Source organism: Psychrobacter sp. PSP (assembly GCF_024085615.1).
Classification (GTDB): Bacteria; Pseudomonadota; Gammaproteobacteria; order Pseudomonadales; family Moraxellaceae; genus Psychrobacter; species Psychrobacter pacificensis.
In genome coordinates, this window is sequence record NZ_JABLTF010000017.1 from 1 (window position 1) to 57,671 (window position 57,671).

Sequence of the window (57,671 nt, forward strand, 5' to 3'; positions counted from 1 at the left end):
TTCATGAGTATATGCATTATTACAATAATGAGCGTATTCAACTCAAACTAAAAGGACTGAGCCCTGTGCAGTACAGAACTCAGTCCTTGGTATAAACTAAACCGTCCAAGTTTCGGGGGTCAGTTCAACATGCTGGGGCTTTTTATTTTTATCATATCTGCTTGATTATTAAATCTACTTACAAGATAAACATGCTCACTCAAATATGATTATTCAACATCAAATCTGTCTACGACTGCCTGCCATATTCGCGCGCTCACCTCATCAGTACTGCCTGACGCATCGATACGCTGGATACGTTCAGGATGCGAGCTTGCAAGTTGACTAAAACCGGTATGTACCCAAGTAAAAAACGCCATTGCCTGCTGCTCAAAGCGATCTGCTGCGCTGCGCTTATTGGCGCGTGCCATGCCCTCTGCTACAGGTAAATCAAGCCATAAAGTCAGCTCAGGCAACTGCGTCACAAACTGCTCGATCAGCGTCTCAATTTTGGTCAGCATCGCTTTATCGCCATGTCCGCGTCCAAAACCCTGATACGCAATAGTAGAGTCCGTAAACCTGTCACAAATAACCCATGTGCCACGTTGTAGCGCAGGCAGGATGACTTGCTGCATATGATCACAGCGTGCTGCAAATAATAATAAAAGCTCTGTATCATCCTCAATTTCAGTTGCAGGATCTAGCAATATATCGCGCAGTCGCTCAGCAAACGGACTACCACCCGGCTCGCGCGTACGAAGGTAGTGAATACCGTTTTTCTCTAGTTGCAAGCATAGCTGTTCAATCGCCGTGGTTTTCCCGACGCCTTCCGTTCCTTCAAAACTAATAAACCGCCCTGCAATAGGTGCGGTCGTCGTTTGTGAAGCATTTGATTCCGGTAGCGTGGACGATGCTGTACTCGTTTGTGCGGATGGCGCGTTGGTCTGTATAGATACTGACATGATATGACCTTATGTCATCGGTGAGCGCTATCGTTAGATTATAGCGCTCAATAAACGATACGTTTTATAAGAGATAAAGAAGTGCTTTATTGCGGCGGTGTTTGAGATTTTTTCTCGCGCATGACGCTCAGATAGTCTTTTACCGCTTGGTTGTGCTCAGCCAAGCTATTGGTAAATTTGTGTCCGCCGTTACCAGTTGCCACAAAGTAAAGGGCGTCGCTATCGGCAGGATGCAAGGTGGCTTCGATAGACGCAGCAGATGGCAGCGCGATTGGCGTTGGCGGTAAGCCATCAATCTGATAGGTATTATAAGACGTTTTTTCATCGATGTCTTTGCGGCGGATATTACCATCATAACGGCTACCCATACCATAAATGATGGTCGGATCGGTCTGCATACGCATGTTTTTAACCAAGCGATTTCTAAACACGGCAGAGACTAGCGGACGCTCTTCTGGTACGCTGGTTTCTTTTTCGATGATAGATGCCATTACTAGTGCTTCGTAAGGGCTATTATAAGGTAGGTCAGGCGCACGGTTTTCCCACGCATCAGTCAGCGCTTTTTGCTGGCTTTTATATAGGTCCGTGAGCACTTTTTTATCGCTCGTCCCTTCACCATAATAATAGGTATCGGGCGCAAACCACCCTTCAAGATTATGATTGACGATAGGATCACTACTGTTGGTCACGTTATCTGGCAATATACCAGCCAAATCTAACGCTTGTGCAATGCTGGCATTATCACTGTCTGCGGTCAGCACTTCTTTTTCGATATTGTCATTATCACGCAGCGCTTGATAGAGGTCTTTTGAGGTTTTGCCTTCGATGATTTGCACCTTTACCATAGCTGCTTTTGCGCCCTGCTCTAATATTTGCAATGCCTCAGCAATGGTTGGATTTTCCGGCAATTGATAAATGCCTGCATGCAAAGGCGCATCGACTTGCGACTTAATATATAGCTTGGCTACGCTGGCCGAAAATAGCGGAATTTGATTTTGCCACTGCGGCAATAGGCCATAATACGTCTGACCTTGCTCAATCGTGACCATTTGCTGCGGCTGCTCGATACGACCAAACAAGGTCTGATACACCATGACTAAGAAAAATGCAGCAATGAGCCCTAGCACCAGCAATACTTGATAACCGCGCTGCATAAAAAATGAGGGATTGTTGACTTTATATTGACGCGGTTTGCTGTTGCCACTGATCAGTGAGACATTGGTCGCTGGCGTGTCTTGCACCCTATCTACCACTGGTTGCGCGTCCGGTAGCGTGGTGTCTACACGCTCCTCGACTGTGCCATCTTGCTTATTCGATGGCGACTTATTGGGACGTTCAGGTGGTGTATTGGGTGTGGGCTTGCTCATGGCAACTCGCGAGGCAGATGTTTGCTAGAATTTAGCACTGAACCGTACGATTTTCAATGGTATTTCATTGTTACTTATCCTTTTAGCTTTCCTTAACTTGAGTGAATATCCACTCTATCCAACTTTTAACAGTAAGACACCTTCTTGAAAAAGTGCTAGAAGCTCTATTTAAATTTTCAATTTTACAAGCTTCAACAATATCTTGAACGTTTCCAATTGATAGTACACCTGCTTTACTTATGTATAAATCAAATACTTTGGAAAAAGGTTTAGATGAGAGAATGAGTTCTGCAAACCGAATTTGTTTTGTAGTGAGTGGCAACTGCATTATTTCTAAACCTAAATCAGTAAGATATACCATCCCTCTATCTATAGACACCAAGCCTAAATATCTTGCTGCGTTCGCATAGTAATCGGCTTGCCTATCAGTAAAATCGTAAATATCAGCTATTTCTCTCTTAGAAAAACCTCTTTCACTACTCTCATCAATATCTTCACTTAGATTACTAGAGTATTTTTTTACGAGCTCTTCACATAGATTCACGATCTTATTGAAATCGTCTGCTTGAGGGAAAGGTGCGTCTTGACTATTGAGTTGAGGTAGGGTTTTATTTAATAAGTTTTTCAAATATTCTAATGTCAATTCTTTAGTTATAATCGAATATCTACTTGAACTCAACAACCTAATCGACATAGGGTCATTTATATCCTCAAACAAGTATTCTCTAATGTAAAATATTCCATTAGAGTATGTGAGATAGATATTTTTGATATCTTTTGTAGACACTTTGTTTAACCAAGTCCTATAAGGATAATACAGCTGTCTAACTACAAAATCTCTTGAAAGCACGTTCTTAGCCTCTATAAGATAAATACTATCGTGACTTTCGTAACCAGCATCGATTTCTATTTGAGAACCTCTTACTTTAAAATCAAAAATCTTGTTTGGCTCTTCGATCTTAAAATCAAAATCACCTGATCCCATTCGACCGCTTATAGTGCTATATAGTTCATCCGCACCTGTAAAACTTGTTAAAATTGAACATAAATCAGCACAATATATAGCTGATGATTCAGTAGTAATCAGATTTGGATCTATTGTTTCAATAAATGACGGGAACTGCTTCTCTAGAACTACATCTGATCTTTTAGGAGTATCGTAATCTTCAAAGTTATGGAACATATCAAATCTTCCAATTTTATAGCCTCCTCTACTAATTGGCAAAATAGATAGCTTATTCTTTTTGAATATTTCTGGTAAGTCTTTTCTAGCATCAAACTTAGTCATAAGCCTAGCTTGTCTGAAATCGTTGATTCTTTTAGAATGTACAACGAATTCACCTTCAGCGTCTATCTTGTCCAAGAGACTATCTTCTTCGAATAATCTCTCCCAAGCTAGATCGTTCTTAGATTTATTCATAGCTAATAATTCCTTACCAATATCTCTTTAACCTCACCTCTTTTACTCCCCACAGAGTTAATACTCCTACTAGCGCCTACCTCAATTATCTCAAAGTCTTTATATAATTCTTTCATAAAGGCAGTAGCAGAGTTAGACAAAAGGAAATTAACACCCCTTTTATTTAGATTGATACAAGTATCTCTAAGCCTTACTTGTTCATCATCACCAAAACCGCCTTGAACGTATCCTGTAAAATTTGAGCTTTTCGAAACAGGATCATACGGTGGATCAAGATAAACAAAGGAGCCTTTACGTGCTCCCTTAACAGCTTCCTCAAAATCTCCATTACGCAATACAATATCATTATTCTGTAAGTAATTACTTACCGCTTGCAGAACAGTTTCGTTGATTATATTAGGGTTTTTATAACGCCCAAAAGGTGTATTAAACTCGCCTGAACTATTGACTCTATATAGTCCGTTGAAACAGGTCTTATTTAGATAAATAACACGAGATGCACGCTCTATCTTAGTTAACTCAACAAAACCTTCTTGCCTATCTAGAGCTCTTATCCGATAAAAGTACTCGGAGTTATTTTCATGAATAGCTAAGTGTTCAATAAGAGCATCTACATCATCTCTAATCGTTTCGTAAACATTGATTAATTCAGAGTTGTAATCATTGATCACTGCTTTTTTTGGTTGCATGTGCAGAAGTATTGCGCCACCACCCAAAAATGGCTCGTAGTAAGTAGATATACGGCTAGGAAGCAACGGCTCAATCTCAGTTATAAGTTGGCGTTTTCCACCTACCCACTTCAAGAAGGGCATGACTAATTTATTTTTCTTTGCCACTCTTAACCTCTTTTTCAAATGATTTATCATTAAATAATACCGACAAGCTGATATCAAAACTATCTGCAAAAACTTTGATATTTACTAAAGCAGGATTACGCTCACCACGTTCAACCATACCTATATATGTGCGATGAAAACCGGTTTTTTCGGCTAGCTGCTCTTGGCTCAAGTCATTTTTTTTACGCAACTGGCGTATTCTTTCACCGAAATCACATAGAACTTTTTCTTTCATATAAGGCACGCATATTAGTTTTTTTGTTTGACTCATGCTATATTTTGTATACAATAAGTCTACATACAATAAGTATCATAGAGGAAAGTAAGTTATGATAAGTATCGAAAATATGACTATTAATATTGAATTCAACTCAACGGCACCTAATGAATTATTAGATACTGAAGACTCTGTAGTAGTGAGAGATGAATTAGTAAATATGCTTCGCATCATTAGCGAAGATAAGAGATTTATTGGTCAAACTGTTGTTATTCCAGACGATTGCGGGCAGTATGGCTTTATACAGGGAGAATTTAATTTACCTGAGCTTCTTTACTTCTTAGCCGATATGCTGGAATAGACATGGAAAGTCATTCGTTTTTTAGTAGTACTAATTTAGATTTTAACTTACTGAAAGGTGACTGCTTAACAGTTATTCCTCATTTAGATAACAACATAGACATGGTCTTTGCCGACCCTCCATACTTCTTATCTAATGATGGTTTAACAGTCAAAAACGGTAAAGTCCAGTCAGTCAATAAAGGTCAGTGGGACAAGCTTGTCAGTGACAATGATGCTTATGTATTTACCTACGAGTGGCTTTTTGCTGTACGAGAGAAAATGGCAGATAATGCGACATTATGGGTCAGTGGTACACATCACAATATTTTTACTCTAGGTCGTATTTTGCCGCAGCTTGGTTTTAAAATACTCAATGTTATAACTTGGGAAAAAACCAATCCACCGCCTAATTTTTCTTGTCGGTTTTTCACTCATTCTACAGAGTTCATTATTTGGGCGAGGAAACATCCTAAAGTGCCACATTATTTCGATTACGACTTGATGAAACGACTCAATAACGATAAGCAAATGAAAGATGTGTGGCGCTTGCCAGCAATTGCTAAATGGGAAAAATCTTGTGGTAAGCACCCTACGCAAAAACCTTTGGCATTGTTGGCACAGATGATTTTAGCCTCTACTAAAAAAAATGCTTTGATACTTGACCCTTTCGCTGGATCTTCAACAACAGGTATCGCAGGTAATGTCTTAGAAAGACGTTTTATTGGTATTGAACAGGAAACAGAATATCTACAACTCAGCCAAGCGCGCTATGAAGACCTACAACATGAAGGGAGAAAAGAGTTTTTTAAACAACATTTCTATCGTTTATTAAATAAAGGAAATGACAACTAAACGGATTTAAAATCTACAACATCACCTGACAATAGCGTCAAATTACTCATCGGCATGATGCCACGCAGTGCATTACAAAAGAATAACCGCGTCAACCTAGGCAAGTCCTCATCTGATAACGACCGTATCACCACTGGATATTTTGTCGTGGACAAAGCATCAATGATCACCTGCCGCATCACACCAGCAACGCCCGATTGTTCCATGGAAGGGGTGTACCATTGACCTGTTGTTAGATAGCTCTCATGCTTGTTCTCAACACCTTCGTGGCCACTAGGGTGCGTTTCAGATTCGCATAAAGGCTCATCTGCTAACTGATAGAACACATTACTCATCGTACCTTCAACCCAATGACCACTCATATCACGTAGCAGTCCTTCACTGAGGCTCTTTGTAACGTTAGCCGCCAGTGGTTCAGCTTTTATACGCTGTAGCTCGCCACTGGCAAGGACATTATCTAGGCGGCTCAGGCTTTTGAGTCCTGCCAGCGATGGCGGCAGGCAGGCAATCTGTGAAGATAAACATATCGCCGAGGCATTCGGCTGCATGGGTACTAGATTGCCATCAGGTAATGACAGTACCACAGCCGTGGAGACTCTCATAACAGCCGGTTTTAGCCAGATCTCACAATCACTTCCTGATTCACTTGGTACATAGCCATAACCGCGAATGTCTTGTGCGGCGCGAGTCACCACGAGCTTGAGCATACCCTGCTCTAGCTGCTGGGCATATATTTTTAATACTGCCAGTAATTCCTCGCAGTCTATATCTAACTGCAAGGCGTCGGCATGGGAGATGAGCCGCTGATGATGGTAGTCTGCCCATAGGATGAGTCCGTCCATCACACCCATGGTCGTAAAAAATCCATCCGCATATGCTAGGCCGCGGTTGTCTGGCGACAGTGTCACCGCTTTGCTAGTTGCCGTATCGTCTTGTGGATATAGACATACCCAGCTGTTGGGCAGTGACGTCATGTCTAGCATCGCTTAGCTATTGTCTGTTTGGGCAGCGGATTTATTGATGACTAGCATACAGCTATAAAACTCACATTTTGCCAGTTCCACTTTCTGTCCGCCAATGACTCTGTTTTTGATGATTTGATTACTGAGCATATCAGCGACCATTTTGCCACCCTCATCACCCATCAGTCGGCGCGATAGTTGGTAGGCTTTTTTGGCATGGTCTTGGCTCAACTCTTTTTCTTTATCAGAATCGGTCGGATTGGCATAATACCAGCCAAGCTCAAGGTATTTTTCGGAGTCGATAATATCTAGATAAGGCGCGTCCGTCTTCATAAAGCGATATTTGGTGGCAGGATTACTGGCATAGTCTAGGCTATTTTCATCCGTACTTATTACTTTACCAAATGCTGACTTGATACTATCTAACTCATCGGTGCCAAGGGGCTCGCCCTTGTCAGCGTTCCATGCCGAGACATCGTATTTTACTGGTGTACCTTGTTGGGCGGTCGCGCCATCTAGATCAGGATTATCCCCAGCGCTGTTCTCTACAGGAGCCTCGGCCACAGCCTGCTCGCTGCTCTCAGCGTTTGTCTCTGGATTTTGAGCATCCTCTTTGGTGCTATCACAGCCGCCAAGCGTCACACTAACTGCCATTATCGTACCGACTAGAAGAGTCTGAAGGTTATGATTCCACATGGATAATTTACTCACACTTTTAGATTGATCTTAAAAGAATATTAACGAGCTGGCCCACAAGCCACCGATAACAAAGGATTTTTTAATAAAGAATGTATGTAATAAAAGTTATAACCTAACAGTCATTAGAGCATATTATACTAATTAACATATAATCGATAGTTTACCCAACTGCTCAGCGCTTGACTACCTTTTAGGTTACACATAACGTTCCCAGAGGGTACATATTTGTTAAATATATCACTCATCAAACTCTGCCCGATATAAGGCTTATGAAGTGAGCCATTGGTTTGTCAATCATCATTTTATCGCTTATGATAAATGGCCGTAAGCGATGCATTTTTAATGATGTCTTGCCTCTTTTAGCCAATGGACCCTTTATGACCCAACACTTCATCGTTATTGGCAACCCGATTGCCCACAGCAAATCCCCTGAAATTCATGCGCAGTTTGCCTTACAGGCTGGTATTGATATTCGCTATCAGCGCCAGTATTGCCCTGACGATGCTGCCAGTTTTACAGCGGTCATTGAGGCGTTTTTTCATGGTGGCGGTATGGGTGCTAATGTGACCGTACCCTTTAAGCAAGTCGCTTATGACTGCTGTGCGGCGCGCGGCGGCTTGTCAGAGCATGCCAAAACAGCAGGCGCGGTCAATACCCTCATGATAAATGAGGCGCTACTACAACAAGGCGCGTCGATAAAAGAGGCCATATACGGCGATAATACGGACGGACAAGGGCTCGTCAATCACATAACACGCTTAGGTTGGCCACTGGACGGTGCTCGCGTTGCCCTGATTGGCGCAGGCGGCGCGGCACGCGGTGTCATACTACCGCTGATTCAATCAGGTATTGGCTCACTGACTATTGCCAATCGCACCGTGAGTAAAGCGGTAGATTTGGTGGATGAGCTGAGCGCAGCAAGTTCGGTGATTGCAGCGCAGCAGATTCAGACCTGTGCCACCAAGGATTTGAGCGGCACGTTTGATATGATTATCAATGCCACATCTATTGGCTTATCAGGCGATAAACTGCCGCTGGATGATGCTCTACACTGTCAATACGCTTATGACATGATGTATGGGCGCGACCTACCCTTTTTGCAGCATTTCGCGGCGCGTGATGCCCAAACGTCTGAAGGTTACGGCATGCTCATCGGACAAGCAGCATTGAGTTTTGAGCGCTGGACTGGTCATACAGTTGATGTCTCAAAAGCAACAGAAGCACTGAATCAAAATACTTAATGGAACTCTTAATCAGCAGCATCAAACTGCTGCTTTTTATTCACTAAAGCGCAGCAGCAGCCAATCCTCCAAACGCCGCAGTGGCTCACGCAATCGTGTAGAGTGGATGGCCAAACCACCGCTCAGACCAATCACACAGCCAAGTGCCGTATCAATCATGCGTGTATGAATGACATCTCCTGCCACTGGCGGCACCGGCATCGTGCTGCCGTACTCTGCGATAAATATCGTCAAGGGTGTAATAAAAATCACCGCCAGCCCATAATGCCGGTCGACAAACGACTCAATCAATAGCATCATACATAATATAGCCACGGCGACACCCCATCTCGATAGCCCCCAAGACAGCATCCAACTGGCAACCACCATACCAACCAACGTACCCAATATACGATGCAATTGCTTGATCCACATGGTTCGCAGCTGGATGCCTTGAATAATAATAAAGCAGCTCATTGCCACCCAATATGGATAAGGCATGTCTAATAAAACTGCTATTACCAACGCCAGACTGATGAAACTTACGACAATGAGGCTATCACTGATCATATCTGGCTCATAATGATAACTAGGCGCAGGGGCAATAGGACGTGTGGCGAGCAAAAACAGTGTATACAGTAGCGCGAGCAACATCGAAGATCCGCTACCCAATAACACAAGCCCTATCGCTGAGAGCACTCGATCTAACGGGACAGGAATAAACAGCGCGATTGCCCCAGCCATCAATGTAAATAGCCCTGCTGGTGGTGGCTGCTTATAATAACGACCCAACATCACCACGCTAAGCGCAACAAGCATAAAGAAAGGCAGCCTGAGTATAGGTAATTGCTGCGCCATCAAACCCAGCGCAAAGCTGAGTATCATGGCAAACCCCCAAGCCATCACTGTCACTAGCCGATAAGGTAATCCGCCCACCAATGGCAGGTTTAAAATAATCATTGACCCTAGCGACGCTTTGATTCCAGCAGATAAGTCACCAAAGTAAGCGCCCACAAATACTGGAAAACTGATCGCAATCGCAGCAACAATAGGCATATGCCAGGGTCTTCGGCTACGATTGACGGTTAGTAAATGCCCAAGTTCACCATCAATGAGCCCCTTAATACGCGTGAATAGCGCGGTCAACCAAGAGGTTTGTTTGTGTAATTTTGACTCACTCATAGAGGGTCTGCCTTATTTATAGTCAATCAATATTAAAAGTGGTACAAGGCAGACGAGTGCAAGTACTACAGTAGTAGGCTAAACGAGTCTAACGCTGTAACACTTTAATAGTGGTTCGACTATATTATGTCTATTACTCTTCGGTCTTCTGCTTATCATCAATCATCTATAACAGATGATCTTTGAGCATATCCAGCACATATATCAGCCACTTCATAAAACTAAAATTAATTAATTAAGGTAAAAGTCATGAATAATAGTTATGAATTGTATATTTATTGGTCTATAAGATTTATAATCATATCAACGCAATAATAGCTGACGCTCAACAAGGACGTCCTAAAACCCTTCACAATGGACTCGCTGTTTATTACTAGCACTCATAACAACAGATATAGTATCTATCTCGATTAAAATAATGACACATCGCTGACATGACTTTTGACTCAAATACTGCGTCGTAAGTCTATGATAGCGAACCAACCAAAGAGAGCGATTATGTTAACTTACAAAGCACCTTTACGTGACATCAAATTTTTGATTAATGATGTATTTGATTACCAAACGCATTATAAAAGCCTAGACAATGGCGAAAACGCGGATCCTGAAACCATAGATATGATCCTACAGGGTATGGCAGATTTTGCTGAAAACGTCCTTGCTCCTATCTATCAATCAGGCGATGAAGAAGGCTGTCATTTTGAAAATGGCGAAGTCACCACACCAAAGGGCTTTAAGGAAGCTTATGACCAATTTGTAGAAGGCGGCTGGCAAGGTATCTCGTATCCTGAACAGTACGGCGGAATGAACCTACCCACATCAATCAACTTAATCAAAGCTGAAATGATCGGCACGGCCAACTGGCCGTGGGCGATGTACTCTGGCCTCTCAACTGGTTGTATCAACACGCTGCTTCAGTATGGTACAGATGAGCAAAAAGACCTTTATCTACCAAAGCTGGTCGAAGGCTCATGGTCAGGTACGATGTGTTTGACCGAGCCTCAATGTGGTACCGACTTGGGTCAGGTAAAGTCAAAAGCCACCCCGCAGGATGACGGTACCTACAAAATCAGTGGCACCAAAATCTTCATCTCAAGTGGTGAGCATGATCTAACGGACAATATCATTCATATTGTTTTAGCACGCCTACCAAATGCGCCAGAGGGTACACGCGGTATCTCGCTATTTATCGTACCAAAATTCACGCCGAATGCTGAAGGCGAATCTGGCGAGCGCAATGCTGTTGTTTGCGGTTCAATCGAGCACAAAATGGGTATCAACTCGTCTTCTACCTGTGTGTTGAACTTCGATGGTGCTACTGGCTACCTAATTGGCGAACCGCACAAAGGCCTAAAAGCGATGTTTACCTTTATGAATACTGCTCGTATCGGTACAGGTATCCAAGGTTTGGCACATACGGAGCTATCTTTCCAAAATGCATTGCCCTATGCCAAAGAACGCCGCTCTATGCGCACCCTTTCTGGTACCAAAGATCCTGAAAAAGTAGCTGATGCGATCATCCACCACGCTGACGTACGCCGTATGCTATTGACGCAAAAAGCCTTTGCTGAAGGCGGTCGCTCAATGCTTTATCATTCAGCACGCTATGCGGACAAAATGTCACAAGGCATCGCCAATGGCGATGAAGAAGAGTTTGAAAAATGGGATGACAAGCTAGGTTTTTATACCCCCATCCTAAAAGGCTTCTTGACTGAGCTTGGTATCGAAGCGGCCAAACACGGTCAGCAAGTCTATGGCGGCCACGGCTATATCAAAGAATGGGGTATGGAGCTGATTGCTCGTGATGCTCGTATCGCGACCATGTACGAAGGAACCACGGGCGTACAGGCGTTAGATTTGCTCGGTCGTAAGGTCATCTTGCAATCTAAAGGTAAAATCATCCGTGACTATACCTCAAGCATCATGAAATGGTGCGGCGAGTATGCCCTTGATAAAGACATGCGTAAATTTGTTTGGGCACTTACCAAGCTGTGCGCTGAGTGGAACACCTTGACAGTACGCTTGATGCTAATGGCTCGTAAAGACCGTGAAATCATCTCAGCCGCATCAGATGACTTCTTGATGTACTCAGGTTACGTCATGATGGGCTACCACTGGGCACGTATGGCAGCGGTCGCTTATGACAAGCTTGAAAATGGTGGCACAGAAGCACCAGAATTCTATAAAGCGAAAATTCAAACAGCCGAATTCTATTTTGACAAGCTGCTACCACGTACCTCTGGACATGCTGAATCCATGGTCGCACCAAGCAATAGCATGACAGAGATGGACAGCGAAAACTTTGCTTTTCTAGACTAACACTGTATTCATAATCCACAAAAAAGCGCCTATCATTTAGGCGCTTTTTTGTGTTTAACTGACCGTATTATGATTAAAGACTATCAAAAGCAACCTGTAATTTAAGAGTAAATAATGGTTTTACCTAACGATAAAAACACGGCTTTAGCTGCTCGATATATACGAGCATTGGTCATTAGTACCACGCTCGCCAGTATTGGCATCAGCAGTGCAGCGGCCAAAAGTAGCGATAGTACTCTACATTTTGCAAAAGGCGCTGTTACTAGCGTCGTCACTGGTAAACTCGCTCCTCATACCGATGAGCAGTGGTATCGTTTCGATGCTGCAAGTCAGCAATATGCCGTTATTAACATTTCACCACTTGCAGGTACGCCCGAGACTGCTAACGTCGGTGTATTGCATATGCCGGATGGTACCCAAGATGGCACCAAAGGCGGCATCATTTATCAAGGCTGCTTACCTAAAACGGGAAAATACCGACTCCGTATCGCACGTAATCTTATGGCCACTCATGGCAAAACAGCAGGCTACAAAGTTGAGGTCATGATACTACCAAAGGTTGCTAGTCAGTCTTTGTGCAAGCCCGCTTAACCATATACGTCTAACGCCTTCAAACAACAGTATTCAAAATATAAAATATAATAAGTCGCTTTGGAAAAGGTTAAAGCGTTTAACATTAACTACCTAGCATCTTCTTATGATATACCGCACTAATCTCTTCGACTTCTACGCATATTTGCAGTGCCGCACGACCTGATTGCTCGTCTCCGATCTTTTCTTCGATGGTAGCGACCAAGAGCTCAGCCAGCTGATTACGAGTCTCTATATCGCGGCCGCTCATCAGTTTTAGATTGGCATAGATAAACCCATTCGCTTGCTCATCATCTTCCACACCCACCAAAAACGTCTCAATAGGTAAGATACGTGTTTTGATATCTGCCGGCTTATCAAAATATCCACTGTCCCATAATGCTTTATTGAGCGACTTTAGCAATGATTCTTCGTGAGGGATACTGACATTGGGCGTGGCTTGAATGGTTAAATGCGGCATGAGGACATCCTTAAATAGAGAAAGTAATATATCAGTTGGCTTATCAGTTTACGCGCTCCGCCTCATCGCCGTAAAAGGTTTATTTGTATTATTCATCAGTAATCGCACTAAAATGCGCATCAAGTGTGTTGGCTAATTGCGCTGGTGGTAACTCAATCTCCAAACCGCGACGACCGCCACTGACATAGACCGTTGTCTGGTCTTGTGCGCTGCTATCTATGACTGTTTTTAGGCGCTTTTTTTGCCCGAGTGGACTGACGCCGCCCAACACATAGCCGGTACTACGTTCTACTTGCTTGGGATCTGCCATTTGTACTTTTTTGCAGGACAGCAATTTATTCGCGGATAAGGCTTTGGCCATTTTTTTAAAATTGAGGGTTTTATCTACTGGCAATATCGCAACCGCAAGGTCGCCAGTATCGGTCGATACCACCAAAGTTTTGAACACTTGCACTGCCGCCACGCCAAGCTTTTCTGCGGCTTCTAAACCAAAAGAGGCCGCATGACTGTCATGCGTGTATTCGTGTATGCGGTAATCAAGACCGCGTTTTTTGGCAAGGTCGATAGCTGGCGTCATAATATTACGGCTTAATAAAATAGAACTAAAGAATAGGCGTCATACGGATTAGATAGACATGGCATCAATATATTATTACGCCAAATATCGTAACTTTCAAATACTTGACCGTTTTATATCACTGCTCGCTTACTAGTGAGTAACCCAATAGTATTAATATTAGCAGTATATACAGACACTATATATCGCTTTAGTGGCTTTTATGGCATCATAAGCGCAACATATTTGACTATTTTTGATACTGATTATGATACCGAAGTTCCTAAAAAAACGGATTTTTAAAGCGCCAGTCAGCACTGACCGCACTTCTGAAACTGACGCGAGTCCAATCGTCACCAAGCCTTACGCTAACGCGCCGATCAATCAGCTGTATCGTAAACTATCGGGACAGCTACTCGATGTTGCTGTCAAACCGAAATTATTGGGTGAATTGCCTGATTTTGATAGCGACGAGCAGGTACTTAGATTTTATGTGCTACAGGATTATTCTCGCTCCAACAGTATTTTGATCGATTTGCAGACGCAAGAGCATAACTTGCCGCCTGCATTGGTTGGGGTCAATGACGCGGCTCACAATATCAAAGAAAATGCAGCCATCATATTTTTGAATCACCCAAGTGCCAAAGACAATCAGTTGTCTCCGCGCCTTTCTCGCTTAGTCTCTGCGGTATTGCAATATCCAGAGCTAAAGGTGCGCCTAGTACCCGTATCTATCCTGTGGGGACGCGCCCCTGAAAAAGAAGACTCGCTATTTAAACTATTAACCGCTGACAATTGGCAAGACCCGAGTATCAGCAAGCAGTTATTTAATATCGGCGTGATGGGCCGTGATACCTTTGTACAATTCCACCCACCCCAAGATTTGCGTACTATCATCAATGATAGCCTCAAAGGTGAAAGCGCGGGCCCTAACGTTTTTGACTCAGTTTCTAAAGACTCAGTTTCTAAAGACTCAGTTTCTAAAGACTCAGTTTCTAAAGACTCAGTTTCTAAAGACTCAGTTTCTAAAGACTCAGTTTCTAAAGACTCAGTTTCTAAAGACTCAGTTTCTAAAGACTTAGCTTCTAAAGACTTAGCTTCTAAAGACTTAGCTTCTAAAGATTTGGTTTCTGAGGATTCAAGTGCTAAAAGCTCACCTGCTACAGACTCACAAGATACTGAATCAGCAACGACGGATAATGATGTCAAAACTGATGCTGAAAAATCACCCAGCTATACGCTCGTGGCGGCTGCTGATGGCAATCGTGAACTCGTGCGGATGCTACAGCAGCAATTGACGATTTATTTAGACAAGCAGCGCGCCAGTATGCTGGGCCCTGATTTGTCAGATAGACGTAATTTGGTCGATAAACTGGTCTACTCGCCAGCGATTAAGCACGCAATAGAGCTGGAAGCTGCCGAAAAAGGCACCAGCGTACGCGACGCTCGTAGTCAAGCGCGAGGATACGCCAATGAGATGGTGAATGACTATTCTCATTCCATTATTCGTGGGTTTTATAAATTTTTAACGTGGTTATGGACACAGTTATATGACGGCGTGGAAGTCCATCATTTTGAGCGAGTACGTGACCTTGCGACCGATTATGAGCTGATTTATGTGCCGTGCCATCGCAGTCATGTTGATTATCTATTGTTGTCTTATGTCATCTATAAACGCGGTTTGAGTATCCCTTATGTCGCAGCAGGTGATAACTTAGATGTGCCAGTATTGGGACCGTTATTGCGCGGCGCTGTCGCTTTTTATATTCGTCGTAGCTTCCGTGGCAATGCCCTTTATACCGCCGTATTGCGTGAATATTTGCATACCCTTATCACGCGTAATACGCCGATCGAGTACTTCATTGAAGGTGGTCGCTCACGTTCAGGTCGCCTACTACCGCCCAAAATGGGTATGCTGGCGATGACGGTACATAGCCAGTTACGTCAAACCAATAAGCCTGTGGTGTTCATCCCAACTTATATTGGTTATGAGCGTATTATGGAAGGCGGCACTTATATCGGTGAGTTAAAGGGCAAACCAAAAGAATCAGAATCGTTGATTGGGCTACTCAAAGTGGGTCGTAAAATTGAGCGTATTTTTGGTAATGTACATCTAAGTTTTGGTACACCGCTGCATCTTAGCGATTTTATGACAAAGTTCGATGTCCCAGCCAACAGCTTACCGTCCGATCGCACCGACTCCCCACTCGATGAAAAAGCCAGTGCCATGGTCGATAACATCGGTGTAAAAGTCATGCAGCACATCAATAAAGCTGCCGTGATAACGCCTGTGTCGCTGCTATCATTGGTACTACTATCCGCACCGAAAGCGGCACTGGATGAAAACAGTTGCCGTGAGCAAATCGCTTTGTACCAAGGCCTTGCGCAACAGCTTCCTTATGCAGATGACACTGTCATCACAGATATGAGCCCGCAAGAAATCATTGATTATGGCATCAAGCTAAAACTCATAGAGCGTACGCCGCACATCTTGGGCGATATCATTCAGGTCGCTGGCAAGCAAGCGGCATTGCTCAGCTATTTCCGCAATAACATTCTACACGTCTTTATCTTGCTGTCTTTCTTATCAGCGCTAGTGGCACGTAATGGCCGTATCAAACGCAGTCGTTTAGATAGTATCGCTGAGCAGTTATACCCATTCTTGCAAGGTGAGCTGTTCTTATACTACCCAGCGCATGGTTTGGCGGAGACGCTCAATAAAAAAGTCGATAGTTTACTCTCTCATGGGTTGATTGTTGAGTTGGGTGATGACACGCTTAGTGTTCCTGAGTCTAATAGCAAGCGCTATCAACAGCTACAAGTACTGGCGACACCCGTTGGGCAAAGTCTTGAGCGTTATTTTATGACGCTTGCCCTACTCGCTCAGCAGGGCTCTGGTAATCTGACCGAAAGCGAAGTCGTTGACCTGTGCCATTTGCTTGGACAACGCTTGTCTGTACTGTATGCCGATGATATTCCTGACTTCTTTGATCGCGCATTATTTACTAGCTTTATCAGCGCTTTGACTCGTCTTGATTATCTACAAAAAGATGATGAAACGGGCATATTGACCTTTGACCATCGTATCAATGACATCGCCAGTCATGCCAAATATGTGCTGACGCCTGATATGATGCAAATCTTGCAGCAAGTCGCAAGTTTAAACGAAGAAGAAATCACTCGTGCTATTACTGAGATTAGTAATAAAAAGCAGCGTAAATTTGGGCGTAAGCGTTAATCGTTAGTCATGACTTTTAAACAATTAAGCTAAACAAAAAAGACCGCTATTGATTAGCGGTCTTTTTTTATGCAGTTCCAATATACCAAACAATGGTATTAGTTGGTGATTTTCTTATATTTAGCACGCTTAGGCGTGGCGTCATCACCCATTGTCTTTTTACGATAGGCTTCAAACTCACTGTAGTTGCCATCGAACCACACTGGGCCTTCTTCTTCAAACGCCAAGATGTGGGTGGCGATACGGTCAAGGAACCAGCGATCATGCGAGACCACCATGACCGTACCTGGGAATACTTGAATCGCATCCTCTAGCGCACGTAAGGTTTCAACGTCCAAGTCGTTCGAGGGTTCATCGAGTAGCAGTACGTTTGCGCCCTGCTTTAGGGTTTTTGCCAATTGCAAGCGGTTACGCTCACCACCTGATAATTGACCGACATGTTTCTGCTGGTCTGAGCCTTTGAAATTAAAGCGGCCGATGTACGCACGGCTTGGCGTGGTGTAGTCACCGACAGTAATCATGTCAAGACCGTCTGATACTTCTTCCCAGACGGTCTTTTTGTCGTCTAGGTTGTCACGCACCTGACCGACATAGGCAACCTTGACACTTTCGCCCAAATCAACCGAACCAGTATCTGGGGTATCACGCTCAGTAATCATGTTAAATAGCGTGGTTTTACCCGCACCATTTGGACCGATGATACCAACGATAGCACCCGCTGGGACATTGAAGCTTAGGTTTTCATACAATAAACGATCGCCAAACGACTTGGAGATGTTATTGACCTCGATAACTTTATTACCTAGACGCGGACCGGGCGGAATATAAATCTCTGAGGTCTCATTTCGCTGCTGGAATTCTTTTGAATTCAGCTCTTCAAAACGCTGTACGCGCGACTTAGACTTCGCTTGCTGACCCTTTTGATTTTTACGAATCCACTCAAGCTCTTTTTTCAGCGCTTTGGCAAACGACTCTTCTTGCTTCTGTTGTTCCTCTAAGCGCTTGTTTTTTTGCTCTAACCATTCAGTATAGTTACCTTCATACGGGTAGCCATAGCCTCGGTCAAGCTCCAAAATCCACTGCGCCACATTATCCAAGAAATAACGATCATGGGTAATGGCAACGATAGTGCCGCTATAGTTTTGCAAGAATTGCTCTAGCCATGCAACAGACTCGGCGTCCAAATGGTTGGTCGGTTCGTCAAGTAATAGCATGTCAGGGCGAGACAATAGTAGACGGCATAATGCCACACGGCGTTTTTCACCACCTGATAGCTTACTGACATCAGCATCCCAAGGCGGTAGACGTAGCGCGTCAGCGGCTTTCTCTAACTGGTTATTTAGATTGTGTGCATCCCATGACTGGATAATGTCTTCCATTTTGCCCTGCTCTTCAGCAAGTTTGTCAAAATCAGCATCCGGTTCCGCATACTCAGCATAGATTTGGTCTAAGCGCGCTAACGCATCTAACGCCTCACGCATGCCGTCCTCGACGTTGCCGCGCACATCTTTGCTGTCATCGAGTTGTGGCTCCTGCGGCAAGTAACCAACTTTGGTTCCTGTCTGCGCACGTGCTTCACCGCTGAACTCAGTATCCACACCCGCCATAATACGTAGCAAGGTCGACTTACCTGCCCCATTGATACCTAAGACACCAATTTTGGCACCCGGGAAAAAGGAGAGATTGATATTTTTTAGAATTTCGCGCTTAGGCGGAACAAGTTTTGACACGTTGTTCATCGTGTAGATATATTGAGCCATTAACACTCCGCTGGACTATATAAAAGAGGCGAGTAAAACCATTTTTATCAAAAAACTGAATAAAAACAGCGTTTATGACGCCTCAGAATAAAGAATATGAGTTTTCACTCATTATCGCATTGAAGCGCACCCCCTGCAAGCTGACAGGTTGTTTTACCCCTTGTTTTGCAGCTTTTGTCATAGAGTATCGCTGTTTCTGGATAAAAGCGGGTAAAAATATTTTTCTGAGGTTACGAGCTTAACATTCTGACTTATTGCTGTTTGATAAAAACCACAAAAAATAGCATCAAAACTTTCGCAAAGTTAATCAATAGCCGTTAACATATTAGAGTGGCTTAACAACGCAAAAAATAATGGTTTAGTATGCCATCAATGAAACTGGCTATAAGCTGAGTCATTATTTCTCATATATTTTTAATAATATTTATACAGGTACTGATGATATGGCCAACGGCTATCGCCCTGAAATAGTTCAACGTGCGTTTGTCGATTTTATCGGGTCGCGCTTACATCCGTTTTGGTCATTGACGACACCCAAGCTACGCCTTATTGCTCGATATGAGATGAGTGAGGATTTGATCGCACTGCAATTTGAGACCAATCAAGCGTTTAGGCAGCAGATATCCAAAGGGACAGATGATTGGCAAGGCGGTCAGTATCTTGATTTACGTGTTTTTATCGATGGGGTTTATCATCAGCGCAGCTATTCAATCGTAGGATTGGCGAATCAACCATTGTGGTGGCAAGATGATGCCGTCATTACTAAGTCAGCAAAAAGCCAACGTCATACGGTTACTATTGCTGTTAAACCGCAAGGGTTAGTATCTGACTATTTGACCAAGCAACTGTCGCTATCTAGCATCGTTGATACCAGTATGCCACTGGGTCATTTTACTTTGGCACAGGCAAAGACAAGTTTAGATAATAGAGAACCAAATAACCAAAAACTGCACCCTTTGTTATTTGTCGCTGGCGGTAGCGGTATCACGCCTATGCTAGGACTTATTACGCAAGCACTAGCAGACGGACATCAGGTGGCGTTGCTACATTATAATCGAACGAAACTTGCCCAGTTTCAACATCAGTGGCAACAACTGAGCGATACCTATCCAGCCTTCAGCTATCATCTGATTCATACAGATAATCCTGCTACTTATCTGGCTGGCGAACGATACTTAAGTGCAGAGGGTTTATTATCACTTAATCTACCTTTGGCAGATACGCAGATATTTGCCTGCGGTTCACAAGCGTTATTAGCCGGCTTATATAAAGCAGTGTCAGAAATCATTTTACCGCAGGGCAATCAGCTACGTGACAATATTATTATAGAGAATTTCGGTAGCGCACTGCCTGATTTTGATAGCGGTGGTAATCAAGTACTAGATAATGCACTACAGACAGAGTCGCATACGGTGTACTTACGCTCACGGCAACGGCAGTTCGATAGCGACACCACATTATTGGTCGCTGCCGGAAATGCAGGTATACGCCTAGCGCATGGTTGTAGGCAAGGAATTTGCCAGTTGTGCCGCTGCAATAAAGTGAGCGGCGTGGTCAAAAACATCCAAACTGGCAAGATAAGTAGTGATGGCTACGAGTCTATCCAAACCTGCATCAATATCGCTATGACAGACGTGGTGTTAGACATCTAGCACTGCTGAAATTAAAAATACGACCACTAGCCCCTTACTATCGACCTATTAAAACCAAAAAATAGACTGATGTTAACTCATATTGTATGCTAAAACTCAGATGACTCATCAAACCGAACCCAGTGCTGCTTATTCGTGCCGTTTCGGTTAAGGATTATATATGCGCTTATTACCACCTGTTAACACCGCACATTCTGCCGTACCTATCTTGACGCCGTTGTCCGATGCACCGTTAGCAAGAGATAGTAGCGAGCAGCCAGCCCCGTCATCGCAGCAAACGCCTTATCCCACTGTGACGCAGGCGCCTTTACCCAAAGCACAAAGTAATGCCTTGGCAGTAGAATTAAATGCGCTATATGAAGGTGTGATGGACTCATTAGGTAGCGATGACGCCAAATACATTCAGCGGATTTATGCGACTGTGGTCTATAGTGAGCTTGTCGCCCGTGGTTTACTGGCTGTCGCAGGACGCATGTCATCACGCCGCTCGCAGATAGGGGCCTGGCTATTGGGTACGTCAATACTTAGTTTTAGCAAAATACTCAACAATATGGAGCTTGGGCATAATGTCATGCATGGTCAATATGACTGGATGCAGCATCCGCATCTGAACAGTCAGAAGTTTGACTGGGATATTGTTTGCCCTGCGCCACTGTGGCAACACTCGCATAACTACTTACATCATACGTTTACCAATATTGTTGGGCGCGACCATGACGTTGGCTATCATTTGATTCGGGTCACTGATGAGCAGCCTTGGACACCAAGCGATCGCCATAATATGTTTAGTACTGCCGTGTTGGCCTTTGGCTTTGAGTGGGCGGTTGCCTTTCATGATATTCAGATCAGTGTCGATGAATACGCCGACTCCCCTGACTTACATAAAATCATGCAACAAAAATCTCGCGCACTATTTGCCAAAATTGGCCGCCAAGTTGGTAAAGATTATGTGGCTTTGCCAGCCATAGCCGCCTTGACCTTAGGTCGTCGTAGCGCTATGAGCACACTGAGTGGCAACATGACGGCCAATACGGTTCGTAATCTGTGGACGTGGGCGGTGATTTTCTGTGGCCATTTTACAGAGCAGGCTCACATCTATACCCATCTCGATACTGATGAGAGCAAAGGCGACTGGTATGTGCGTCAGATTTTGGGTTCTAGCAATATCAAAGGGAATAAATGGTTTCACATTTTGACTGGCAATTTGTCTCATCAGATTGAGCATCATATCTTTCCTGATATGCCAGCTAGCCACTATGCCAGTATTGCCCCGCAAGTAAAAGCCATCTGTCATAAATATGATTTGCCTTACAACACTGGGCGTTTTAGCACACAGCTACGACAAGTAATAGGACGTATTCATCACTTTAGTAAGCCCAGCGAGCAAGAGTGGCAAGCCTACCAGTCGGTATCGGCTGCGGATACCACCACTCACTCACATAAGTCGACACCAGAGAGCGAGACAGCAAAGGGTCTTAGTCGATTCTTACCACCCGTCGTTCGTAAAGCGATAGCTTATATATGGTGATATATTCACATTTTTAACGCAGATTAAAAGACATTAATACTATTAACAATCGTCATAACGACTATTACGGTAAGCGACTAGATTGTTTGATATCAATCATACATACTCAACCAAGCACAAAATATTTACTGATGACATAGTATTTAATAAATCTGCCTTCTTCATTCATCCTTAGAAAATATGGCAGTTATTAAAAATTCGATAATAATAAATGGAGTTGTATCATGAGTAACCAAACCACTAAATCAGCACTAGATATCACACATAACCAAGCAGCGAATCGTTTTGAGACTACCGTCGATGGTCAGACGGGCTATATCAGCTATCAAGACCGTGATGACACCCTCGTCTATGACCACACGATCGTTCCGCGACAGTTAGGCGGTCAAGGTGTCGGTTCAGCGCTAGTCAAACATGCGCTAGATTACGCCCGTGAACATGATAAAAAGGTTGTGCCGCAATGCTCGTTTGTGGCCTCATATATCAGCAAGCACCCTGAGTACCAAGATTTGGTATAGCTTACCGCCCTTTATCCCAAACAACTGGTATGCAGCAATTTTAGATTAGGAGATCCATCCCAATATAACTTTTAATAAACCAATCCGTATAACAATAAAGGTTATTAATATGAGTAGTTTATCTGACAAGCAAATTGATCTACAGTTAGAAGAGCTTGCTGGTTGGCAGCGTGATGGCAATAGTATCGTCAAGACCTATCACTTCAGCGATTTTATTGAGGCGATGAGTTTTATGAACCAAGCGGCATTCTATGCTGAAGCACTCGAACATCATCCGGAATGGCGTAATATATACAATATAGTCGAGGTACGCCTAACCAATCAGGACACCGGCGGCGTTTCTAGTTTAGACATTCGCCTTGCTAAACGCATGGAGCATATCGTGCAACCCAAACGTCTATAGCCTTATATTTCTGTTAAATGAGTAAATGATGTACTTTAGTTGAATATAAAAAAAGACCCTCAATTGAGGGTCTTTTTTTATTGGATTTTTATAGTAATAAGCTGTGTTTACATTTTGCGACTAACAAACGCCACAATAAATAAAATCACAGCGACTGCTAAGAAGATGTATGCCAGATTAGCAGACAGTCCTGCGACGCCGCCAAATCCTAATAAACTTGCTAGCAGTGCGATTACCGCAAAGATAATAGCCCAACGAAACATAATATTCTCCTCAAATAATTGTTAAAAATCAGATAGTAAATTTTATATAGTATTGATTTAATATAGTATTGATTTAACTTTTTTTTCTAATACCAGTCATATCTGCTTACAAACATAGACTAGCAATATTTCTCTTTAAACAACGTGCATTTTAGTAATGATGTCAGTAGATTATGTAAAGTTTGTAGCAAGTGTTAACACCTTTTATTTTTTTCTTGTGTCTATAAACATATTATTTAGGATGATGAGCACCTTATTTGCTAAATTATTGATTGTCTTATGGTTGCATATAAATAACATCAAAAATTTCTGAAAAAGAGATTTGGCAATGAAAACTGTCGCGACCCCATAAACTTCTAACTTATTCAGACCACTTGGTTTATAGTTTAAAGTCACATTATCATCCAATATATTAAGGACAATACTTATGAGTACCGAGACGGATACCGCAAAACCCGCACAACAAGATACTAGCGACAACCGCCCTTATGCCGTCATCTTATATGGCGCAACAAGCTTTGTCGGACAAATCACCGCTCACTATTTAACCAATTTTTTATCCAATGCTAAAAAGAAAGATGGCTCTAATGTCACTTGGGCAATTGCAGGACGTGATGAAGAAAAACTCAATGAGCTACAGTCGAAACTTGAGAGCAAAGTAGATATTATCATTGCCAATAGTAAAGACTCTGCCAGCCTTGATGAAATGACCAAACAGACACAAGTCATCATCTCAACCGTCGGCCCTTACCTCAAATATGGCGAACCTCTTATTAAATCTTGTGCCGAAAACGGTACCGATTACGTCGATCTTACTGGTGAAGCGATCTTTATCAAAGACATGATGGACAAATATCAAGAGACTGCCAAACAAAGCGGCGCACGGATTGTCAACTCTTGCGGCTTTGATTCTATCCCATCAGATTTGGGCGTTTACTTTACGCAAACCAAAGCAGAAGAGAAGTTCGGAGAAGCTTGTAATGTGATTCACATGCGCGTAAAGGCGGCAAAAGGCGGCATCTCTGGTGGTACGATTGCCTCGATGGCGACGATATTCGAAGAAGTTGGTGAAGATAAATCACGCCGTAAGCAAGTAGCCAACCCTTATCTACTAAACGATGACACAGATGTGCCCAATGTACGTCAAGACAATGTCAGCAAACCAGAATACGACAGCACCCATAAACGTTGGTTGGCGCCCTTTGTGATGGCGAGTATCAACACACGTATTGTCCATCGCAGTAACCAGCTACTCGGTTACGAATACGGTCGCGATTTTAAATATGACGAAGCCATGTGGATGAAAGATGGTGTCAAAGGTAAGTTATCAAGCTACGCGATGAGCGCGGGTCTACTAGGATTTGCCACTGCCATGATGATTAAACCAAGCCGTGAGTTATTGTCCAAGCATGTTCTGCCTAAAGCAGGCACAGGCCCTTCTAAGGATGAGCAGGAAAATGGCTACTTTGATATTCGCCATTTCGGTCAAACAGCTAAAAACGACACCATCACGGTCAAAGTTACCGGCGATAAAGATCCTGGTTACGGTAGCACTTCTCGTATGCTCGCGCAGGCAGCATTATGTCTGGCACAAGATATCAGTAAAGAAGACGTTGGTGGCGGATTCTGGACGCCTGCCTCTGCGATGGGTGATAAGCTCATAGCCCGTTTAGAAGAACATTCAGGTCTAAGCTTTGAAGTTATCGATGGTTAACCGAATGTAAAACATTTAAATAATGATTTATTAATGCTGATGATTTTCATGACCGTATCTTGATAACAAGGTGCGGTTTTTTAATACGCAAATTTTATAGCGCTCAGCTATCATATTAGCGAATACTAATAGCGTATTTTTTGGTAATCAATGTTGCGGTTTTTCGATTTTTTAGTACATTATGCTACAGATTTTTAGTCTAATGGCACAGCCATATTCTCCTCAATACGCTAGGACAAAATACATTACGGTTTGATTGTTATAGAGAATATTCATTTAAAAATTTTAATCAAAGTTCACTTCAAAAAACATCATCTAGTAAAAATATTTCTCTAAAACAATGTTATTGATCGAATTGATATTAGTCAAAATTTTCCAGTAGTTCGTGTGCCAGATAAAGGTTTTTAGCAGCCTGTTATCGATACAAATACTGGTAAATATATCATTGTTGAATAAAATAGATCCAAATGCTTACTTCATTTCTTAAATGAGATGTGGGCTTAATAGTTTCATAACGTCACAACAATACACCAAGCTGTTAGAACCTTAATGAGTTTACTACTGAAATGTCTGTTATATAACTGGTACTTTGTTTTTACAAATTATAGTAAGGTCTAACCAAAATTAGGCTGTCCTCAATTATCTGCATTTTAGACATAATTATATATAGATATGGCAGCTGTTTTTAATCATTGTTCATTTATCGAATTTGGAGTTTTATAATGAAAAAGAATATTTTATCGTTAATTTTAGGTACTACACTTGCATTGCCTACACTTGCAATGGCTATGCCGACCAACAGCAGTGATTCTATGCAATCACGTATGCCAAGTAGCTCTGTTAAAAGCAATGTACAAGTCGGTGTAGAAGGACCAACTGGTAAATTGGGAGCTGCACAGTCTAGTCAGGTCAACATCAATAACTCTAGCAATAAGATGAATGACTCTCGTAGCGAGATGAATGATTCGAACAAGGGTATGAACAACTCTGACAACAGAATGAACGAATCGAATAACAAGATGAATGATAAGTCTGGCACTATGAGCAATAGTAATATGCCTACAATGAACGGCAATATGCCAGCGACAACGGGTGCAGCTTCTTCACAGTCTACCCAACGTACACAAACGCCAAATATGCAGCACAGTAATTCAAACTATCAGCCATTAATTGCAGGTGAAGCCGCTTCTAACAATAAAACGGCAAATGCTACTAGTACCTTACAAGAAAAGAAAAAAGACCGTCGTGGTGAGCTTTTAGCGACTCAGCCTGGTCAAGTGGAATTTAACGAAAACCGTCGTTTCACCATTCGTTAATAATGACAGTGCTTGATTGAATAGTATGATTAACAGTTTACTACTATCAATAAGTGACATATAAAAAGGCAGCCAATTGGCTGCCTTTTTTGTTGCACACGGCTATAAATTTTGGCTATTTCTTAGTTTTAGTCACGCCAGCTTCTTGTAACAAGGCGCCAAGTGTACCCATTTTACTAGGTGCTTGCGCTTTATCGTTTTTGATCGGTTTGCTACGGTTACTATTCGTATTGTCCTGACGTTTACCACGTGGCTTAGACGAACGCTTATCAGCAGCAGAACGACTATTATTTGGACGGTCACTATTCGCCTGATTACTGCGTGGACGGCTCACTTTTTCACCATCTGTACTGGTTGCAGTAGACTTAGCAGCCGTACGGACAGGTTTTTCAGACTCAGGCTTCATACTAAATCCGATACGACCACGTTTTTCATCGATAGAAATAACACGAACCGATACGATATCACCAGGTTTGACGCGGTTCATGGGATCTGCGACAAAGTCATTGGCCATCTGAGAGATATGGACCAAACCATCCTGATGTACACCGACATCAACGAAACAGCCAAAGGCCGTTACGTTAGTGACCACACCTTCAAGCTGCATACCTTCGCTCAAATCTTTGATACTATTGACATCATCACGGAAGTTAGCCGTTTTAAACTCAGGACGTGGATCGCGTGCAGGTTTAGCAAGCTCTTCGATAATCGCTTTTACGCTGACATTATCATCGTTAGCAGCCAGCGCAGTCGTATCGATAGCATTCAGTACACCATCGTTACCGATGACTTCTGATAAAGGCTTGCCGGCTTGTGCGAGTAAGCTATCAACCAAGGCATAGCTCTCTGGATGCACGCCTGTCGCATCTAGTGGATTGCTGCCATTATGGATGCGTAAGAAACCTGCTGCTTGCTCAAAGGTCTTAGCGCCTAGACGTGGAACATTTTTGAGTGCTTCACGGCTATCAAATGCCCCGTGCTCGCGGCGATAAGTCACGATTTGCTGCGCCACATTACGGTTCAGACCCGCGATATGTGCCAAAATAGCAGGACTCGCTGTATTCACATCAACACCAACCGCATTCACGCTATCTTGAGTCACTTTATCAAGACTATCTGCGAGCTGGTTTTGGTTCACATCGTGCTGATACTGACCTACACCGATGGCTTTTGGATCGACTTTGACAAGCTCTGATAACGGATCTTGCAAGCGACGTGCGATAGACACAGCACCGCGCACCGACACGTCTAAATTGGCAAGCTCATCACTAGCAAGCTCGCTCGCCGAATAGACGGAAGCGCCTGATTCATTGACGATGACAGCTTTGGCTTTAAGTGCAGCGTTCGCGGCCAAAATCTCTTTAATCATCGCATCGGTTTCGCGACTTGCCGTACCATTACCGATCGCGACCAAATCAACATCATAAGTACTTAATAGCTCATCAATGACTTTTTTGGCTTCATCCATTTTGTTGTCAGGGGCAAACGGATAAACCGTCGCGATGACAGGTTTTTCTTCGCTATCTGACATGACATGACCTTGCGCATCCACAATAGCCATTTTTACGCCATGACGGATACCAGGATCGACACCTAAGATCACTTTAGGGCCTGCTGGTGCAGCCATCAATAAATGCTGTAAGTTACTAGCGAACACATCAATCGCATCTGCTTCTGCAGCTAGGCGCTTTTCGGTCAGTAAGCGGTGCTCGATATGTGGACGCCATTTGTCTTTCCACAAACTACTGGCCGCCTCTGTCAAAAACTCACGGCGTGCTGCTGGCGCTTTGGCATCGACATCGAAATGATTGATAATTTTTTCGATAAATGGTGCGTCTTCGCCTTCGATTTTTAGACCCAAGACGTTTTCTTGACGACCACGTAACATCGCTAATAGGCGATGGTTTGGCAGTCGAGCCAGGCTTTCGCTATGCTCAAAGTAGTCTTTGAACTTTTCGCCAACTTCACGCTTTTCTTCGCTCGCAACGCTCGATACGATACTGGCAGTTTTGGCAAAACCATTGCGTAAGTTGTCCAACAACCCCAATGCTTGCGTCCACTCATCAACGATAATGGCTTGCACACCAGCAAGCTGCTTGTCGATATCGCTAAAGTCAACGTCGATCTCATTACCACTATCATCAGTGATACTTGACTGAACTTGATAATCAGCCAGCGCCTCTGTCGGGGTGATTTCTTGCGTCAAGACAGCTTGCGCAGCAGCATCGAGTCCAGCGGCACGTGCTTTGGCAGCCGGTGAACGACGACGCGGACGATATGGCAGATAGATGTCTTCAAGCTCAAGCTTTGACGTCGCATTATCGATACGCGTCTGCAGCTCATCGGTCAAATTGCCTTGCGTGCTCAGTAGCTCAGTGATTTTGAGGCGTCGGGTGGCCATGTCACGCTCATAATTCAGAGACTTCTCGAGAGCACGCAGCTGCGCGTCATCAAGGTTTTGCGTTTTTTCTTTGCGGTAACGCGCAATGAAAGGAACCGTTGCGCCTTCATCATAAAGCTTCACAAACGCATTGACTTGAGCAGTCTTAATGCCAAGCGCGCGAGCAAGCTTGTCGTGAATATTCGCGTGTGTGGTTGCATCCAAAACCTGTGCATTTGTCGAGGTTTGAGATGACGTTAAGGTATCAGTGCTACTCATATACGTATCAATCGTTGAGAAATGTAGTTTTGCATTATAGCAAAAGCTGCATGAATAAAAATCCTTTTTATCTTTTCGTTAATTATCGCCTGTTTTGCGGCATAAAACGTTTTATATCAAACGTTCTGTAGCCTTGTTAAACAAACGCATACAGCATTTATTCTTATGAGTGATGCAATTCGCAGTGCAATCTTATACACTAAAGTATCCATAGCACAAATATTGAGATGTGCTGATATATTGAACAATAGTTTTTGGTTTTATGACGTGCTTGTTTTGATCCATCATTAAATAACGATAATTAATGGCAGTGCTTTACTCATCGCTTTTTACTCGTCATTTCTGCTAACAATAATTTTTATAAGAGGATGCCTGTATGACTGATAACAACAGCCCCGATACTTTGACTCAGCGTATTTTAGTTGTCGATGATGACGCTCGCCTGCGCTCTTTGCTACAGCGCTTCTTAGAAGACGATGGTTTCGTCGTTCGTACTGCCCATGATGGTAGTCAGATGGACAAACTCATGCAACGTGAGCTCTTCTCTTTGGTTGTGTTAGATTTGATGCTACCGGGCGAAGACGGTATTAGCATCTGTAAGCGCCTACGTGCAGACAATGCGGATATTCCAATCATTATGCTGACTGCTAAAGGTGGCGATGCTGACCGTATCGCAGGTTTGGAAGCGGGTGCAGATGATTACCTGCCTAAGCCGTTTAACCCAAAAGAGCTATTGGCGCGTATCAAAGCCGTGTTGCGTCGTCAGAACCGTGAGCTTCCAGGGGCACCAAGTCACCAATTAGAAGTGGTTGAATTTGGTCCATGGACACTAGATCTATCGACTCGTACGCTCAAACGCGATGGCAATGTTGTGACCTTAACCACTGGTGAGTTCTCCGTACTCAAAGCGCTAGTACAGCATCCACGTGAGCCGTTGACCCGTGACAAATTGATGAACCTTGCCCGTGGTCGTGAGTGGGGTGCGATGGAGCGCTCTATCGATGTACAGGTATCACGCTTGCGTCGCTTGATTGAAGACAACCCTTCACAAGCTCGCTACATTCAGACCGTATGGGGCGTGGGCTATGTGTTCGTTCCTGATGAAGCTGAGGTAGAAACCGTCAAGAGTGAATAACCTTTGACTGATGACATTTCTTTTAATATAGGCCGTGTTTGGTCATTCATAAACACGTGCCGATATGATGAGCATATCTGTGAAAAACCCTATTATTTTTCAAAACATACCCTGCACATTAGTGACAGGGTTTTTAGGTGCTGGCAAAACCACCGTCATCAATCAGCTACTTGCCACAAAACCTAATGACGAGCGCTGGGCGCTATTAATCAATGAGTTTGGCCGTATCGGTATTGATGGTGCACTATTGGCAAGCTCTCAAGATAACGATCTTGAGCAACAGAATATCGCCATGCGTGAAGTCAGTGGCGGCTGTATTTGCTGTACCAGTCAACTGCCCTTACAAATTGCGATCAGTCGACTGCTTAATGACCATCACCCGCGAAGACTGCTTATTGAACCCACAGGATTGGCACATCCACGCGAGCTGATATTACAGCTCAGTGCGCCGCATTGGCAAACCGCACTACAGATGAATACGTTGATAACTGTACTGAGTGGCGAGCAGTGGCAACAGATTAAATATCGTGATCATGAGGGTTTTCAAGCGCATGTTCGTGATTCCGATGTGCTGATCGTCAATCGTTATGATCAACTAAGTAGTAGCGAAAAACACACCTTGATAGAGTGGATAGCCAAGCTAAATTCACAAGTGAAAATCATTTGGGCAGTATCCGAACTAATAACTGAGACAACAGACGCATCAAACACCCCATTAACCAAGGAATACATAGCAGGTCTAAACTACCAACTCGACAAGCCCAGCCATATCATCGCAAATCAACGTAAAATCAGTATCACTCATCTTCACAAACCGATGATCGGCTTGCAGTCTCAAACCCATTCTTTAGCAACTGTACCATCATCGAGTTCATCTACCGATGAGACAGAAGCTCAGGCTAGTGCTAATAGTGATCTGCCCTATCGCTATCATGAAGAGCAGCAGGATTTTCAGTTGGCTGGATGGCGATTACCTGCACACTACATACTAAACGCTGACGATTTACAGAATTGGTTATTGAATTTGCCAAATTGGCAACGTATCAAAGGCGTGGTTCATACTTCTGATGGCTGGCTGCAGATCAATTTTAACCCTGGTAGTCTAACCACCAAAACAATCGATCCACAGACTGATAGTCGGCTAGAAATCATTTTGCAACTAGGCAATGCTGTCGATACAGCTACAGAAAAAACAGAAACTGAACATGATGCCAAAGCGTCAGCAGCTTCTATAAATTGGGAGGATTGCGATCGTGAACTGATGGCAATGGTTATATAGCAACAGACAGAAAAAAGACGGGCATTGCTATGTTATCTAGCAATGCCCGCCCTTTTGCTTTCTTCTTCCTTTTAGCGCAATTGGCTGTCTTTACTGCCGCGACGATTAAATAGCTCCACCGCCTTTGCCTCTTGCTCAAGCGCTGTCTGACAACTGACGCAATGCTGGATACCAGGCAACGCTAGTCGCCGCGCCTCCGGAATAGAATTACCGCATTCGTCACAAAACTCTGCACTCACACCTGTTGGCAATGAGCGTCTTGCGCGCTCTAACGCATCATTGACCGTTGCATCCATTTGCTCATGCTCAGCACCATCTCTTGACCAGCCACCTGCCATAATTTTATCCTATTTGTTTTTTATTAGTCATTATTTTGTATATAACTTCTTTAATAACAAATATATGGGGCTAGATACGACTGATTACAACCTAATAATCGTCGCAATATCATAAATAGAACATGACCACATAAAGCAAAAATATCACTGTTAATCTTTTGGCTGCAACTCAACAACTTGCCCGCGCACCCCAATACTGGCATCACTCATCAAACAGACGTAGCCTGCCATAATATCTTCAGGTGTTTTTAAGCTCATAGGGTTCTCCCCTGGATAAGCATGAGCGCGCATATTGGTGCGAGTAGCACCCGGATTGATACAGTTAAAGCGCAGGTTGGTGGTGTTTTGAGTTTCTTGCGTGAAGATATCACTCATACCTTCAACCGCTTGCTTAGAGAGCGCATAAGCGCCCCAAAACGCACGAGGATGCGTACCTACAGTGCTAGACGTAAAGACGATAGAGCCATGATCGGCATCTTTTAGCAGTGGTAGCAATGCTTGGGTGAGCATAAAGGTCGCTGTAAAGTTAACCTTCATGACTTGAGCGAATGTATCAACGTCATACATCTCAAGTGGCGTCAATTGCCCAAGCACACCCGCATTATGCAAAATACCATCCAGCTGACCAACTTCTTTATCAATCAATCCTTCTAGCTGCTGCATTTCAGCATAGGTCGCCCCTTCTAGATTCATCGGCAACATAGCAGGCTGTTTACCGCCAAGGCTCTCAATCTCGTCATAGACATACTCGAGCTTGCTGCTGGTACGACCTAGTAGTAATACTGTAGCGCCATAGCGAGCATAGGTTAATGCTGCAACACGGCCAATGCCATCCCCTGCACCTGTCACTAAGATAGTTTTTCCATCTAGACAATGAGTAGGTGGCACAAAATTGCGAATATCGTCATGAGTCAAAGGTTGAGTAAGACTTTGAACGTTTTTTTGGTTGTTTGTCTGATTAGCTGGCTGATTGATATTGTCACTCATGGTATTACTCACTACTTATCGTTGAATCATTAAAATATATGCTTATCAGTATGAACTCAAGATGACTCATACTGACGATTTACTACCCAAAAACCAGTCTATAAATACTCAAATTTGCCAGAAGAAAGCAGCAATTTTTTCAACTGCTCAGGGGTCTCAACAATATAGTCAGCTCCCCACTTCTTTAGCGTCTTTTGATCTTCAGGCGGAATATAACCATAAGCGGCCAAAATGGTTGGCATGCCAGCGGCGTTGCCCGCTTCAATATCACGGATATGATCGCCCACATAGAGCACAGAGCCAGCGGCACCGCGAGGGATGCCCAGTTTCTCTAGGGCCATATACATCGGCTCAGGATCCGGTTTTGAGCGTGATACATCGTCTGGACAGACCAAAGCGGCACAGCGCTCATCAAGTTGCATTTTATTGAGCAGTTTTTCTGCCAGATAGCGGGGCTTGTTGGTGACAATACCCCACGGTACGCCTTTGCTCTCTAGATCTGCCAGCACCGCGTCAAGGCTATCAAACAAGCAGCTATCGACACAGATGTCGGCCTCATAGTCATCTAGGAACTGTTGACGAAAATTAAGTAACTCGTCCTCGCCAACCTCTAGCTGATCGTTATGTCTGAGCATCAATTGCACCATAGCGGATGCACCCGCAGAAACTTGCTCACGAATATCTGTCTCGGACGGCGCTTGCCAATTATTTTCAAGGCTCATTTTACCAATCATACGCACAAAGTCCGCGGCAGTATCGATTAACGTGCCATCAAGGTCAAATAAAACAGCTTTTACAAATTGGCTCATAGTGAATGCTCTTGAGATTGATAACGTGTTTAGTAAAATTACAATGGATAAAGAAAGCCGTCTACAGTGTCAAATCTACCGCGTTAAACCAATGGCTTTTGAACGGCGATCATATAATTGACATCGACATTTTGAGCAAGCCAATAACGCTTGGTCAAGGGATTGTAATGCAAACCGATGATATCTTGGCGTGCAAATCCTGTATTGATGGCCATTTTGTCTAGCTCAGCTGGCGTGATAAATTTGGCATAATCATGCGTGCCGCGGTCGAGCAATCGCAATACATACTCTGCCCCAACGATGGCAAACAAATACGATTTTGGGTTGCGATTGATGGTTGAGAGCACGCAGACGCCGCCAGGCGCTAGTAGCTCATAACACGCTTGTACAATTGAGCTAGGATCAGGCACATGCTCCAGCATCTCCATACAGGTCACCACATCGAACTGACCTGCATGCGTTTTTGCTAGCTCTTCAACTGGAATATGCTGATAGCGCAATGTGTTCTCTAACCCGCTCTGTGAGGCATGTACGGTTGCGGCCTTGAGGTTTTCAGCGCCCAAATCAATCCCTGTCACATCCGCACCGCGGCGCGCCATAGATTCCGATAATATGCCACCGCCGCAGCCGACATCCAGTACCTTTTTACCAGAGAGCCCTTGCTCTGCTGTTTTGATCGCGCCAGTGTTGTTGCCATTGTTAGCGTCGTTTTGATAACCCCGTTTGACGTTTTCTTCTATCCAATTTAAGCGTAATGGATTGATTTCATGTAAGGTTGCAAATGCACCTGTATTGCTCCACCATTCACTCGCCAAGTTGTTAAATTTTTCGACTTCGCTGGGATCGACGTTTATCGTATTCGTTACTGTATCATCGAAGCGGTTTTTGGTTGTATCGCTCGATGTTGGCGAAGAAGATAAGGCTGAGCTCATAGTATTTCCTTTGTTGTCGTTATCATTATTATCGTAGAAGGTGCACGATTATGTGTTCAATATTATCATGAGCGCAGCTTCTTTGTCGTAAGTACATCGTCACTGATTGTGAATAGACTGGGCAAACACCTAAGTTTGTGTGCTAGCTGCTTTGTAATAGCGCCGTTATACGGCCTATTATAAAAATACTCATTCATATTATCGACAATTACTCCTAGTATAGAGAGATCTGATCTAAAAATATAAATGAGCGGATAATATTGATAAAAATACAAAGCAGCGTAAGTAAGATACCTTAAATAATAGCTAACAGCTTTACAACTGTCGGTTAAGAATCCGATTCACAAGCGCCCACGTTTTACGTTATCATAGTCGATACCTCAATATTATGTCACTTAAGTATATTGAAATTCTTCTCGCTCAGATATCATGTATTATAAGCGCCATAGATACACAAACCCTTTAACAAACTCTAAATCCCTACATCTTAAGGATAAAGTATGAAACGTGTCATTACATTGACTGGTCTGGCAATGGCCATTGGACTTGCTTCTATGGGCGCACAAGCTGCAGACTATGTCGCTGGAAAAGATTATCGTGTGCTAGACAATCCAGAGACCATCAGCGGTGATGCTATTATTGTTCGTGAGTTTTTCTGGTATGGCTGCCCGCACTGTAATGTGCTTGATCCACATATGGAGAAATGGGCAAAGACTAAAGACAAAGATGTCGTATTCTTTAAAACACCAGCAGCACTAAACCCTGTTTGGGAAGCCAATGCTCGTGGTTTTTATGCGGCTCAGCTTTTAGGGTTCGAAGACAAAACCCATTCTGCCTTGTTTGACGCGATCCACAAAGATGGCAAAAAACTGTTTGATCAATCATCATTGAGTAAATGGTACGCATCAAAAGGCGTGAATGAGAAGAAATTCAACAGTCTTTACAACTCATTTGCTGTTGGCACAAAAATTGGTCGCTCACAAGAAGGCGCTAAGCGCTATCAGCTTACTGGCGTACCTGCTGTAGTCGTACAAGGCAAATATGTAGTCACAGGTGAAGATGCTAAGGTGCCTAAAGTGGTTGAATATCTAGTCGATAAAGCTCGCGCTGAGAAAAAATAGCCTCTATATACAAGCTTATACAGCGCATACAAGAAAGCCAATCAGTCATTGATTGGCTTTTTTGCGTTCTAAAATCTAGTCGATATTACTATCGTATATCTATTTTTTCAATTGCGACAAGATCGCCACTTCGCGAATATAGCTTGCCAAGTCTGCTTTGGATTCTGCCATTAGCTCGTCGTCTTGCATATGTTTGGCGTACTCAATCCATAGTAGTAATTGATACATACTGTTGTGTTCAGAGGCTTTGTATTGTTTGACAAATTGCTTGAGCGTGCCCTCATCATTGATATTTAGACGATCATACCAACTTTCAATTTTAGACACCTGCTCTTTGGGGAAAAATGCATCAAACAATGCCTTGACCAACTCGTGGCGATTTTCTTCGCTGATGAGCTTACCGACGCGTTTGGTCTGACGGTTACGAGCATTGGCGCTGGTAATATCGGCCAATGCCATGAGTTCAGCCATAAAATAATCACTAGCTGGCAACGTTTTTAACTGCTTTTTTGAGAGGCTAGCGAGTGGTATGGATAACTGCTGTAAGCGCTCGTGGGCTTTTTTGAGCTCTGTGCGCGAGACACGCATATCTTGTTCTGACCAGTCAATCATAAAAGCTTTCCAAAATAATAAGTAATAAATTAATAGTGCTGAATATAACTACCAACGACTTTTTTCACGGTGCTTTGCCAGTACCTTTACACCTTCTGGCATCGTATCAGCGAGGCGACGCTGTAGATGATCGGTGATAAATACTGAACGATGCTTACCGCCGGTACAACCGATCGCAACCGTCACTGTATGACGATTATTGTGCAAAAACTCTGGTAGCCAACGTGTCAAAAACTTATCGATATCATCTAGCATTTCAGCCACTTCAGGATACTCTGCAAAAAACGTGCTGACTTCAGCATCGAGCCCTGTCGAGGCACGCAGCTCAGGATTCCAATGTGGATTAGGCAAAATCCTGACATCGAACACAAAATCAGCATCAATAGGACTACCGTGCTTAAAACCAAATGACAGCAGGTTAATGACAATTTGATTGTCCATGCCAATATGTTCGCGTAACCTGTCTTTTAACTGATGAATATTTAAAGTCGTTGTATCGATCTTGATATCTGCTTGACTGGAGATGGGCTTTAACAGCTCAACTTCTTTTTTGATCGCGGCAGGTAGATTGAATACGACATGGTTTGCATTGTCACTATCGACATCCTGAGACATGAGTGGATGTACACGGCGCGTCGCATTGAAACGCGCTATCAGGGTACTCTCCTGCGCGGTCACATACAACACTTGAACAGCTTGACTGCCGTAAGTGTCTTTTAATGCTGCATAGGTTGCTGCAAAATTGGACAGATCCGCGCGCGGCGTTCGAATATCAACGCCAAGGGCAATGCGATTGATACCGCTCTCTTTTACCAGTTTGTGCGCGGCGCTCGGCAATAAAGACAACGGTAGATTATCAATAGAGTAGTAACCTAAATCCTCTAAGATATTCAGTACTGAGGTTTTTCCTGAGCCTGAACGGCCTGATACCACTAGAATGCTGAGTTTATCCGTTGATATTTTTGGCGCTGATATTTTTGGCGTTGTCGATGCGGCTTGATTCTCGCTTTGATCCTGATTTATATCCATGATCTACCCATTCTAGTTCATTGCATCCGATACAATATGTACCGAAGGGTTTACCCCACCACTACTAACTGATTATCCAATAAACGTGCGCGTCCCAGCCATGCTGCAACCAAAATAACAATGTTTTTATTTTCTATATTGAAAGTTGTAGAGTCACTTACGACAGAACCCAGCGCTTCAGTTTTTACTTCTAGATAATCGATCGTGAAACCTGCATCACTAATGCGTGTACGCTTGTCTTTTAGTAATGATTCAAACGCTTGCTGACTAATACCACCACCTTTCAACTGCTCTGCCAAATCTTGTAGCTCTCGATGCAGTATAGGCGCAACTTGTCGCTCAGATTCGGTTAAGTATTGATTACGTGAGGAGAGCGCTAGCCCATCATCAGCACGAATAATAGGTGCACCAATAATCTCAATTGGGTAGCTCAAATCACGCACCAACTGCTTAATAATAGCCAGCTGCTGATAGTCTTTTTGGCCAAATATCGCCACATCTGGTTGCACAATGTTGAAAAGCTTAGAGACAACGATACCAACGCCATCAAAATGACCAGGACGTGATTGACCACATAGTTGGCTACTAATAGCGCCAGCTAATACAGTAGTCGGTGGTGGTAATACTGGGTACATCGCATCAACGCTTGGCGCAAACACATAATCTGCACCAACAGTGGCAAGCTTAGCCACATCCTCGTCTAGTGTACGCGGATAACTATCAAAATCCTCGCCCACACCGAACTGAGTAGGATTGACAAAAATACTAACGACGATGATATCCGCATGCTGTTTAGCAATTTTTACCAGCTCTATATGACCCTGATGCAGATTACCCATTGTTGGTACTAACGCAATACGCTGCTGACGGTCTTGTTTGTCAATTTGGTGACCACGATAAGGCTGAAGCGCTGCACGTAGTGATGGGATATCATGATAAATAATTGGAGACATGGTAGTTTTTCTTATATTTCAATATTCTGATATTTGAAAGCTCAAATAGATTAGCTAAATTGATGCTGTTCAGTTGGAAAGCTGCCCTCACGTACTGATTGCTGATATAACGCAAAAGCCCCTTCAATACTGCGTGCATGATTGCGCTCATCGGTCAAAAAGTCATGTACAAAACGTGGCACACGACCGTGTACCATGCCCAACATGTCATGCATCACCAGTACCTGACCATCAGTATCTGCGCCTGCACCGATGCCAATGACTGGTACAGCAACAGCATCTGTCACTGTTTTGGCAAGTGCTGCCGGCACACACTCTAGCACCAAAAGCGCTGCACCAGCATCAACCACTGCCTTAGCATCAGCGAGCAATTTGTCAGCCGCTTCGTCACCGCGGCCTTGAATCTTATAGCCGCCAAAGACATTGACCGATTGCGGAGTCAAACCAAGATGTACACAAGTAGGCGTTCCTGCTTGCGCTAAAGTCGTCACCAATTCACAGAGCTCACTACCGCCTTCGACCTTAATCACATGCGCCCCTGCTTGCATCAATTGGCGGCTATTGGCAATGGCTTCTGGCAACGTCACATAACTCATGAACGGCAGGTCAGCCAATATCAAAGCGTGTTTATTACTACGAGCGATATTGGCTGTGTGATAGGCCATATCATTGACGGTTACAGGTAGTGTTGAGTCATGGCCTTGCACGACCATACCTAGACTATCACCAATCAAAATCGTATCGATCTGTGCCTTATCCATCATCCGTGCAAACATTGAGTCATAGCACGTCAAGCAAGTAAACTTAGTACCCTCTTTTTTAAATTTATTCAACGTAGATAATGTTGTCATATGACCCTCAATTAACTTGCAATGCCTTTAATTATCAATGTCTATCATTTTAGCGAGCGTTAGTGAGCTATCATAAAAAGTATCTGATACTTAATCAGTTATGATAAGCCACTGCAGATCAGTCGTTTGATAATAATTTTAAGCCTGTCCAATCATGACTTTGTGGGTAATCAGCTATTGGTGTTTCTACGATAGTCAAATGTGGCGCTAACTCTCGCAGTGGTATTAATACAAAATTACGCTCGCATAGTCCAACGTGCGGAACCGTTAGCTGTGGTTCGGCAATCTGCATATCACCATATAGTAAAATATCGACATCTAGACTACGCTCACCCCAGCGGCGCAAACGTGCCCGCTTGGCCATGCTTTCTAACTGCTGACAAAAACTAAGCAGCTCAAAAGGCGTCATTACCGTTTCAAACCCAGCAACCGCATTGATAAAGTCTGGCTGGTCTTGTGGACCCATTGGCGCTGACGCATAAAAAGAAGACACGCTAATTTCGCGTATTTTCTCACTCTTTTTCATGCTTTCAAGCGCTTGCTGCAAATGGTCTATAGGCGAGCCCAACTCATTAGATAGATTGCTACCTAGGCCCACATAACAGGTAACCCAGTGACTATCATTCATACTGTTATTCATATCAGGCACTGTCAGTACTAGGCTGACGGCGACGGCGTTTTGATGGCACAGGGCCTTTATCATCGGTCACTTTAACAGCAGGCGCTTGATTACTATTAACTTGCTCAGTCTTTGCTTTGACTGGTTTCTTGACCTTTGTTGGTGTAGCCGCTTTCTTTGTCCCTTCACGCGCTACAGTTTTTGCTTCTGTAGTATCAGCTGGACTAGCTGATGACGCTACTGACTTAAGTGCTTTTCTCGCATACTTCGCTGTTGATTGTTCTTTATCAGCTTTGCTTTGCAACTCGACACTATTTGTACTATCAACAGTAGGCTGACGACGGCGACGCTTGTGCGGAATCGGCTCGTTATTCATACTGACAAGCGCTGGCGATCTGGCGATTGAGCGAGTTGGTTTTACCTGATCAGATGTTGCCTTAACCTCTGACGAATTAGCTTTAGACAACTGAGTACTATCTGAATGATCAGCTTTATCCGTTTGCACAGGTGCATTCTTGCGCTTCGGCTGCGATGCTTGCTCATCTAATAGTTGCTTTTGTAGCGGTGGCACAACTTTTTCGTGCTCTATAACGAACAGTGGCGCAGGTTTAGAGTGATGGCCTTTGTTTGTCGCTTGGTTATTACTGGCAAGCGATAGCTGCTGTAGCTGAGCAAGCTCATTACTGTCTTGCTTGACTTGCTGCGTATCATATTCTTTACCAGTGTTTTTGGTCTGACTGGCAGCGCGACGACGACGTGCTGGGATATTTGATGGGTCATTTACCATTGTCTGATCATTCCTACCTTTATCAGTACTAGTATTGGCTTTACTTTGTTTTGCACTGTTCTGATTAGATGGTGAGTGATCAGTGATATTTGCTTCTGGTTTTTGGCGGTTGCGTCCGCGGCTACGTTGCCCTTTTTTATAGGCACCGCGGCGAATATTTTCGTCGAACGCTTCAATCGCTTGCTGCTGCTCTCGCTCAGACAATGTCTGATACGTCTGCCACCACTCGCCCATGCCATTCGTCGACTCTGACAATGGATGCTCAGCATCACCGCATTGCTCACGCAATAATAAGAAGTCAAAACCCGCACGAAAGCGCGGATGCTCAGAGAGCTGAACGATTTGCTTGCTACGCGGAGCCGCAAGTTTTGGCTGCAATATCCAAATATCACGGATAAACTGCTCAGCAAATTTTGGAATAGCGGTTTTGATGCGTTGACGGTCAATGACTTTACCAGCGGCATGCATTTGTGCTTCAGCAAACGGCATATTGCGCTTTTTAGCTTTTGCCAATTGATGCAAATAGTTTTCCCACAATAGCGCTGCATAAAAGAACGCTGGATTGATGCTTTTGCCTGCCGCAATACGCTTGTCGGTATTGATGGCCACTTGATTGACTAAGGCGCTTGGCTCGGCTGGTGGATAAATGATGAGGCTATCGATCGCGCCAGACTCAAACAATAGTGGCAACAGTGGCACTAGATAGCCACCGGTAAACATCTTCTGTGTTTCATCGTAGAGACGATGTGGCGATATCTGCTCAAGCAGCGCCCAATTACCATCATGAAACTGATCGGATAACGCATCATCAAACTCAAAGCCCAATTTGGCTTTAAATCGCAGCGCACGTAATAGTCTTACTGGATCTTCTTCGATACGCACTGGCGCATGACCCAATAGACGAATGATTCTATTATCAATATCATCAAGCGCACCGCAGAAATCATGAACCACGCCTTTGAGCGGCTGATAATAAAGCGCGTTGATAGAAAAGTCACGACGGGCAAAGTCTTGCTTGATATCGCCCCACACATTGTCGCGCAGGATCATACCGTCCTGATTGGTATTGGCATTGCTCGTTGGTGGACCACGAAACGTCGCCACTTCGATTAACTCGCGACCTGAATATACATGTGCCAATTGGAAGCGGCGACCGATGATACGGCAACGCTTGCCAAAGACGTCTTTAATCTCGTGCGGCTTGGCATCAGTCACGGCGTCAAAGTCTTTTGGGCGCAGACCCAATAAGGTATCGCGCACACCGCCACCAACAATATACGCATCAAACCCAGCTCGGGTCAATGTGGCAATCACTTCAGTAATGGAATTGGGTAATTCAGATTTGTTCAGTTCTAACTGCTTGGCGGCACGCTCGGCCATGCATCTACTCCTCGCCGGTATTCTTTAACCACCCCTGAATAACACAGCGTTTATCAGGCGGATGTACCCGCTAGTTTAACAAATTTTGCACGTGCTGGGTGTGTTATGACATTTACTTACATGCTATTTTGTCAATATTGGGATTGATTAATGCAAAATACCGCTATTAATCTTGCACACTTAAGCGTCTTCGATTTTTCTCAAGCGTTTTTGCACCAATACCTTTCACCTTTGCCAACTCATCTACTGTTTTGAATTCACCGAACATTTCACGATATAAAATAATCGCCTGGGCTTTACTGCTGCCAATACCATTCAGCGATACCAGCTCGCCTTCACTGGCACGATTGATATTTACGGTGGCTTCATCTCGTGCCTGTATTTTGGCATTTTCTTGTGCCAACAGATAATTGTAAGCGCGCTGAGGGTTCTCAAAACAGGGAGCAGCGTGGGCATTATTAAGCATCAGCAGAGCGCATAAAAGACTAACAATAGACATTGCTGTGTAGCTGCTAGGCGAAATATAACTGTGAGACGAAATTTTATGATGAGCGTTCATGTTGTTTCGCCGCTTCCCACAATCCATCCATTTCGGTTATATCGCTGTCCTCCAAACGCTTACCACTTAATGCTAATTGCTCCTCAATATAACCAAAACGTGATTTAAATTTATGTACGCAGGTTAAGGTAGCGGCTTCTGCATCAAGGTTTAGTTTACGTGCGACATTGACGAGCGCAAACATGCAATCGCCTAATTCCTTTTCTACCTCTCTGATATTGGCTTTGATCTCGACTATAGATTTATCTGTTAGCTCATGCTTTAGCTCGGCAATCTCTTCGTCTAGCTTTTCGACGGCACCAGTAACACCGTCCCAATCAAAACCCAGCGTTGACGCTTGTTTTTGTACATTTTGTGCCTGCATGAGAGCACTACCGGCTTTTACGTTATCTAAGCGACGTTTTGACTTACCTCGTGCTTCGCGTGCCTGTTGCTCTTCCGCTTTAATTTCATCCCAGCGTATTTTTACTGCGGCATCGTCCTTGAGCGTTTCGGCTTCAAATACATGAGGGTGACGGCGAACCAGCTTTTCTTGTAAAGTCGTAATGACATCACTCATATCAAAACGCCCTTGTTCAGCGTACATCTGACAATGAAAGATGACTTGTAATAGGACATCACCCAGCTCACCTTTGATATCTTCATCATCATCGCTTTGCACTGCTTCGCCCAGCTCATAGGCTTCTTCAATGGCATACGGAATAAGGCTATGGTTGGTCTGTTTCCTATCCCACGGACAATCTGCTCGTAGACGAGCCATCAAAGCCAGTAAATCATCAAACTCACCGTTCGCTTCTGGTGTGCCTTGCACGGGCTTAGGTACGGTAATTTTATTGTCTAAAATACTCATAGGAAATACTCTTATATCTTATTTATCATGCCATTTTTTGGCTTGGTATAGCGTATAGTTTATCATTCTCGTATGTCAGTGTAGTACGAGGCTTAGTGATCGATCAGCATAAATCTGCATCATACATATCGACATGTATCTAACTCATTGAGTAGTTAATGTATCATTGAACCCTGATTGGCTTATAATTATGCTATCTACTTTCTTATTTTATCATTGCTCATGCGCAAGGAATTTTATCATTATGTCGACTTCTGCGACCACCAGCTATCAGCCAGCCACGGAATTCAATGCTATCACCATCAACTCGTTTAAAGCCTATGATATACGCGGTGAGCTTGGCGTCAATCTCGATGAAGACATCGCCTACCGTATTGGTCGGGCTTTTGCTCAGATTTTATATCAGCGCTATCACGCAGCCATTGAAAATAAAACCAATGATATGGCAGATCTAAAACCAGCTATTGTCATTGGTAGTGATATTCGCCACTCTAGTGAGCAATTAAAACAAGCCGCTATCAGAGGCATCGTTGATGCAGGCGTCGACGTCATAGATTTGGGCATGAGTGGTACGGAAGAGGTGTACTTTGCCACCAGTTATTATCAGGCGCTGGGCGGTATTGAGGTGACTGCCAGTCACAACCCTATCAACTATAATGGTTTAAAACTGGTCAAAGAACATTCAAAACCTATCAGTGCTGATGACGGTTTGGCAGAGATTCAGGCATTGGCAGAATCAGGACAATTTACCACTGACAATCAATCAGGACAGTTGCAATTATTGACTGATAAAAGTGCTTATATCGATCATGTCATGACTTTTATCGATATTGATAAACTAAAACCACTCAAACTGGTCGTTAATTCAGGCAATGGTAGTGCAGGTCCAGTCGTTGACTTGTTAATCAATAGACTGACGCAAGCTGGTGCACCCATTGAAATTATCACGTTGCATCATACGCCTGATGGTAGCTTCCCTAACGGTATTCCTAATCCAATGATTGAAGCCAATAGACTGGCGACCCAGCAAGCCGTACTAGAAAACAAAGCGGATCTTGGTATTGCTTTTGACGGTGACTTTGATCGCTGCTTTTTGTTTGACGAAAATGGCGTGTTCATTGATGGTAGCTACATCGTCGGTATGCTCGCTCAAGCATTTTTGAACAAATACCCGAGTGAGTCAATCGTCTATGATCCACGAGTGATATATAATACTGAAGCGGTTATCGAAGCGCATAACGGAAATGCCGTCATCAGTAAGTCTGGACATTCTTTTATCAAGCAAATCATGCGGGACTCAGGTGCGGTCTATGGTGGCGAGATGTCGGCCCATCATTACTTCCGTGACTTTTTCTATTGTGACAGCGGTATGATTCCTTGGTTACTCACCATTGAGCTGCTGTCTATCACAGGTAAGACCTTATCAGAATTGGTCACAGGCTATATTCAGTCTTATCCCAGCTCAGGCGAACTAAACTTCCGCCTCACGACTCATGATGCCCCAACCATCATCAGTGCCATTGAAGAAAAATTTAGTGTAGACAGCCCTAATAAATCTCTGCTTGATGGCTTAAGCCTAAATTTTGGCGAATGGCGCTTCAATTTGCGTGCTTCAAATACTGAACCACTGATTAGATTGAATATCGAAAGTCGCGGCGATCACTCGTTATTGGCTAGTAAAACGCAAGAAATTCAACAATGGCTAGCGGTACAAGGAGCAGTACCAGCGTAAAGTCACAAAAAAAGCTCGCTAATCATGATTAGCGAGCTTTTTTAATAATGAAGAACTTCAATAACATTATTTAGATCGGCCAATGCCCACATAGTCGCCTACTAAGCGATCAATTTGCGATCGAGTAAATGTATTTTGCGCATCAAATACCGGCATGGCTTGCTGATTGATTTTATCAATATCCAATCGATCTCGTGGCGACCAGCTGATCAAAAAAACGGCCTGAGCATCATTGATTCTCTGATAAGGACTACTAATCAATTCAAGCAATGGTTGTTGTTCGTACAGTGCAGCAAGCTCACCCTGTGCTTTATCACTATAAACCAGTGTACGGATACCATAAGACCACAGTAATGCTAACAATGGATGAATGGCTGAGCCTGCGGTACGGCCTGAGCCTGCTTTATAACTGCCGCCCCAGATCATGACAGTTTTATTGTCAATGAAACCATCAAAATACTGCCAAAACTTGCGAAATATCAGCTCTTTTTGGTCCTCATTAATATGCACGACAGACTGTAAAAGAGGCATGTCTAAACTATGCATTTTGCTCGACTGCTGTAACTTAGCCAGCTCGGTAGGTAGTGTGTTACCGCCAAACCCCCATCCTGCCTGTAGATAGCTACTGCCTACGCGCTCATCCAACCCCATAATACGACTCACCTGACTGATATCCACCTGCTGGCTATCCGCCAAGCGTGACATCTCATTCATAAAGCTCACCCGGGTCGCGAGCATCGCCATGATACTACTACGCGCAAACTCTATCGTTGCGATATCGGCATGATGAGCGGCGCGAGCATGCTGCATTAACGGCTGTAACATCTCTAAATGTTGGTTGCTGTCTGCTGTTTTTTCACCCAGCAACCATAATGCAGGGTTCAACATGGAGTTATAAGCATCACCATCTTGCAAAAAAACAAACGGTATATAATAGACCCACGCTCGCTGTAGACGCTCAGATAGTGCTGATACAGCGCCTAATTCCTTAATTCCGCTCATTATTACAGGTAATGCCTGCTGATGGCTTTGATTAAAAGCCCGAATCCAACCATCTTCTGTCCACGCAGACTTAATACTGTCTAAAAACAACCAGTAAAGCGCCACTTTATTTTGATCATCACTATGAATGCTCTGACTGACGACGTGGCTGTCACCATGATTTGCCGTTTCATAATATTGTATTAACGTCTCTGCACTATCTGGCAATGCTTGACTTGTAATAACTCGCTGCTGTACATACATTTGCCATAGCGCTTGCAGATGATGCTCAAAGCTATATTGCTGTATCTGCTGAGCCAATAGATCTATATCTGCATACAGATGAACGCGTTGACCTAAACTTGCCAGCACCACGGCACTGGTAATCGCTTCAATACTATGGCCAACCAGCACACACACATTGGAGTTGGTCAATGGGTTTGATGCAAATCCATTATAAGGCATACATTGATCGTTTGTAGCAGTCCCCATGAGTGTACCTTTTTACATTATTGATTGATCAGTATTACTAAGACAGTTTTTTGATATGCTGTAATAACTGGTCGGTAGAAGTGTCAAATTGGCTGTGAGCCTCTTGCTGCATAGCGTCATGCACAGACTCTGCCATTTGCTTGCCCATCTCAACCCCCCATTGATCAAACGGATTGATATCCCAAATACTGGCCATCACGTAGACTTTATGCTCGTAGAGCGCAACCAGCGCACCCAAACTATGAGGCGTAAGCTCATCGATAAGCAAGGTAGTCGATGGTTGATTACCACGGTAATATTTGTATTTATCTGCACTGGATACCGTTTTTGCATCACTATTCGATGCCTCTGTGACAGCAGCATTGCCAAATGCCAAGACTCGACTTTGCGCTAGGCAGTTTGCTAAAGATAGCTCATGCTGTTGTTGCAACGAGGCGTTTTGCACCTCGCCACTATAACGGCGTACACAAGCGATAAAATCACAGGAGACTTGCTGCGTGCCTTGATGCAGTAGCTGATAAAAGGCATGCTGAGCGTTTGAACCAATCTCGCCCCACAGAATTGGACAAGTATCATAATCAATATGGTCGCCGTGCTGAGTGACCGACTTGCCATTACTTTCCATTTCAAGCTGGGTCAAGTAGCTAGGCAGATAGCCTAACCGTCCATCATAAGGCAATACGGTATGGGCATTCACCCTCAAAAACGTACTGTTCCATACAGCTAGCAGCCCTAGCAATACTGGTAAGTTATCTACAAAATCTGCCTGTGCAAAATGCTCATCCATACTGTGAGCACCACTTAGTAGCTCCCTAAACCTATTCATACCAACACGAATAGCAATGGCTAGCCCAATCGCTGACCACAAAGAAAACCGGCCTCCAACCCACTCCCAAAGCTCTAATTGATGCTCAGGATGTATCCCCCAAACCCTCATCTTTTCACTATTGGCTGATATTCCAATAAAGTGCCGACGCAACACACTGTCTTCAGTACCAGCGCGCAGCGTCGCCGTCGCAAGTAACCAAGACAGTGCGGTTTTGGCATTAGATAAGGTATCAACCGTACCGAAGGATTTGGAAGAGATAATAAATAATGTGGTTTCAGGATTGAGGTGCTTTAGTAGATTATCAAGCTGAGTGCCGTCCATATTAGAGACGAAATGTACACCGATTTCCGTATCTGCCCATTCGTCAAGCGCAGCAGTCGCCATGAGCGGCCCAAGATCAGAACCGCCAACGCCAATATTAACCACATCGGTGATGGCCTTACCTGAGAACCCTCGCCATGTGCCACTACGGACACGCTCGGATAATCTCGCTACCTGTGCCAAACTATGATGTACATCGGCAACCACATCTTGCTTACCAACTTGTAGCTCTGCATTCTCAGGCAGACGTAGTGCTGTATGTAGGGCCGCACGTTCTTCACTATTGTTGACCATCGCGCCTTGCATCAATGCATCAATTCGAGCGGACAGCTCACAGCTATCTGCTAGCCGCAATAAAGCACCCATAACTCGCTCATCGATACACTGCTTGCTATAGTCCATGTACAGCGCGCCAGCTTGCGCACTAAAGCGTGTCGCACGACTGTCATCTTGCGCAAATAAACTTGCCAGCGACCATGGCTGCGCCGCAAGCGTTTGCAACTGCTCCCAGTATTTGGAACGGCGAGCGCTATGATACTTCTTATCGTCCTTTATCTTATCCATCGCTATTTTTCATCTGCTAATTGCTGCTCGGCAAAATAGATAAACGCTTGCATATACGAGCGCATGTCACCGGCATCATAACTGGCACCGCGCATCGTTGTCACATTCACACCATATTCGTTAATAAGCGCATCGATAGCATCAGTCAGTTGAATCTCACCACCGACTGAGGCTTTAGTGTTTGCGAGGTAATTAAAAATATGATTGCTAAAAACATAACGCCCTACGACAGCTAGGTTTGATGGTGCTTCTGCTAAGCTTGGCTTTTCTACAAAACCTGCCACGCCAAAGCTGGCATTAACGTCGCCAAACTCATCTATATGACTGGTATCGATAAGTTTGGCGATACCGTATTTGTGCACATCTTCGTCAGCAACTTCATTTACCAATATTTGCGAATGGCCGTCATGACTAAAAGCATCAATCATAAAGGCCAAATTATCAGCAGCCATATCAGTAGTAAACGGATCGAGAACGACATCAGGGAGCAATACAGCAAAATCATGCTCGCCAATGATAGGACGCGCAGCTAGTACTGCATGCCCCAAACCTAAGGCCTTACCTTGACGTATCATTGATACCGTTACATCCTCTGGTAGCCAATTTAAACTATCAGCCAGCTCATCTTTACCTTTATGACGTAATTGATTATCTAGCTCAGCATTGATATCGAAGTAGTTTTCAATCGCGCTTTTTTGTGCATGACCGACCAAGACAATATGCTTGATACCCGCAGCGATAGCCTCTTCGACCACATAATGGATAGCAGGACGATTGCCAAGCGGTAACAATTCTTTTGGCACAGATTTAGACAATGGCAGCATACGCGTACCAAAGCCTGCGACAGGGATAACAGCATGAGTAATTTTTTTCATAATAAGAGGACTGTTTTAAGAAAGTAGGTTAGGTAAAATAATGCTAACTTAGCAAATACTTAGTAGATATTATAGCGATTTGGATTTGTACCTTGCTAATATCAAACGTCTCAGCAGATATACAGAAATTATCAGTTCAAGAACCCTGAATCAAAAATTACGAGCCATATCATTCAAAATAACATGTTTATGAAAACTGATACAATCTTTATAAGTAATGGCCAATATCTCGCTTTTCATAGGATTTTCAGATATAAAAAAACACCCCATTGTAGGGGTGTCTTCTTAACATTTCAATATAGTTTTAGTAGTTTCACTATAGACTAATGTCTATCTTACCAGCCAGTAACTTCTTTTAGTTTGTCGCCAAGTTTAGATGGGTCACGTGTGTACGCGATGCCAGCATCTTCAAACGCTTTGAATTTCTCTTCAGCAGTACCTTGACCACCAGAGATAATAGCACCAGCATGGCCCATACGCTTGCCTTCAGGAGCGGTAACACCAGCGATATAACCAACAACTGGCTTAGTTACATGGTCTTTGATGTAAGCAGCAGCTTCCTCTTCAGCAGTACCACCGATCTCACCAATTAGGATGATTGCTTCAGTTTGTGGATCTGCTTCGAACAGTTTTAGCGCGTCAATCTGGTTCATACCAGGGATAGGGTCACCACCGATACCGATACACGTTGACTGACCAAAACCAAGCTTAGTTGTCTGAGCAACCGCTTCATAAGTCAACGTACCAGAACGTGAGATAATGCCCACTTTACCTGGCTGATGGATGTGGCCTGGCATGATACCAATTTTACATTCGCCTGGCGTGATAACACCTGGGCAGTTAGGACCAACCAAACGCACGTCGCCAGCTTCTTCGAGATAGCGTTTTGCTTTTAGCATATCGATAGTTGGTACGCCTTCAGTGATCACAACGATCAACTTAACGCCAGCATCGATGGCTTCAACAATAGAATCTAGTACAAATGGTGCTGGTACATAAATAACAGAAGCGTCAGCTTGAGTCGCTTCCATGGCTTCCGCCATTGTGTTAAACACTGGTAAGCCTAGGTGCGTTTGACCGCCTTTACCTGGGGTTACGCCGCCAACTACTTTGGTGCCGTATTCGATGGCTTGTTCTGAATGGAACGTACCGTTTTTACCAGTAAAACCTTGTACCAATACTTTGGTATCTTTATCGATTAATACACTCATTATATTTTCCTTGTATTCGGTTGTCTTGTAATGATGGCAGCAGGCTTCAGCTGTCATTAGCATTTCAATATGCCACTGCCGTCATTACGCTTTGGCTATTACGCTTTAACAGCGTCGACAATTTTTTGCGCGGCGTCAGAAAGACCTTGAGCTGAAATTAATTTCAGACCAGACTCTTCTAAGATCTGCGCGCCTTTCTCAGCATTGTTACCTTCTAAACGCACGACCACAGGAACTTGTACATCAACTTCTTTTACTGCAGCAATAATCGCTTCTGCAATCATGTCACAGCGTACGATGCCGCCGAAAATGTTGATTAGTACGCCTTCAACACTGCTGTCTTCAAGGATAATTTTGAACGCTTCAACAACGCGATCTTTGGTTGCGCCGCCGCCAACGTCCAAGAAGTTAGCAGGCTTGCCGCCATACAATTTGATGATGTCCATGGTCGCCATGGCAAGACCAGCACCGTTAACCATACAACCGATGTTACCTTCTAGAGCAACATAGTTTAGGTCAAACTCAGCGGCTTTAAGCTCACGCTCGTTTTCTTGAGTTTTATCCTGTAGTGCTGCGATTTTTGGCAGACGATATAGGGCGTTTGAGTCGATGCCAATTTTGCCATCAACACAAACGATTTCGCCGTTTTCACGAACGGCTAATGGGTTGATTTCCATCAATGCAAAGTCATTTTCAACAAATGCCTTATAGGCGCCAGTCATCAATTTAACAAATTGATTGATTTGCTTGCCTTCAAGGCCAAGTTTGAACGCAACGTCACGCGCTTGGAAAGGCATTAAACCAACTAAAGGATCAACGTGTACTTTGAAGATTTTTTCTGGTGTGTTGTGTGCTACTTCTTCGATATCTACGCCGCCTTCGGTAGAGGCCATGAACGTCACACGACGAGTCGCACGGTCAACAACAGCGCCAAGATATAGCTCAGTTTGTACTGGATACATATCTTCTGCAACCAATACGAAGTTGACTGGCTGACCATCAGCATCAGTTTGGAACGTTACTAGGTTAGTACCGATCAGCTCTTCAGCAACTTGCTTGGCTTCTTCGCGAGTTTTGACAAGTTTTACGCCACCCGCTTTACCACGGCCACCAGCATGTACTTGCGCTTTAATTACCGCGATATCCGTTGGGGTTTTATCAAAAGCTGCAGCAGCTTCGTCGCCGTTATGGGCGATGATGCCTTCTTGAATTGGCAATCCGTAGCTTTTTAATAGCTCTTTTGCTTGATACTCATGTAAATTCATTGATTGTATCCTTTATTTTTTACAATTAATAAAAAGTGAAATCAAGTGCGCACATATACATATGAATCATACGTCTGACGCACTCATGATTGTGGCATCGCCAAAATAGCGATACCCCAATCAGGTTGTAAATCGATAATAATTAAACGAGCAACTAGTTATTTCTTACGCTTTTTGCGCTGGATAGCGTGGATAGCACGGCCATCTGCAGATAGCGCCGCTTCATGCACTGCTTCTGAAATCGTTGGATGCGCAAATGTCATCAGCTGCAAGTCTTCAATACTAGAGACAAATTCCATTGCGATCATACCTTGATGGACGATATCGCCAGCGCCAGCAGAGATCGCATGCATACCTAACAAACGATCTGTTTTCGCATCGGCGACGACTTTGATAGAGCCTTGGCCTTCACTTTGCGCTAATGCACGACCGTTAGCAGCTAAGTTGAAAGAGCCGGTCTTCACTTCGTAGCCAGCTTCCTCAGCTTCTTGCTCAGTCAGACCTACCCATGCAATTTCTGGGTGAGTATAAATGACATTGATGATAGTGTCATAGTTAACTTGAGATTTTTCGCCATGAATACGCTCAACGGCCATCATGCCTTCTTCCATCGCTTTATGCGCAAGCATAGGACCACGGACCAAATCACCGATCGCATAAACGCCATCAAGGTTGGTTTTGCACTGATCATTGACATCGATAAGACCACGTTCGGTCAACGTGATACCGCTGTCCTCACCAAGTAGCTTTTCAGAATAAGCACGGCGACCAACACAAACGATTAGCTTGTCAAAGCTCTCCTCGCTCGATTCGCCATTGCTTTCGCTAGTGACGACAACTTGATCACCTTGTACTTCAGCATTGGTGACTTTGGTATCAACGCGGATATCAAGACCTTGCTTTTTGAACATTTTGCCGGCTTCTTTTGAGATGTCTTTGTCAGCAGCAGCTAGGAAACTAGGAAGTGCTTCATATACGACGACCTCGCTACCCAGACGACGCCATACTGAACCAAGCTCAAGACCGATAACACCAGCACCGATAACGCCTAGACGCTTAGGTACTTCAGTGAAATCAAGCGCGCCAGTTGAATCAACAATACGGTCACCGTCAGTCTTCGCTACTGGAATCTCGATAGGCACTGAGCCTGCCGCTAGGATGACGTTTTTGGCAGTGATGGTGGTTTCACTGTCATCGCTTAGGGCGGTGAATTTGATTTGCTTGTCCGCGCCTTTACCGTCAACAAGAGTACCCCAGCCTTGTAGCCAGTCTACGCCGTTGCCTTTTAGTAGTGCAGCAACACCGCCAGTCAACTGTTTTACGATGCCTTCTTTACGAGCAATCATCTGCTCGATATCGATAGCCACATCACCAGTGCTGATACCGTGCTCATCAAGGTCATGCTTAGTTGCTTCATAACGATGTGAGCTGTCAAGCAAGGCTTTTGATGGGATACAACCGACATTTAAGCAAGTACCGCCAAGTGCTGGCTCGCCTTTATAAACGCGCTTTTCGATACAAGCAACACTCATACCGAGCTGGCCTGCACGAATCGCTGCTTCGTAACCACCAGGACCGCCGCCGATGACGACTAAATCATAATTGTCTTTCATAGTACGTTCCTATTTTTAATTTTATGTGTTATTTAAACTGTTTTTTTTTACCAAACGCTCAGCATTGTCTACACTTGATAGCTAATACGCTATGTCCGTGAGAAAGACTAACTTATCGATCACTGAGCATCAGTCACCATTATTAAATTCTTTGAATATAATTAGCAGCAAATCAATTGCTGCTTATCAAGTAGAGCTATTATCTGTACCAAAGCTAAAAAGCTTGTATCAGCGGTTGCCAATACAAGCTTAGAAGCTTACAAGTCTAGTAACAACATAGCTGGGTCTTCGACCAACTCTTTGATAGTTACTAGGAACTGTACCGCTTCTTTACCATCGATCATGCGATGGTCATAAGACAGCGCTAGGTACATCATTGGTAAAATCTCAACTTTACCGTCGACCGCCATTGGGCGCTCGTTGATCGCATGCATACCTAGGATGGCAGTTTGCGGTGGGTTCAAGATAGGGGTTGACATCAATGACCCAAATACACCGCCGTTCGAGATAGTGAATGTACCACCCGTCATCTCGTCTAGACCAAGCTTGCCTTCTTGCGCCTTGCTACCATATTCACGGATTTTGGCTTCGATGTCCGCCATACCCATACGGTCAGTATCACGCAGTACAGGAACGACCAGACCACGATCTGATGATACGGCTACACCGATATCATAAAAACCATGATAAACAATGTCATCACCATCTAGTGAAGCATTGACTGCTGGGAAGCGTTTTAGCGCTTCAGTTGCCGCTTTTACAAACAACGACATAAAGCCTAAACGTACGCCATGACGTTTTTCGAACTTCTCTTTGTACTTAGCGCGCATGTCCATCAATGGCTTCATGTTCACTTCATTAAACGTCGTCAACATCGCGGTATCTTGTGATGCTGATAATAGACGCTCAGCAACACGTTTACGCAAGCGCGTCATTGGAACGCGTTTTTCAGTACGCTCGCCCGTTGATTCTGCTACAGGACGACCGCTGTCTGATTTGATGCTGCTGTCTGATTTTAGTGTTGGGTTTGCCATATCTGTTTTGGTGACACGACCACCGCGGCCACTACCTTCCACATCTTTAGGATCAACGCCAGACTCTTTTGCCGCTTTACGGACGGCTGGGCTTTGATCTTTGTGCTCTGCTTCGTCTTTTTTGTCAGTAGCTTGTACTGGTTCACCGCCATCAGTAGCTTGTTTTGGCTGTACTGGCGCAGCGGGTTGATCTGTCTCTACCGCTGGTGCTTCACCAGCACTTGCGCCTGCTTCAAATTCAGCAATCAGCTCGTCGGACAATACAGTATCATCAACGTTTTTGACGATTTTGGTCAATACACCGTCATCTGGTGCAACGACTTCTAGTACCACTTTATCAGTTTCGATTTCAGCTAGTAGGTCGTCACGACTTACTTGTTGACCTTCAGTGACGTGCCATTCAACGATTGTGCCATCGGCAACCGATTCTGGAAAAACGGGGGCTTTGATGTCAGCCATCGATATACTCCTTAGATTTGGATATTCATACTTATTATTAAGTCGTGATAGGCAATCAGTATCGTTTTAATAATGCTATTTGGCGGAATATTAAAACATACTGACTGTCATCGCCTGATTCATTTATCTTCTATAATCTTAATAGACAATCTATTATTGAGCTAATTCATCAACACTTACACCAAGGCCACCAGCAATCAGTGCTTGTTGTTGCTGTGCATGCAGTTTTGGAGATCCTGTTGCAGGTGCTGCACTAGCAGGACGTGCCACGGGCTCCATCACTTTTGCTTTTGTTGGATGTGGTACAACAATACGGAACATATGCGGTGCTAAGTAGTACCAAGCGCCCTGATTCAATGGCTCTTCTTGCGTCCATACAATCTCGGTCAAGTTGCTGTATTTTTCAATCTCAGCGACCAAACGTTGCTCTGGCAATGGGTAGAGCTGTTCGATACGGACGATCGCAACATGATCAAGACCCAATGCGCGACGCTGTTCTAGTAGATCATAATAAACCTTACCACCGCATAGCACCATACGAGTCACTTTGTCTGCGTTGTGATCGTCCATCTCTGGCAATACCGTTTCGAACTTACCGTTAGCAAGCTCTTCTAAATGAGAAGTTGCTAGCTTATGACGCAATAAGCTCTTTGGTGACATAACGATCAAAGGCTTACGAATTGGGCGTATCGCCTGACGACGTAAGGCATGGAAAATTTGCGCGGGCGTCGTTGGTGTGATGACTTGCATATTGTCTTCAGCACATAGCTGTAAGAAGCGCTCAAGGCGAGCAGATGAATGCTCAGGGCCTTGACCTTCAAAGCCATGTGGTAACAACATGGTCAAACCACAAACGCGTTGCCATTTGGTCTCGCCGCTTGAGATGAACTGATCAATGACAACTTGAGCACCGTTAACGAAATCGCCAAACTGCGCTTCCCAAACGATCAAAGCATTCGGTACGGTGGTTGCATAGCCATATTCAAAGGCCAATACAGCTTCTTCTGATAATAACGAGTTATAAGTTGCAAAGCGTGCTTGTTTCTCGCTCAAATGAGCAAGTGGCACATACATGCTGCCATCATTAACATTGTAGATTTCAGTATGACGATGTGAGAATGTACCACGGCCGACATCTTCACCAGTAATACGTACCAAGACATCATCGTTATCAACTAATGATGCATAGGCTAATGTCTCAGCGGCACCCCAGTTGAGAGGCTCTTCGCCTGTTTGCATGGCTAGACGCTGCTCAACAACCTTTTGAACCTGACGCTGTAGCTTGTAGCCTTCTGGCATCTCAGCCATACGGCGTCCATAACCTTTGAGCTTTTCGATATCAACACTGGTATCCCAATCGTCAACCAAGTCATGACCTAGATAAGGCTTCCAGTCTACAAATAGCTGCTCGTTAGGCTCTTGAACCAGTGAGCTGACAACGTAATCGCCACGGTCTAAAGATTCACGATAATTATCTTCATACTGTTTTTCTTCTTCAGTATTTAAGATACCTTCTGCGATGAGCTTTTGTGCATAAAGGGTACGTGTCGTTGGCAGCTTCTTAATAACTGCATACATCAATGGCTGAGTGGCTGAAGGCTCATCTGCCTCGTTGTGACCGTTGCGACGGTAGCAGAACAAGTCAATAATGATGTCTTTATCAAACTGATGACGATAGTCTAAGGCTAATTGAGCCGCGAAAACGACTGATTCAGGATCATCACCATTCACGTGTAGGATTGGTGCATGTACCATTTTTGCGACATCAGTACAATATTCGGTTGAACGAACATCTTCTTGACGGCTAGTGGTAAAGCCAACTTGGTTATTGATAACGATATGTACAGTACCGCCAGTGGTATAAGCACGGGTCTGTGACATTTGGAAGGTTTCTTGAACCACACCCTGTCCAGCAAAAGCCGCATCACCATGGATAACGATAGGTAACACTGAGTTGCCACCAGTATTATCTAATGACGGCTGATCATTACGGCGCACTTGACGTGCACGTACTGAGCCTTGTAGTACTGGTGCAACGATTTCAAGATGCGATGGGTTAAATGCTAAGGCTAAATGCGCTTCACCACCTGGGGTCATCACGTTAGATGAAAAACCATTGTGATACTTAACGTCGCCTGAGCCTTTTTCTGGCTGCACTTTACCGTCAAACTCATCAAATAAGTCTGCAGGGTTTTTGCCCAAAATATTGACCAACACGTTTAGACGTCCACGGTGAGCCATACCAATGACCATCTCTTTTGTACCATAGCCACCAGCACGTTGGATGATTTCATTGACTGCAGGTATGAAACTCTCACCACCTTCTAGACCAAAACGCTTAACGCCTGTATATTTACGCGCCAAATATTTTTCTAGACCTTCGGCCGCTGTTAGACGCTCAAGAATAGACAAACGCTTTTCTTTGTCAAACTTGATATAGCCTAGATTGCTTTCTACATACTCTTCCATCCAGCGTTTTTCAGTGCTGGTGGTCACATGCATATACTCAATACCGATATGGCGGCAGTAAACACGCTCCATGATCTCGATAATTTCACGCAATGGCGCTTCGTCTTTACCGATCACTAAATCATTGGTTGGGAATACAGTATCAAGGTCGGCTTCTGATAGGTTGTGATAAGCTAGGGTCAGATCTTCCACTTCTGCACGTGGATGTAAGTTCAATGGATCTAGCTTGGCGCGGCGGTGACCACGGCGGCGGTATGCGGAGATGAGTTGCTGTACACCCATTTGCTTTGGATCAGTACAGTTGTCTGAATTACTACTACTTGTACCGGTACTTTCGTTACTCGATTTGTTCGCCGTTTGATTGCGGGCAAGTAACAAAAATTGGTCTTTAATAGCATTATGCTGAGCATCATTTGACGATTTGTACTGTTCGAAGTACGCTTGCCAATCTGTGTCAACACTATCAGGGTCCGTTAGGTATTGCTCATAAAGAGCTTCTATATAGCTGGCATTATCGGCGGCCAGTTCAGTATGTCCTTGGCCCGCTTTTTCTTTGGTTATACTATTCAT

Annotated in this window: 50 protein-coding genes; 17 read left to right on the plus strand and 33 right to left on the minus strand. The window is 44.0% G+C overall.

All coding sequences use genetic code 11. The features are described 5' to 3' along the window. On the plus strand, positions 1 to 95 hold a 95-nt coding region (locus HL061_RS07615; protein WP_252962710.1), incomplete at its 5' end, for an IS3 family transposase. 114 nt (positions 96 to 209) lie between these two features. Here HL061_RS07615 and tmk read toward each other — a convergent pair. The 5 genes from tmk to HL061_RS07640 form a co-directional block, all read right to left on the minus strand. Then, positions 210 to 842: a dTMP kinase gene (gene tmk / locus HL061_RS07620; protein ID WP_227674224.1), complete on the minus strand. Its 633-nt coding sequence runs from the start codon at positions 840 to 842 to the stop codon at positions 210 to 212. Between the two features lie 185 nt (positions 843 to 1,027). Further along, the gene (gene mltG / locus HL061_RS07625; RefSeq protein ID WP_093071433.1) at positions 1,028 to 2,308 is read right to left on the minus strand and encodes an endolytic transglycosylase MltG; all 1,281 of its coding nucleotides are present in this window, start codon (positions 2,306 to 2,308) and stop codon (positions 1,028 to 1,030) included. A gap of 82 nt (positions 2,309 to 2,390) precedes the next feature. Next, positions 2,391 to 3,728 (minus strand): hypothetical protein, encoded by a 1,338-nt coding sequence (locus HL061_RS07630; protein WP_252962692.1) that lies wholly within the window; start codon positions 3,726 to 3,728, stop codon positions 2,391 to 2,393. A gap of 2 nt (positions 3,729 to 3,730) precedes the next feature. After that, the gene (locus HL061_RS07635) at positions 3,731 to 4,564 is read right to left on the minus strand and encodes a DNA adenine methylase (protein ID WP_252962693.1); all 834 of its coding nucleotides are present in this window, start codon (positions 4,562 to 4,564) and stop codon (positions 3,731 to 3,733) included. Next, positions 4,548 to 4,799, minus strand: a complete 252-nt coding sequence (locus HL061_RS07640; protein WP_238036089.1) for a helix-turn-helix transcriptional regulator — start codon at positions 4,797 to 4,799, stop codon at positions 4,548 to 4,550. Before HL061_RS07640 ends, HL061_RS07635 begins: the two co-directional genes overlap by 17 nt. Positions 4,800 to 4,893: 94 nt before the next feature. On the opposite strand from HL061_RS07640, the gene HL061_RS07645 reads away from it, so the two are divergent. Continuing rightward, on the plus strand, positions 4,894 to 5,142 hold the full coding sequence (locus HL061_RS07645; protein ID WP_240365750.1) for a hypothetical protein: 249 nt from the start codon (positions 4,894 to 4,896) through the stop codon (positions 5,140 to 5,142). Positions 5,143 to 5,144: 2 nt separating this feature from the next. After that, positions 5,145 to 5,975: a site-specific DNA-methyltransferase gene (locus HL061_RS07650; protein WP_252962694.1), complete on the plus strand. Its 831-nt coding sequence runs from the start codon at positions 5,145 to 5,147 to the stop codon at positions 5,973 to 5,975. Here the strand turns inward: HL061_RS07650 and HL061_RS07655 are convergent. Continuing rightward, positions 5,972 to 6,949 (minus strand): aminotransferase class IV, encoded by a 978-nt coding sequence (locus tag HL061_RS07655; RefSeq protein WP_240365748.1) that lies wholly within the window; start codon positions 6,947 to 6,949, stop codon positions 5,972 to 5,974. The two genes, HL061_RS07650 and HL061_RS07655, sit on opposite strands and share 4 nt — an antisense overlap. A gap of 12 nt (positions 6,950 to 6,961) precedes the next feature. Beyond that, entirely contained in the window at positions 6,962 to 7,633 is a 672-nt protein-coding gene (locus HL061_RS07660) for a hypothetical protein (RefSeq protein WP_186475448.1), read from the minus strand. Between the two features lie 380 nt (positions 7,634 to 8,013). Here HL061_RS07660 and aroE point away from each other — a divergent pair, with 380 nt between their 5' ends. Further along, on the plus strand, positions 8,014 to 8,877 hold the full coding sequence (gene aroE / locus HL061_RS07665) for a shikimate dehydrogenase (protein ID WP_252962695.1): 864 nt from the start codon (positions 8,014 to 8,016) through the stop codon (positions 8,875 to 8,877). A 36-nt stretch (positions 8,878 to 8,913) separates the two neighbouring features. Here aroE and HL061_RS07670 read toward each other — a convergent pair whose 3' ends face one another. Next, on the minus strand, positions 8,914 to 10,038 hold the full coding sequence (locus HL061_RS07670; RefSeq protein WP_240365747.1) for an FUSC family protein: 1,125 nt from the start codon (positions 10,036 to 10,038) through the stop codon (positions 8,914 to 8,916). Between the two features lie 498 nt (positions 10,039 to 10,536). Here HL061_RS07670 and HL061_RS07675 point away from each other — a divergent pair, with 498 nt between their 5' ends. Both HL061_RS07675 and HL061_RS07680 read left to right on the plus strand, forming a co-directional pair. Then, positions 10,537 to 12,357 carry an acyl-CoA dehydrogenase C-terminal domain-containing protein gene (locus HL061_RS07675; protein WP_093069833.1) on the plus strand — a complete coding sequence of 607 codons (1,821 nt, stop codon included), beginning with the start codon at positions 10,537 to 10,539 and terminating at the stop codon, positions 12,355 to 12,357. 114 nt (positions 12,358 to 12,471) lie between these two features. Then, positions 12,472 to 12,948 (plus strand): hypothetical protein, encoded by a 477-nt coding sequence (locus HL061_RS07680; RefSeq protein WP_252962696.1) that lies wholly within the window; start codon positions 12,472 to 12,474, stop codon positions 12,946 to 12,948. Positions 12,949 to 13,033: 85 nt separating this feature from the next. On the opposite strand, the gene HL061_RS07685 is transcribed toward HL061_RS07680, so the two are convergent. Continuing rightward, positions 13,034 to 13,408 (minus strand): 5-carboxymethyl-2-hydroxymuconate Delta-isomerase, encoded by a 375-nt coding sequence (locus HL061_RS07685; RefSeq protein ID WP_240365744.1) that lies wholly within the window; start codon positions 13,406 to 13,408, stop codon positions 13,034 to 13,036. Between the two features lie 88 nt (positions 13,409 to 13,496). Then, a complete protein-coding gene (ybaK, locus tag HL061_RS07690; RefSeq protein ID WP_058024885.1) occupies positions 13,497 to 13,985 on the minus strand; it encodes a Cys-tRNA(Pro) deacylase in 489 nt (162 codons plus the stop codon). A 247-nt stretch (positions 13,986 to 14,232) separates the two neighbouring features. On the opposite strand from ybaK, the gene plsB reads away from it, so the two are divergent. Further along, positions 14,233 to 17,202 (plus strand): glycerol-3-phosphate 1-O-acyltransferase PlsB, encoded by a 2,970-nt coding sequence (gene plsB / locus HL061_RS07695; RefSeq protein ID WP_252962697.1) that lies wholly within the window; start codon positions 14,233 to 14,235, stop codon positions 17,200 to 17,202. Between the two features lie 98 nt (positions 17,203 to 17,300). Here plsB and ettA read toward each other — a convergent pair whose 3' ends face one another. Then, entirely contained in the window at positions 17,301 to 18,962 is a 1,662-nt protein-coding gene (gene ettA / locus HL061_RS07700; RefSeq protein WP_071002540.1) for an energy-dependent translational throttle protein EttA, read from the minus strand. A 443-nt stretch (positions 18,963 to 19,405) separates the two neighbouring features. On the opposite strand from ettA, the gene HL061_RS07705 reads away from it, so the two are divergent. From HL061_RS07705 to HL061_RS07720, 4 genes are all read left to right on the plus strand, one after another. Beyond that, entirely contained in the window at positions 19,406 to 20,614 is a 1,209-nt protein-coding gene (locus HL061_RS07705) for a 2Fe-2S iron-sulfur cluster-binding protein (protein ID WP_240365741.1), read from the plus strand. A 160-nt stretch (positions 20,615 to 20,774) separates the two neighbouring features. Next, the gene (locus tag HL061_RS07710; RefSeq protein WP_252962698.1) at positions 20,775 to 22,142 is read left to right on the plus strand and encodes an acyl-CoA desaturase; all 1,368 of its coding nucleotides are present in this window, start codon (positions 20,775 to 20,777) and stop codon (positions 22,140 to 22,142) included. Positions 22,143 to 22,366: 224 nt separating this feature from the next. Further along, positions 22,367 to 22,660 carry a GNAT family N-acetyltransferase gene (locus HL061_RS07715; protein WP_071002545.1) on the plus strand — a complete coding sequence of 98 codons (294 nt, stop codon included), beginning with the start codon at positions 22,367 to 22,369 and terminating at the stop codon, positions 22,658 to 22,660. A 109-nt stretch (positions 22,661 to 22,769) separates the two neighbouring features. After that, positions 22,770 to 23,063 (plus strand): 4a-hydroxytetrahydrobiopterin dehydratase, encoded by a 294-nt coding sequence (locus HL061_RS07720; protein ID WP_071002546.1) that lies wholly within the window; start codon positions 22,770 to 22,772, stop codon positions 23,061 to 23,063. Positions 23,064 to 23,170: 107 nt separating this feature from the next. On the opposite strand, the gene HL061_RS07725 is transcribed toward HL061_RS07720, so the two are convergent. Further along, positions 23,171 to 23,326: a DUF1328 domain-containing protein gene (locus HL061_RS07725; RefSeq protein WP_021814049.1), complete on the minus strand. Its 156-nt coding sequence runs from the start codon at positions 23,324 to 23,326 to the stop codon at positions 23,171 to 23,173. Positions 23,327 to 23,753: 427 nt separating this feature from the next. Between HL061_RS07725 and HL061_RS07730 the strand changes: the two genes are divergently transcribed. Together HL061_RS07730 and HL061_RS07735 are read left to right on the plus strand one after the other, a co-directional pair. Further along, positions 23,754 to 25,040, plus strand: a complete 1,287-nt coding sequence (locus HL061_RS07730) for a saccharopine dehydrogenase NADP-binding domain-containing protein (protein ID WP_240365738.1) — start codon at positions 23,754 to 23,756, stop codon at positions 25,038 to 25,040. A 722-nt stretch (positions 25,041 to 25,762) separates the two neighbouring features. Then, on the plus strand, positions 25,763 to 26,356 hold the full coding sequence (locus HL061_RS07735; protein WP_071002549.1) for a hypothetical protein: 594 nt from the start codon (positions 25,763 to 25,765) through the stop codon (positions 26,354 to 26,356). A 115-nt stretch (positions 26,357 to 26,471) separates the two neighbouring features. Here the strand turns inward: HL061_RS07735 and HL061_RS07740 are convergent, their stop codons facing one another. Beyond that, positions 26,472 to 29,015: a Tex family protein gene (locus HL061_RS07740; protein ID WP_071002550.1), complete on the minus strand. Its 2,544-nt coding sequence runs from the start codon at positions 29,013 to 29,015 to the stop codon at positions 26,472 to 26,474. Between the two features lie 376 nt (positions 29,016 to 29,391). Here HL061_RS07740 and ompR point away from each other — a divergent pair, with 376 nt between their 5' ends. Both ompR and HL061_RS07750 read left to right on the plus strand, forming a co-directional pair. Continuing rightward, positions 29,392 to 30,150, plus strand: a complete 759-nt coding sequence (gene ompR, locus HL061_RS07745) for a two-component system response regulator OmpR (RefSeq protein ID WP_071002551.1) — start codon at positions 29,392 to 29,394, stop codon at positions 30,148 to 30,150. A gap of 79 nt (positions 30,151 to 30,229) precedes the next feature. Further along, on the plus strand, positions 30,230 to 31,429 hold the full coding sequence (locus tag HL061_RS07750; protein ID WP_227517126.1) for a GTP-binding protein: 1,200 nt from the start codon (positions 30,230 to 30,232) through the stop codon (positions 31,427 to 31,429). Positions 31,430 to 31,500: 71 nt separating this feature from the next. On the opposite strand, the gene HL061_RS07755 is transcribed toward HL061_RS07750, so the two are convergent. The 4 genes from HL061_RS07755 to ubiG form a co-directional block, all read right to left on the minus strand. Beyond that, positions 31,501 to 31,767 carry a DksA/TraR family C4-type zinc finger protein gene (locus HL061_RS07755; RefSeq protein ID WP_071002552.1) on the minus strand — a complete coding sequence of 89 codons (267 nt, stop codon included), beginning with the start codon at positions 31,765 to 31,767 and terminating at the stop codon, positions 31,501 to 31,503. A 150-nt stretch (positions 31,768 to 31,917) separates the two neighbouring features. Then, complete coding sequence (locus tag HL061_RS07760) at positions 31,918 to 32,754, minus strand: YciK family oxidoreductase (protein WP_186475272.1); 837 nt, start codon at positions 32,752 to 32,754, stop codon at positions 31,918 to 31,920. Positions 32,755 to 32,852: 98 nt separating this feature from the next. Then, the gene (locus HL061_RS07765) at positions 32,853 to 33,563 is read right to left on the minus strand and encodes an HAD-IA family hydrolase (protein WP_071002554.1); all 711 of its coding nucleotides are present in this window, start codon (positions 33,561 to 33,563) and stop codon (positions 32,853 to 32,855) included. Positions 33,564 to 33,646: 83 nt separating this feature from the next. Beyond that, the gene (gene ubiG / locus HL061_RS07770; protein WP_071002555.1) at positions 33,647 to 34,495 is read right to left on the minus strand and encodes a bifunctional 2-polyprenyl-6-hydroxyphenol methylase/3-demethylubiquinol 3-O-methyltransferase UbiG; all 849 of its coding nucleotides are present in this window, start codon (positions 34,493 to 34,495) and stop codon (positions 33,647 to 33,649) included. A 500-nt stretch (positions 34,496 to 34,995) separates the two neighbouring features. Here ubiG and HL061_RS07775 point away from each other — a divergent pair, with 500 nt between their 5' ends. Further along, on the plus strand, positions 34,996 to 35,616 hold the full coding sequence (locus tag HL061_RS07775; RefSeq protein ID WP_071002556.1) for a thiol:disulfide interchange protein DsbA/DsbL: 621 nt from the start codon (positions 34,996 to 34,998) through the stop codon (positions 35,614 to 35,616). A gap of 99 nt (positions 35,617 to 35,715) precedes the next feature. On the opposite strand, the gene yjgA is transcribed toward HL061_RS07775, so the two are convergent. The 8 genes from yjgA to mazG all read right to left on the minus strand — a co-directional run bounded on the left by yjgA (position 35,716) and on the right by mazG (position 43,256). After that, positions 35,716 to 36,228, minus strand: coding sequence for a ribosome biogenesis factor YjgA (gene yjgA, locus HL061_RS07780; protein ID WP_071002557.1), 513 nt, complete (start codon positions 36,226 to 36,228; stop codon positions 35,716 to 35,718). A 48-nt stretch (positions 36,229 to 36,276) separates the two neighbouring features. Further along, entirely contained in the window at positions 36,277 to 37,257 is a 981-nt protein-coding gene (gene rapZ / locus HL061_RS07785; RefSeq protein WP_093069802.1) for an RNase adapter RapZ, read from the minus strand. A gap of 50 nt (positions 37,258 to 37,307) precedes the next feature. Beyond that, the gene (gene panC, locus HL061_RS07790) at positions 37,308 to 38,210 is read right to left on the minus strand and encodes a pantoate--beta-alanine ligase (protein WP_083328898.1); all 903 of its coding nucleotides are present in this window, start codon (positions 38,208 to 38,210) and stop codon (positions 37,308 to 37,310) included. 50 nt (positions 38,211 to 38,260) lie between these two features. Continuing rightward, a complete protein-coding gene (panB, locus tag HL061_RS07795; RefSeq protein ID WP_071002559.1) occupies positions 38,261 to 39,061 on the minus strand; it encodes a 3-methyl-2-oxobutanoate hydroxymethyltransferase in 801 nt (266 codons plus the stop codon). Positions 39,062 to 39,179: 118 nt separating this feature from the next. Continuing rightward, positions 39,180 to 39,689 carry a 2-amino-4-hydroxy-6-hydroxymethyldihydropteridine diphosphokinase gene (folK, locus tag HL061_RS07800; protein ID WP_071002560.1) on the minus strand — a complete coding sequence of 170 codons (510 nt, stop codon included), beginning with the start codon at positions 39,687 to 39,689 and terminating at the stop codon, positions 39,180 to 39,182. A gap of 13 nt (positions 39,690 to 39,702) precedes the next feature. After that, a complete protein-coding gene (gene pcnB / locus HL061_RS07805; RefSeq protein WP_071002561.1) occupies positions 39,703 to 41,847 on the minus strand; it encodes a polynucleotide adenylyltransferase PcnB in 2,145 nt (714 codons plus the stop codon). A 166-nt stretch (positions 41,848 to 42,013) separates the two neighbouring features. Next, positions 42,014 to 42,313 carry a ComEA family DNA-binding protein gene (locus HL061_RS07810; protein ID WP_240365735.1) on the minus strand — a complete coding sequence of 100 codons (300 nt, stop codon included), beginning with the start codon at positions 42,311 to 42,313 and terminating at the stop codon, positions 42,014 to 42,016. 76 nt (positions 42,314 to 42,389) lie between these two features. Further along, the gene (mazG, locus tag HL061_RS07815; protein ID WP_223334353.1) at positions 42,390 to 43,256 is read right to left on the minus strand and encodes a nucleoside triphosphate pyrophosphohydrolase; all 867 of its coding nucleotides are present in this window, start codon (positions 43,254 to 43,256) and stop codon (positions 42,390 to 42,392) included. Positions 43,257 to 43,500: 244 nt separating this feature from the next. Here mazG and HL061_RS07820 point away from each other — a divergent pair, with 244 nt between their 5' ends. Next, positions 43,501 to 44,988: a phosphomannomutase CpsG gene (locus tag HL061_RS07820; protein WP_240365734.1), complete on the plus strand. Its 1,488-nt coding sequence runs from the start codon at positions 43,501 to 43,503 to the stop codon at positions 44,986 to 44,988. Positions 44,989 to 45,054: 66 nt separating this feature from the next. On the opposite strand, the gene HL061_RS07825 is transcribed toward HL061_RS07820, so the two are convergent. The 8 genes from HL061_RS07825 to HL061_RS07860 form a co-directional block, all read right to left on the minus strand. Next, positions 45,055 to 46,461: a UDP-glucose/GDP-mannose dehydrogenase family protein gene (locus tag HL061_RS07825; protein ID WP_252962699.1), complete on the minus strand. Its 1,407-nt coding sequence runs from the start codon at positions 46,459 to 46,461 to the stop codon at positions 45,055 to 45,057. A gap of 37 nt (positions 46,462 to 46,498) precedes the next feature. Then, on the minus strand, positions 46,499 to 48,175 hold the full coding sequence (gene pgi, locus HL061_RS07830) for a glucose-6-phosphate isomerase (RefSeq protein ID WP_252962700.1): 1,677 nt from the start codon (positions 48,173 to 48,175) through the stop codon (positions 46,499 to 46,501). A 2-nt stretch (positions 48,176 to 48,177) separates the two neighbouring features. Beyond that, positions 48,178 to 49,050, minus strand: a complete 873-nt coding sequence (locus HL061_RS07835; protein ID WP_071002567.1) for a UTP--glucose-1-phosphate uridylyltransferase — start codon at positions 49,048 to 49,050, stop codon at positions 48,178 to 48,180. A 335-nt stretch (positions 49,051 to 49,385) separates the two neighbouring features. Then, complete coding sequence (sucD, locus tag HL061_RS07840; protein WP_058023974.1) at positions 49,386 to 50,261, minus strand: succinate--CoA ligase subunit alpha; 876 nt, start codon at positions 50,259 to 50,261, stop codon at positions 49,386 to 49,388. A gap of 98 nt (positions 50,262 to 50,359) precedes the next feature. After that, positions 50,360 to 51,526: an ADP-forming succinate--CoA ligase subunit beta gene (gene sucC / locus HL061_RS07845; RefSeq protein ID WP_058023973.1), complete on the minus strand. Its 1,167-nt coding sequence runs from the start codon at positions 51,524 to 51,526 to the stop codon at positions 50,360 to 50,362. Between the two features lie 158 nt (positions 51,527 to 51,684). Next, positions 51,685 to 53,139, minus strand: a complete 1,455-nt coding sequence (gene lpdA, locus HL061_RS07850) for a dihydrolipoyl dehydrogenase (protein WP_071002568.1) — start codon at positions 53,137 to 53,139, stop codon at positions 51,685 to 51,687. Between the two features lie 257 nt (positions 53,140 to 53,396). Next, positions 53,397 to 54,632, minus strand: a complete 1,236-nt coding sequence (odhB, locus tag HL061_RS07855) for a 2-oxoglutarate dehydrogenase complex dihydrolipoyllysine-residue succinyltransferase (RefSeq protein ID WP_071002569.1) — start codon at positions 54,630 to 54,632, stop codon at positions 53,397 to 53,399. Between the two features lie 153 nt (positions 54,633 to 54,785). Next, positions 54,786 to 57,671: a 2-oxoglutarate dehydrogenase E1 component gene (locus HL061_RS07860; protein WP_071002570.1), complete on the minus strand. Its 2,886-nt coding sequence runs from the start codon at positions 57,669 to 57,671 to the stop codon at positions 54,786 to 54,788.

Bases quoted from the DNA above. Each gene is read 5' to 3' on its own strand.
- HL061_RS07710 (WP_252962698.1), top strand. From the start codon at position 20,775: ATGCGCTTATTACCACCTGTTAACACCGCACATTCTGCCGTACCTATC.
- pcnB (WP_071002561.1), bottom strand. From the start codon at position 41,847: ATGGCCGAGCGTGCCGCCAAGCAGTTAGAACTGAACAAATCTGAATTA.
- HL061_RS07835 (WP_071002567.1), bottom strand. From the start codon at position 49,050: ATGAAAAAAATTACTCATGCTGTTATCCCTGTCGCAGGCTTTGGTACG.
- sucD (WP_058023974.1), bottom strand. From the start codon at position 50,261: ATGAGTGTATTAATCGATAAAGATACCAAAGTATTGGTACAAGGTTTT.
- HL061_RS07740 (WP_071002550.1), bottom strand. From the start codon at position 29,015: ATGAGTAGCACTGATACCTTAACGTCATCTCAAACCTCGACAAATGCA.
- odhB (WP_071002569.1), bottom strand. From the start codon at position 54,632: ATGGCTGACATCAAAGCCCCCGTTTTTCCAGAATCGGTTGCCGATGGC.
- HL061_RS07655 (WP_240365748.1), bottom strand. From the start codon at position 6,949: ATGACGTCACTGCCCAACAGCTGGGTATGTCTATATCCACAAGACGAT.
- HL061_RS07715 (WP_071002545.1), top strand. From the start codon at position 22,367: ATGAGTAACCAAACCACTAAATCAGCACTAGATATCACACATAACCAA.
- HL061_RS07675 (WP_093069833.1), top strand. From the start codon at position 10,537: ATGTTAACTTACAAAGCACCTTTACGTGACATCAAATTTTTGATTAAT.
- plsB (WP_252962697.1), top strand. From the start codon at position 14,233: ATGATACCGAAGTTCCTAAAAAAACGGATTTTTAAAGCGCCAGTCAGC.
- sucC (WP_058023973.1), bottom strand. From the start codon at position 51,526: ATGAATTTACATGAGTATCAAGCAAAAGAGCTATTAAAAAGCTACGGA.
- mltG (WP_093071433.1), bottom strand. From the start codon at position 2,308: ATGAGCAAGCCCACACCCAATACACCACCTGAACGTCCCAATAAGTCG.
- HL061_RS07735 (WP_071002549.1), top strand. From the start codon at position 25,763: ATGAAAAAGAATATTTTATCGTTAATTTTAGGTACTACACTTGCATTG.
- folK (WP_071002560.1), bottom strand. From the start codon at position 39,689: ATGAATGATAGTCACTGGGTTACCTGTTATGTGGGCCTAGGTAGCAAT.
- HL061_RS07755 (WP_071002552.1), bottom strand. From the start codon at position 31,767: ATGGCAGGTGGCTGGTCAAGAGATGGTGCTGAGCATGAGCAAATGGAT.
- mazG (WP_223334353.1), bottom strand. From the start codon at position 43,256: ATGAGTATTTTAGACAATAAAATTACCGTACCTAAGCCCGTGCAAGGC.
- HL061_RS07775 (WP_071002556.1), top strand. From the start codon at position 34,996: ATGAAACGTGTCATTACATTGACTGGTCTGGCAATGGCCATTGGACTT.
- HL061_RS07680 (WP_252962696.1), top strand. From the start codon at position 12,472: ATGGTTTTACCTAACGATAAAAACACGGCTTTAGCTGCTCGATATATA.
- panB (WP_071002559.1), bottom strand. From the start codon at position 39,061: ATGACAACATTATCTACGTTGAATAAATTTAAAAAAGAGGGTACTAAG.
- HL061_RS07640 (WP_238036089.1), bottom strand. From the start codon at position 4,799: ATGAAAGAAAAAGTTCTATGTGATTTCGGTGAAAGAATACGCCAGTTG.
- HL061_RS07760 (WP_186475272.1), bottom strand. From the start codon at position 32,754: ATGAGTGACAATATCAATCAGCCAGCTAATCAGACAAACAACCAAAAA.
- HL061_RS07765 (WP_071002554.1), bottom strand. From the start codon at position 33,563: ATGAGCCAATTTGTAAAAGCTGTTTTATTTGACCTTGATGGCACGTTA.
- HL061_RS07650 (WP_252962694.1), top strand. From the start codon at position 5,145: ATGGAAAGTCATTCGTTTTTTAGTAGTACTAATTTAGATTTTAACTTA.
- panC (WP_083328898.1), bottom strand. From the start codon at position 38,210: ATGTCTCCAATTATTTATCATGATATCCCATCACTACGTGCAGCGCTT.
- HL061_RS07685 (WP_240365744.1), bottom strand. From the start codon at position 13,408: ATGCCGCATTTAACCATTCAAGCCACGCCCAATGTCAGTATCCCTCAC.
- HL061_RS07730 (WP_240365738.1), top strand. From the start codon at position 23,754: ATGAGTACCGAGACGGATACCGCAAAACCCGCACAACAAGATACTAGC.
- ubiG (WP_071002555.1), bottom strand. From the start codon at position 34,495: ATGAGCTCAGCCTTATCTTCTTCGCCAACATCGAGCGATACAACCAAA.
- HL061_RS07725 (WP_021814049.1), bottom strand. From the start codon at position 23,326: ATGTTTCGTTGGGCTATTATCTTTGCGGTAATCGCACTGCTAGCAAGT.
- HL061_RS07660 (WP_186475448.1), bottom strand. From the start codon at position 7,633: ATGTGGAATCATAACCTTCAGACTCTTCTAGTCGGTACGATAATGGCA.
- HL061_RS07720 (WP_071002546.1), top strand. From the start codon at position 22,770: ATGAGTAGTTTATCTGACAAGCAAATTGATCTACAGTTAGAAGAGCTT.
- HL061_RS07820 (WP_240365734.1), top strand. From the start codon at position 43,501: ATGTCGACTTCTGCGACCACCAGCTATCAGCCAGCCACGGAATTCAAT.
- rapZ (WP_093069802.1), bottom strand. From the start codon at position 37,257: ATGGATATAAATCAGGATCAAAGCGAGAATCAAGCCGCATCGACAACG.
- pgi (WP_252962700.1), bottom strand. From the start codon at position 48,175: ATGGATAAGATAAAGGACGATAAGAAGTATCATAGCGCTCGCCGTTCC.
- HL061_RS07670 (WP_240365747.1), bottom strand. From the start codon at position 10,038: ATGAGTGAGTCAAAATTACACAAACAAACCTCTTGGTTGACCGCGCTA.
- HL061_RS07825 (WP_252962699.1), bottom strand. From the start codon at position 46,461: ATGGGGACTGCTACAAACGATCAATGTATGCCTTATAATGGATTTGCA.
- HL061_RS07860 (WP_071002570.1), bottom strand. From the start codon at position 57,671: ATGAATAGTATAACCAAAGAAAAAGCGGGCCAAGGACATACTGAACTG.
- HL061_RS07630 (WP_252962692.1), bottom strand. From the start codon at position 3,728: ATGAATAAATCTAAGAACGATCTAGCTTGGGAGAGATTATTCGAAGAA.
- HL061_RS07705 (WP_240365741.1), top strand. From the start codon at position 19,406: ATGGCCAACGGCTATCGCCCTGAAATAGTTCAACGTGCGTTTGTCGAT.
- ettA (WP_071002540.1), bottom strand. From the start codon at position 18,962: ATGGCTCAATATATCTACACGATGAACAACGTGTCAAAACTTGTTCCG.
- ybaK (WP_058024885.1), bottom strand. From the start codon at position 13,985: ATGACGCCAGCTATCGACCTTGCCAAAAAACGCGGTCTTGATTACCGC.
- lpdA (WP_071002568.1), bottom strand. From the start codon at position 53,139: ATGAAAGACAATTATGATTTAGTCGTCATCGGCGGCGGTCCTGGTGGT.
- aroE (WP_252962695.1), top strand. From the start codon at position 8,014: ATGACCCAACACTTCATCGTTATTGGCAACCCGATTGCCCACAGCAAA.
- ompR (WP_071002551.1), top strand. From the start codon at position 29,392: ATGACTGATAACAACAGCCCCGATACTTTGACTCAGCGTATTTTAGTT.
- yjgA (WP_071002557.1), bottom strand. From the start codon at position 36,228: ATGATTGACTGGTCAGAACAAGATATGCGTGTCTCGCGCACAGAGCTC.
- HL061_RS07810 (WP_240365735.1), bottom strand. From the start codon at position 42,313: ATGCTTAATAATGCCCACGCTGCTCCCTGTTTTGAGAACCCTCAGCGC.
- HL061_RS07645 (WP_240365750.1), top strand. From the start codon at position 4,894: ATGATAAGTATCGAAAATATGACTATTAATATTGAATTCAACTCAACG.